50 protein-coding genes (1 of these 50 cut by a window edge) are annotated in these 56809 nt (G+C 72.5%); 7 read left to right on the top strand and 43 right to left on the bottom strand.

The window, feature by feature from the left end:
• Positions 1–348: 348 nt before the first annotated feature.
• From ACIQWA_RS10830 to ACIQWA_RS10870, 9 genes are all read right to left on the bottom strand, one after another.
• Positions 349–1872: a CoA-acylating methylmalonate-semialdehyde dehydrogenase gene (locus tag ACIQWA_RS10830; protein ID WP_360233268.1), complete on the bottom strand. Its 1524-nt coding sequence runs from the start codon at positions 1870–1872 to the stop codon at positions 349–351.
• A gap of 249 nt (positions 1873–2121) precedes the next feature.
• The gene (locus tag ACIQWA_RS10835; protein ID WP_402480895.1) at positions 2122–2886 is read right to left on the bottom strand and encodes a hypothetical protein; all 765 of its coding nucleotides are present in this window, start codon (positions 2884–2886) and stop codon (positions 2122–2124) included.
• A 133-nt stretch (positions 2887–3019) separates the two neighbouring features.
• Positions 3020–3451, bottom strand: a complete 432-nt coding sequence (locus ACIQWA_RS10840) for a hypothetical protein (RefSeq protein ID WP_402480898.1) — start codon at positions 3449–3451, stop codon at positions 3020–3022.
• A gap of 132 nt (positions 3452–3583) precedes the next feature.
• The gene (locus ACIQWA_RS10845) at positions 3584–4978 is read right to left on the bottom strand and encodes an FAD-dependent oxidoreductase (RefSeq protein ID WP_360233260.1); all 1395 of its coding nucleotides are present in this window, start codon (positions 4976–4978) and stop codon (positions 3584–3586) included.
• A gap of 61 nt (positions 4979–5039) precedes the next feature.
• Positions 5040–5843, bottom strand: a complete 804-nt coding sequence (locus tag ACIQWA_RS10850) for an ABC transporter permease (RefSeq protein WP_360233257.1) — start codon at positions 5841–5843, stop codon at positions 5040–5042.
• Positions 5843–6772 carry an ABC transporter permease gene (locus tag ACIQWA_RS10855; protein ID WP_402480902.1) on the bottom strand — a complete coding sequence of 310 codons (930 nt, stop codon included), beginning with the start codon at positions 6770–6772 and terminating at the stop codon, positions 5843–5845. The genes ACIQWA_RS10850 and ACIQWA_RS10855 overlap by 1 nt, the downstream gene beginning before the upstream one ends.
• Complete coding sequence (locus tag ACIQWA_RS10860; RefSeq protein ID WP_360233251.1) at positions 6769–7908, bottom strand: ABC transporter ATP-binding protein; 1140 nt, start codon at positions 7906–7908, stop codon at positions 6769–6771. The genes ACIQWA_RS10855 and ACIQWA_RS10860 overlap by 4 nt, the downstream gene beginning before the upstream one ends.
• A gap of 37 nt (positions 7909–7945) precedes the next feature.
• Positions 7946–9205 carry a spermidine/putrescine ABC transporter substrate-binding protein gene (locus ACIQWA_RS10865; protein WP_402480905.1) on the bottom strand — a complete coding sequence of 420 codons (1260 nt, stop codon included), beginning with the start codon at positions 9203–9205 and terminating at the stop codon, positions 7946–7948.
• A gap of 59 nt (positions 9206–9264) precedes the next feature.
• Entirely contained in the window at positions 9265–10776 is a 1512-nt protein-coding gene (locus tag ACIQWA_RS10870) for a gamma-aminobutyraldehyde dehydrogenase (RefSeq protein ID WP_402480908.1), read from the bottom strand.
• Between the two features lie 256 nt (positions 10777–11032).
• Here ACIQWA_RS10870 and ACIQWA_RS10875 point away from each other — a divergent pair, with 256 nt between their 5' ends.
• Positions 11033–12688, top strand: a complete 1656-nt coding sequence (locus ACIQWA_RS10875) for a PucR family transcriptional regulator (protein WP_402480910.1) — start codon at positions 11033–11035, stop codon at positions 12686–12688.
• Between the two features lie 64 nt (positions 12689–12752).
• Here the strand turns inward: ACIQWA_RS10875 and ACIQWA_RS10880 are convergent, their stop codons facing one another.
• From ACIQWA_RS10880 to ACIQWA_RS10890, 3 genes are all read right to left on the bottom strand, one after another.
• On the bottom strand, positions 12753–13970 hold the full coding sequence (locus ACIQWA_RS10880; protein ID WP_360233240.1) for a spermidine/putrescine ABC transporter substrate-binding protein: 1218 nt from the start codon (positions 13968–13970) through the stop codon (positions 12753–12755).
• 72 nt (positions 13971–14042) lie between these two features.
• Positions 14043–15401 (bottom strand): aspartate aminotransferase family protein, encoded by a 1359-nt coding sequence (locus tag ACIQWA_RS10885; protein WP_402480914.1) that lies wholly within the window; start codon positions 15399–15401, stop codon positions 14043–14045.
• Between the two features lie 136 nt (positions 15402–15537).
• Positions 15538–17031, bottom strand: a complete 1494-nt coding sequence (locus ACIQWA_RS10890; RefSeq protein WP_360233234.1) for a gamma-aminobutyraldehyde dehydrogenase — start codon at positions 17029–17031, stop codon at positions 15538–15540.
• A 250-nt stretch (positions 17032–17281) separates the two neighbouring features.
• Here ACIQWA_RS10890 and ACIQWA_RS10895 point away from each other — a divergent pair, with 250 nt between their 5' ends.
• The 4 genes from ACIQWA_RS10895 to ACIQWA_RS10910 all read left to right on the top strand — a co-directional run bounded on the left by ACIQWA_RS10895 (position 17282) and on the right by ACIQWA_RS10910 (position 21323).
• A complete protein-coding gene (locus ACIQWA_RS10895; protein WP_030306695.1) occupies positions 17282–17755 on the top strand; it encodes an Lrp/AsnC family transcriptional regulator in 474 nt (157 codons plus the stop codon).
• Positions 17752–19146, top strand: a complete 1395-nt coding sequence (locus ACIQWA_RS10900) for an aspartate aminotransferase family protein (RefSeq protein ID WP_360233231.1) — start codon at positions 17752–17754, stop codon at positions 19144–19146. Before ACIQWA_RS10895 ends, ACIQWA_RS10900 begins: the two co-directional genes overlap by 4 nt.
• 225 nt (positions 19147–19371) lie before the next feature.
• Complete coding sequence (locus ACIQWA_RS10905; RefSeq protein ID WP_360233228.1) at positions 19372–20127, top strand: ATP-binding cassette domain-containing protein; 756 nt, start codon at positions 19372–19374, stop codon at positions 20125–20127.
• A 44-nt stretch (positions 20128–20171) separates the two neighbouring features.
• Positions 20172–21323 (top strand): hypothetical protein, encoded by a 1152-nt coding sequence (locus ACIQWA_RS10910; RefSeq protein WP_402480918.1) that lies wholly within the window; start codon positions 20172–20174, stop codon positions 21321–21323.
• Positions 21324–21376: 53 nt separating this feature from the next.
• On the opposite strand, the gene rlmN is transcribed toward ACIQWA_RS10910, so the two are convergent.
• The 6 genes from rlmN to rpsB form a co-directional block, all read right to left on the bottom strand.
• A complete protein-coding gene (gene rlmN, locus ACIQWA_RS10915) occupies positions 21377–22477 on the bottom strand; it encodes a 23S rRNA (adenine(2503)-C(2))-methyltransferase RlmN (RefSeq protein ID WP_402480921.1) in 1101 nt (366 codons plus the stop codon).
• A gap of 81 nt (positions 22478–22558) precedes the next feature.
• Positions 22559–23797, bottom strand: a complete 1239-nt coding sequence (locus ACIQWA_RS10920; protein ID WP_402481581.1) for a phosphatidate cytidylyltransferase — start codon at positions 23795–23797, stop codon at positions 22559–22561.
• A gap of 251 nt (positions 23798–24048) precedes the next feature.
• A complete protein-coding gene (gene frr / locus ACIQWA_RS10925; protein WP_360233219.1) occupies positions 24049–24606 on the bottom strand; it encodes a ribosome recycling factor in 558 nt (185 codons plus the stop codon).
• Between the two features lie 96 nt (positions 24607–24702).
• Positions 24703–25467 (bottom strand): UMP kinase, encoded by a 765-nt coding sequence (gene pyrH / locus ACIQWA_RS10930; protein ID WP_030056790.1) that lies wholly within the window; start codon positions 25465–25467, stop codon positions 24703–24705.
• Positions 25468–25729: 262 nt separating this feature from the next.
• A complete protein-coding gene (gene tsf / locus ACIQWA_RS10935) occupies positions 25730–26569 on the bottom strand; it encodes a translation elongation factor Ts (RefSeq protein WP_360233216.1) in 840 nt (279 codons plus the stop codon).
• Positions 26570–26698: 129 nt separating this feature from the next.
• On the bottom strand, positions 26699–27571 hold the full coding sequence (gene rpsB / locus ACIQWA_RS10940) for a 30S ribosomal protein S2 (RefSeq protein WP_360233213.1): 873 nt from the start codon (positions 27569–27571) through the stop codon (positions 26699–26701).
• A 594-nt stretch (positions 27572–28165) separates the two neighbouring features.
• On the opposite strand from rpsB, the gene ACIQWA_RS10945 reads away from it, so the two are divergent.
• Entirely contained in the window at positions 28166–28876 is a 711-nt protein-coding gene (locus ACIQWA_RS10945) for a peptidoglycan DD-metalloendopeptidase family protein (protein WP_402480924.1), read from the top strand.
• A 57-nt stretch (positions 28877–28933) separates the two neighbouring features.
• On the opposite strand, the gene ACIQWA_RS10950 is transcribed toward ACIQWA_RS10945, so the two are convergent.
• The 18 genes from ACIQWA_RS10950 to proS form a co-directional block, all read right to left on the bottom strand.
• A complete protein-coding gene (locus ACIQWA_RS10950; protein ID WP_360233286.1) occupies positions 28934–29518 on the bottom strand; it encodes a helix-turn-helix domain-containing protein in 585 nt (194 codons plus the stop codon).
• A 112-nt stretch (positions 29519–29630) separates the two neighbouring features.
• Positions 29631–30530, bottom strand: a complete 900-nt coding sequence (whiG, locus tag ACIQWA_RS10955) for an RNA polymerase sigma factor WhiG (RefSeq protein WP_402481582.1) — start codon at positions 30528–30530, stop codon at positions 29631–29633.
• A 522-nt stretch (positions 30531–31052) separates the two neighbouring features.
• A complete protein-coding gene (gene dprA, locus ACIQWA_RS10960) occupies positions 31053–32237 on the bottom strand; it encodes a DNA-processing protein DprA (protein ID WP_402480926.1) in 1185 nt (394 codons plus the stop codon).
• Positions 32234–33949 (bottom strand): YifB family Mg chelatase-like AAA ATPase, encoded by a 1716-nt coding sequence (locus ACIQWA_RS10965; protein ID WP_402480928.1) that lies wholly within the window; start codon positions 33947–33949, stop codon positions 32234–32236. Before ACIQWA_RS10965 ends, dprA begins: the two co-directional genes overlap by 4 nt.
• 1 nt (position 33950) lies before the next feature.
• A complete protein-coding gene (locus ACIQWA_RS10970; RefSeq protein WP_402480929.1) occupies positions 33951–34469 on the bottom strand; it encodes a YraN family protein in 519 nt (172 codons plus the stop codon).
• 168 nt (positions 34470–34637) lie between these two features.
• Positions 34638–34964: a DUF2469 domain-containing protein gene (locus ACIQWA_RS10975; protein WP_030056781.1), complete on the bottom strand. Its 327-nt coding sequence runs from the start codon at positions 34962–34964 to the stop codon at positions 34638–34640.
• A 55-nt stretch (positions 34965–35019) separates the two neighbouring features.
• Complete coding sequence (locus ACIQWA_RS10980) at positions 35020–35493, bottom strand: NUDIX domain-containing protein (RefSeq protein ID WP_360233171.1); 474 nt, start codon at positions 35491–35493, stop codon at positions 35020–35022.
• Between the two features lie 112 nt (positions 35494–35605).
• On the bottom strand, positions 35606–36361 hold the full coding sequence (gene lepB, locus ACIQWA_RS10985; RefSeq protein ID WP_360233168.1) for a signal peptidase I: 756 nt from the start codon (positions 36359–36361) through the stop codon (positions 35606–35608).
• 145 nt (positions 36362–36506) lie between these two features.
• Positions 36507–37511 (bottom strand): signal peptidase I, encoded by a 1005-nt coding sequence (gene lepB / locus ACIQWA_RS10990; protein WP_402480933.1) that lies wholly within the window; start codon positions 37509–37511, stop codon positions 36507–36509.
• A 242-nt stretch (positions 37512–37753) separates the two neighbouring features.
• On the bottom strand, positions 37754–38716 hold the full coding sequence (gene lepB / locus ACIQWA_RS10995; RefSeq protein ID WP_402480936.1) for a signal peptidase I: 963 nt from the start codon (positions 38714–38716) through the stop codon (positions 37754–37756).
• The gene (gene lepB, locus ACIQWA_RS11000) at positions 38700–39560 is read right to left on the bottom strand and encodes a signal peptidase I (RefSeq protein ID WP_402480939.1); all 861 of its coding nucleotides are present in this window, start codon (positions 39558–39560) and stop codon (positions 38700–38702) included. The genes lepB (ACIQWA_RS10995) and lepB (ACIQWA_RS11000) overlap by 17 nt, the downstream gene beginning before the upstream one ends.
• Before the next feature lie 77 nt (positions 39561–39637).
• The gene (gene rplS / locus ACIQWA_RS11005; RefSeq protein WP_030056776.1) at positions 39638–39988 is read right to left on the bottom strand and encodes a 50S ribosomal protein L19; all 351 of its coding nucleotides are present in this window, start codon (positions 39986–39988) and stop codon (positions 39638–39640) included.
• 154 nt (positions 39989–40142) lie between these two features.
• Positions 40143–40961 (bottom strand): tRNA (guanosine(37)-N1)-methyltransferase TrmD, encoded by an 819-nt coding sequence (gene trmD / locus ACIQWA_RS11010; protein WP_402481585.1) that lies wholly within the window; start codon positions 40959–40961, stop codon positions 40143–40145.
• A gap of 134 nt (positions 40962–41095) precedes the next feature.
• On the bottom strand, positions 41096–41656 hold the full coding sequence (gene rimM, locus ACIQWA_RS11015; protein WP_360233157.1) for a ribosome maturation factor RimM: 561 nt from the start codon (positions 41654–41656) through the stop codon (positions 41096–41098).
• A 176-nt stretch (positions 41657–41832) separates the two neighbouring features.
• Positions 41833–42072, bottom strand: a complete 240-nt coding sequence (locus tag ACIQWA_RS11020; RefSeq protein WP_030056773.1) for an RNA-binding protein — start codon at positions 42070–42072, stop codon at positions 41833–41835.
• 2 nt (positions 42073–42074) lie between these two features.
• Positions 42075–42503 (bottom strand): 30S ribosomal protein S16, encoded by a 429-nt coding sequence (gene rpsP / locus ACIQWA_RS11025; protein ID WP_360233154.1) that lies wholly within the window; start codon positions 42501–42503, stop codon positions 42075–42077.
• 436 nt (positions 42504–42939) lie between these two features.
• Positions 42940–43518: a hypothetical protein gene (locus tag ACIQWA_RS11030; RefSeq protein ID WP_188307074.1), complete on the bottom strand. Its 579-nt coding sequence runs from the start codon at positions 43516–43518 to the stop codon at positions 42940–42942.
• A gap of 444 nt (positions 43519–43962) precedes the next feature.
• The gene (gene proS / locus ACIQWA_RS11035) at positions 43963–45375 is read right to left on the bottom strand and encodes a proline--tRNA ligase (protein ID WP_402480942.1); all 1413 of its coding nucleotides are present in this window, start codon (positions 45373–45375) and stop codon (positions 43963–43965) included.
• Positions 45376–45782: 407 nt separating this feature from the next.
• Here proS and ACIQWA_RS11040 point away from each other — a divergent pair, with 407 nt between their 5' ends.
• Positions 45783–46487, top strand: a complete 705-nt coding sequence (locus tag ACIQWA_RS11040; RefSeq protein WP_402480944.1) for a class I SAM-dependent methyltransferase — start codon at positions 45783–45785, stop codon at positions 46485–46487.
• A 147-nt stretch (positions 46488–46634) separates the two neighbouring features.
• On the opposite strand, the gene ftsH is transcribed toward ACIQWA_RS11040, so the two are convergent.
• From ftsH to ACIQWA_RS11075, 7 genes are all read right to left on the bottom strand, one after another.
• A complete protein-coding gene (gene ftsH, locus ACIQWA_RS11045; RefSeq protein ID WP_402480947.1) occupies positions 46635–48557 on the bottom strand; it encodes an ATP-dependent zinc metalloprotease FtsH in 1923 nt (640 codons plus the stop codon).
• 114 nt (positions 48558–48671) lie between these two features.
• Positions 48672–49214 carry a GNAT family protein gene (locus ACIQWA_RS11050; RefSeq protein WP_360233143.1) on the bottom strand — a complete coding sequence of 181 codons (543 nt, stop codon included), beginning with the start codon at positions 49212–49214 and terminating at the stop codon, positions 48672–48674.
• Positions 49215–49310: 96 nt separating this feature from the next.
• Positions 49311–50879, bottom strand: a complete 1569-nt coding sequence (gene ffh, locus ACIQWA_RS11055; protein WP_402481587.1) for a signal recognition particle protein — start codon at positions 50877–50879, stop codon at positions 49311–49313.
• 169 nt (positions 50880–51048) lie between these two features.
• Positions 51049–53484 carry a [protein-PII] uridylyltransferase gene (locus ACIQWA_RS11060; RefSeq protein WP_402480948.1) on the bottom strand — a complete coding sequence of 812 codons (2436 nt, stop codon included), beginning with the start codon at positions 53482–53484 and terminating at the stop codon, positions 51049–51051.
• A gap of 209 nt (positions 53485–53693) precedes the next feature.
• Positions 53694–54032 carry a P-II family nitrogen regulator gene (locus tag ACIQWA_RS11065; protein ID WP_350524594.1) on the bottom strand — a complete coding sequence of 113 codons (339 nt, stop codon included), beginning with the start codon at positions 54030–54032 and terminating at the stop codon, positions 53694–53696.
• A complete protein-coding gene (locus tag ACIQWA_RS11070; RefSeq protein WP_402480951.1) occupies positions 54032–55429 on the bottom strand; it encodes an ammonium transporter in 1398 nt (465 codons plus the stop codon). The genes ACIQWA_RS11065 and ACIQWA_RS11070 overlap by 1 nt, the downstream gene beginning before the upstream one ends.
• A gap of 342 nt (positions 55430–55771) precedes the next feature.
• Positions 55772–56809, bottom strand: the 3' portion of a protein-coding gene (locus ACIQWA_RS11075) for a hypothetical protein (protein ID WP_402481589.1). 459 nt of this gene lie beyond the right edge of the window; 1038 of the gene's 1497 nt are visible here — the last part of the coding sequence; its start codon lies off the right edge, out of view — the gene reads right to left on this strand; the stop codon is at positions 55772–55774.

The raw sequence follows: 56809 nt of genomic DNA on the forward strand, positions 1-56809 counted from the left end.
CGGTGTCTTCTGCGGCTTGACGCCCCGTCCGACGTTTCAAACTCTAGCCGATCCCCGCTCCGAAAAGCGAATCCAGCCGCAATCCGATAAAACGCACACGCCGAATAAGCACCGAGCCGAGACGCGAAAAAGCGAAACGACCGGCACGAACCGGAAGTGGTGTTTCAAGGGATTGGCTGCCTCAGGGACCGTCCGCGCAGACGCGTGTCCGGTGCTCCCTTCCGGGCAGCTCGAAGAACTGTACGCGCATCTGGGTCCGGATGCAAACGACCTGCAAAAGGGGGCAGGCCGGCCCCCGGGAGAGGGGTCCGGCCTGCCTGGTGCCAGAGCTCGACGAGCCCGGCGACCTCAGCTGTTGGTGGGGAAGCCGAGGTTGATGCCGCCGTGCGAGGGGTCCAGCCAGCGCTGGGTCACGGCCTTGCCACGGGTGAAGAACTGGACGCCGTCCGGACCGTACGCGTGGGCGTCGCCGAACAGCGAGGCCTTCCAGCCGCCGAAGGAGTAGTAGGCCACCGGCACCGGGATCGGCACGTTGATGCCGACCATGCCGACCTCCACCTCGAACTGGAAGCGCCGGGCCGCGCCGCCGTCGTTGGTGAAGAGGGCGGTCCCGTTGCCGTACGGGTTGGCGTTGATGAGCGCCAGGCCTTCGTCGTAGGAGGCGACGCGCACGACGGAGAGGACCGGGCCGAAGATCTCGTCGTTGTAGACGGACATGCCGGGCTTCACGTGGTCGAACAGGGTGGGGCCGAGCCAGAAGCCGTCAGCGGTCGGGCTGCCGTTCTTGTCCTCGGCGGTGACCGGGTGCTTGCGGCCGTCCACGGCGAGCTCGGCGCCGTCGGCGAGACCGGACTCCACGTAGGAGGTGACCTTGTCGCGGTGCTGGCCGGTGACCAGCGGGCCCATCTCGGAGTCGCCGTTGCAGCCGGGGCCGACCTTCAAGGTGGCGATCCGCTGCTTGATCTTGTCGACCAGCTCGTCGCCGATCGGGTCGACGGCGACCAGGACGGACACCGCCATGCAGCGCTCACCGGCCGCGCCGAAGCCGGCGTTGACCGCAGCGTCGGCGGCGAGGTCGAGGTCGGCGTCCGGCAGCACCAGCATGTGGTTCTTGGCGCCGCCGAGGGCCTGGACGCGCTTGCCGTAGCGCGTGCCGGTCTCGTACACGTAGCGGGCGATCGGGGTGGAGCCGACGAAGCTGACGGACTTGACGTCCGGGTGCTCCAGCAGGCGGTCGACGGCCACCTTGTCGCCGTGCACGACGTTGAAGACGCCGTCCGGCAGGCCGGCCTCCTTCCACAGCCCGGCCAAGAAGTTGGCCGCGGACGGGTCCTTCTCGGAGGGCTTCACCACCACGGTGTTGCCGGCCGCGATGGCGATCGGGAAGAACCACATCGGCACCATGGCCGGGAAGTTGAACGGCGAGATGATCGCGACCGGGCCGAGCGGCTGGCGGATCGAGTAGACGTCGATGCCGGTGGAGGCCTGCTCGGTGAAGCCGCCCTTGATCAGCTGCGGGATGCCGCAGGCGTACTCGACGACCTCCAGGCCGCGGGCGATCTCGCCCAGCGCGTCCGAGTGCACCTTGCCGTGCTCGGACACGATGATCTCGGCCAGCTCGTTCCGGCGGGCGTTCAGCAGCTCGCGGAAGGCGAAGAGCACCGTGCTGCGCCGGGCCACCGAGGCGGTGCGCCACTCGGCGAAGGCCGAGGCGGCGGCGGCCACGGCCTGGTCGACCTCGGCGATCCCGGCGAAGTCGACCTGGCCGGCGACCTGGCCGGTGGCCGGGTCGAAGATGTCACCGCGGCGGGGCGCCGCACCGGCGGTGGCGACCGACTGGCCGCCGATCCAGTGAGTGATGTGCTTGCTCAAGTCCGTCTGCCTCCGAAGTCCCGGGCGGCGTCCTGCCACCGGTCCGGTCTGGCGCCGCCCGCGAGAGGGCCGGGCGACGGGAATTCACGGGGCTACCGCGCTCGTCCTCCAGTCTGGTGGCCTCCGGAGCGCGGCTCAACGAACAGGCTGACGGGGATCGCGGATTCAGCCTTACAGGTCGTCCGGTCGCTCCGCCGAACGGGTGGGGCCACGGCCCCGAAGCCGGAGCCGGAGCCGGAGCCGGAACACTCAGGACTCCTCGTCCTCCAGGTACGGGTCGTGCAGCCCGTCCGCCGCCTCCTGGGTCTCCAGCAGGTCCAGTCGCAGATCCTGCGCCCAGGCCAGTGCCCACCGCTTGAGCCCGTCCACCGCGCCGGCCTCGACCCCGCGGGCACGGAACCGGCCGTCCGCCGCCTCGGCCAGCGTCTCCAGCCGGTCGGCGAGCCCGCCCGGCTGGAAGTCCGGGTCCAACTCCCGGGCCAGGGCCAGCAGTTCGCCCTCACGGTAGTTGCGGGTGAGGGCGTGCACGTCGATCAGGTCGCGCGGCATGCCCCGGTCGACCAGCAGCGCGGTGGTGAGCGCCGCCGCATCCTCCAGCGCCACCACCGGCAGCACCAGCGGGGGCCCGGCCGCCTCCGGGGCGCCGAAGTCCAGCCGGACCGGCCGGTGGCCGAGCGGCTCCTTCCGCAGCTCCACCGAGTGGGACCGCCCGCCCAGCGCCAGCCGTACGGTCAGCTGTTCCAGCCGTGGCGTGCCGGGCCGCTCGGCGACCCCGCCGCCCGCCGCGCGGTACGCCTCGGTCAGTGCGGCGGCCACCTCGGGCAGGTCGGCGCCGCCGGTGGCCAGGGTGAGTCCGTCCTGCCGGCAGGCCGGGACCCCGTGGGCGCGCAGCGCGTGCCCGCCGGCCAGCGCCAGCCCGTACCGGGTGCAGACGGGCTCGGCGAGGGCGGCCAGGCGCAGCTGGGCGGGGCCCGGCCGGAGGGAGGCGTCGACGGCGTGCGGAGCGGTGGTCACGCCTCCAGTCTGACCCGGGCGCCCGCCCCGCGCCCTGCCACCGCGAACCGTCCGCGCACCTCCCGCGACCCGTCCGCGCGCCGAACGCGACCCGCCCCCGAACCGAACGCGAACGGACCGCGCCCCGCCCGCGCTACGAGCCGCCGAGGCCGGCCGCCGCCTCGTGCAGGGCCAGCTCCAGCAGCACCGGGTCGTTGAGCCGCCCGGAACCGTCGGGCGGTACCAGCCAGCGCACACCCCGGCTACGGCGTCCGGGGTGCGGGACGACGATCCAGGTGCCCTCCCCCGCGCAGCGCACCCCGGTGCCGACCCAGCGGGCGGCGGTGCCGACGGGCACCAGGAAGCTGACGTGCTCCCCGCCGAAGTCGGTGAGGACCGGGCCGCAGCAGCCGGTGTCCAGCACCTCCAGCGCCGGTCGCCCGAGCCGCCCGGGGACGGCGAGGACGTCCCAGCGGCGCCCGGCCGGTAGCAGGACCAGGCCCAGCCCGGTGCGTTCCCACTGCTCCCGGAAGTCCTCCGGGTCCGCTGCCACCTGGGCGAGCCAGTGCAGTCCGGTGCTCTCCATGTCGTGTCCCCGCTCCTCGCCGTTTCCTACGGTCGGACGCGGCGGGAGAACGAGACCCGCCGTCACCGAGGAGAGGCGGACGGCGGGTCCCTCTTACACGGGTCGCGGGAGATACCCCACGATCGGTGGCGGTCAGCTGTCGAAGCCGAGCCCCAGCCGGTCGAGGGTGCGCAGCCAGAGGTTGCGGTGGCCGCCGTTGCGGTCGGCGCGCTCCAGCGAGCGGGTGGTGATCTCGATCCCGGCCCAGCGCACCGGTTCGGGCGGGAACGGCAGCGGCTTGGAGCGCACCATGTCCAGCGAGGTGCGCTCGGTGCGCTCGCCGGCCAGCAGGTCGAGCATCACCTCGGCCCCGAAGCGGGTGGCGCCGACACCGAGCCCGGTGTAGCCGACGGCGTAGGCGACCTTGCCCCGGTAGGCGGTGTCGAAGAAGGCCGAGAACCGGCTGCAGGTGTCGATGGCGCCGCCCCAGGCGTTGGTGAAGCGCAGCCCCTCCAGCTGCGGGAAGCAGCGGAAGAAGTGGTTGGCCAGGGTGCGGAAGGTCTCCGGGCGCTGGTCGTACTCGTGCCGGACGTGGCCGCCGTAGTGGTAGACGGCGTCGTAGCCGCCCCAGAGGATCCGGTTGTCGGCGGACAGCCGGAAGTAGTGGAACTTGTTGGCGCTGTCGCCGAGCCCCTGCCGGCCGCGCCAGCCGATCGAGGCGAGCTGCTCGTCGCTGAGCGGCTCGGTCATCAGCGCGTAGTCGTACACCGGGACGACGTACGGACGGACGCGCTTGAGCAGGGACGGGAAGACGTTGGTGCCGAGCGCGACCCGGCGGGCGTGGACCCGGCCGTACGGGGTGCGGGCGGCCATGCCGCTGCCGTGCTCGCGCAGCTCGGTGGCCCGGGTGTGCTCGAAGATCCGGACGCCCAGGCCCAGGCAGGCCTCCTTGAGGCCCCAGGCGAGCTTGGCGGGGTGGACCATCGCCACCCCGTCCTTGTCCCAGAGACCGCCGAGGAAGGTCGGCGAGTTCACCTCGGCGCGCAGCTGGTCGGCGTCCAGGACGGTGAGGTCGAAGCCGTAGCGGGCGACGGCCTCGGCGACCTCGTGCAGCTCCTCGACCTGGTGCGGCTGGGTGGCGACGTCGATCTCGCCGGTGCGCTCCCACTCGGCGTCGATGCCGTAGCGCTTGAGGGTGGCCTCGATGCCGTCCAGGTTGGCGGCGCCGAGGCGTTCCAGCTGGGCGAGTTCGGAGGGCCAGCGCTCCAGGCCGTTGCCGAAGCCGTGGGTGAGGCTGGCCGCGCAGAATCCGCCGTTGCGCCCGGACGCGGCCCACCCGACCTCGTGGCCCTCGACCAGGACGACGTCCAGCGAGGGGTCGCGCTCCTTCGCGATGAGCGCGGTCCACAGTCCGGAGTAGCCGCCGCCGACGACCAGCAGGTCGCAGGTGGTGTCGCCGACCAGGGCGGGCAGCGCCGCGGGCCGGCCGGGGTCCTCCAGCCAGAAGGGGGTGGGCCTGGCGTCACTGAGCGCGCGGGCGGAGTCCATGCATTATCAGCCACTTTCCACGAATAGGTGATGGTACGTACCACCGCTGACCGACCGTACGTCAGGCGGTGGCCTTGCGGCGGTTGCCGAGCCACTGGCCGGCCACGGTCAGCGCGACCGCGGCCACGAACATCGCGGTGCCGATGACGTTCACCTGCACCGGGATGCCGCGCTGCGAGGCGCCCCAGACGAACATCGGGAAGGTGACCGTGGTCGGGCCCGAGTTGAACTGGGTGATGATGAAGTCGTCGAAGGAGAGCGCGAAGCTGAGCAGCGCGCCGGCGGCGATGCCGGGGGCGGCCAGCGGAAGGGTGACCCGCAGGAAGGTCTGGGTGGGGGTCGCGTAGAGGTCCTGGGCGGCCTGTTCGAGCCTCGGGTCCATGCTCATCACGCGCGCCTTGACCGCCGTCACCACGAAGCTCAGGCAGAACATGATGTGGGCGATGAGGATGGTGGTGAAGCCGAAGGGGATGCGCATGTTGAGGAACAGCGTCCCCAGCGAGGCGGCCATGACGACCTCGGGCATGGCCATCGGCAGGAAGATCATCGCGGTGGTGGCCGAGCGGCCGCGGAAGCGGTAGCGGGCCAGCGCGAAGGCGACCATGGTGCCGAGCACGGTGGCGCCGATGGTGGCGAGCACCGCGATCTGCAGGCTGAGCGAGAGCGACTGGCACATGTCGGCCACGCCGCAGGGGTTGGTCCAGGCGTCGGTGGAGAACTCGTTCCACTCGTAGTTGAACTTGCCGACCGGCTTGTTGAACGAGAAGGCCAGCACTACCAGGTTGGGCAGCACCAGGTAGGCCAGGGCCAACAGGCCGGCCAGGACCACCAGGTGGGCGCGGACCCACTTGAGGATGCGGGACATCAGACCAGTTCCTCCGTCCCGGCCTTGCGCATGTAGACCGTCACCATGCCCAGGATCAGGGCCATCAGGATGAAGCTCAGCGCTGCCGCCGTGGGGTAGTCGAGCACGTTCAGGAACTGCTTCTGGATGCCGTTGCCGACCATCTGCTCGCTCGGCGAGCCGAGCAGCTGGGCGTTGATGTAGTCGCCGGAGGCGGGGATGAAGGTGAGCAGGGTGCCCGCGACCACGCCCGGCAGCGAGATCGGGAAGGTGACCTTGCGGAAGGTGGTGAAGGGCCGGGCGTAGAGGTCGCCGGCCGCCTCGTGCAGCCGGGGGTCGATCCGCTCCAGCGAGGTGTACAGCGGGAGGATCATGAACGGCAGGAAGTTGTAGGTGAGGCCGCAGACCACGGCCAGCGGGGTGGCGAGCACCCGGTCGCCGGAGGTGAGCCCGACGGCGTTGGTGAGGTCCAGGACGTGCAGGGTGTTGAGCGCGCCGACCACCGGTCCGCCGTCGGACAGGATGGTCTTCCAGGCCAGCGTGCGGATCAGGAAGCTGGTGAAGAACGGCGCGATGACCAGGATCAGGATGACGTTGCGCCAGCGCCGGCTCGCCTTGAAGGCGATGGTGTACGCCAGCGGGTAGCCGATGACCAGGCAGAGCACGGTGGCGATGGCCGCGTAGGAGAACGAGCGGACGAAGTGCCACTTGTACTCGACCAGGGCGTCCCAGTAGGTGGCGAAGTGCCAGGTGACCTTGAAGCCCGACTCCAGCGAGCCGGTCTGCAGCGAGGTGGACGCCTGGTAGACCATCGGCACGGCGAAGAAGACGACCAGCCAGGCGATGCCGGGCAGCAGCAGCCAGTACGGGGTGAGCTTGCGCTTCGGCTTCGGCGCGGGCTCGCCGAGCGGGATGACCTGGGGGGCGGCCGCCGGGGTGGTGGTGGTCATGCGGCCTCCTCCGCGGTGCCCGCGTCGATCGCCTGCGCGGCGTCCAGGGCGAAGGAGTGCGCCGGGTTCCAGTGCAGCTGCACGGGGGCGCCGGGGACGATCCGGGCGTCGCGCTCCATGTTCTGCTCGAAGACGGTGACCTCCTGGCCGCTGTCGGTGCGCACCACGTACTGGGTGGAGACGCCGATGAAGCTGGAGTCGAGCACCGTCCCGGCGAGCCGGTTGCGGCCCTCGGCGACCGTCTCCGAGGCGTGGCTGATGGTGATCTTCTCCGGGCGCACGCCCAGGTGGACCAGCTTGGCCTCGGTGGCGCAGCGCGCCTTCGGCACCGCGAGCCGGCTGCCGGCCACGGTGAGCAGCAGGTCCTCGCCCGCGCCGCCGGTGACCTCGGCGGGCAGCAGGTTGGACTGGCCGAGGAAGTTGGCCACGAAGGTGGTGCCGGGGTTCTCGTACAGGTCGGCGGGCGCGCCGAGCTGCTCGACCCGGCCGCCGTTCATCACCGCGATGGTGTCGGCCATCGTCATGGCCTCCTCCTGGTCGTGGGTGACGTGCACGAAGGTGATGCCGACCTCGGTCTGGATCCGCTTGAGCTCCAGCTGCATCTGGCGGCGCAGCTTGAGGTCGAGGGCGCCGAGCGGCTCGTCCAGCAGCAGCACCTGGGGGTGGTTGATCAGGGCGCGGGCGACCGCGACGCGCTGCTGCTGGCCGCCGGAGAGCTGGTGCGGCTTGCGCCGGGCGTACTGGCCGAGCTCGACCAGTTCCAGCATCGACTCGACCTGCTTCTTCACGTCCTTCTTGCCCCGCCGGCGCAGGCCGAAGGCGACGTTCTCGAAGATGTCCAGGTGCGGGAAGAGCGCGTAGCTCTGGAAGACGGTGTTGACCGGGCGCTTGTACGGGGGCAGCGCGGTGACGTCCTGGCCGCCGATCAGGACGGTGCCGCTGGTGGGCTCCTCCAGGCCGGCGATCATGCGCAGGGTGGTGGTCTTGCCGCAGCCGGAGGCGCCGAGCAGGGCGAAGAAGGAGCCCTGGGGGACGGTCAGGTCGAGCGGGTGGACGGCGGTGAAGGAGCCGTAGGTCTTGCCGATGCCGGTGAGGCGGACGTCGCCGCCGGCCGCGGCGCGCAGCTGGTCTGTCATGGGGTGTCTTCCTGGGTCTTTCTGCCGGGGGTGGGGGTCAGGCGCCGATGAGCTTGGAGAACTTCTGCTCGAAGTCGCTCTCCTCGCCCTCGGTGAGGGTGCGGAACACGTGCGCCTTGGCCGCCATCTCGGGGGTGGGTACGACCAGCGGGTTGGCCGCGCTGTCCGGGGCGAGGGCGGCGAGCTCCTCCTTCATCCCGGTGACGGCGGAGACGAAGCCGATGCCCGCGACCAGCTGCGCCGCGATCTTCGGCTGATAGTAGAAGTCGATCAGCTTCTCCGCGTTCGTCTTGTGCCGCGCCTTGGCCGGGACCAGCATGTTGTCGGTCGACGCGAGGTAGCCCTTCTCCGGGATGACGAACTCGATGTCCGGGTTGTCGGCGCGCAGTTGGATCAGGTCGCCGCCCCAGGCGACGCAGGCGGCGATGTCCCCGGAGGACAGCTCCTGGCCGTAGTCGTTGCCGGTGAAGCGGCGGATCTGCTTGTTGTCGACGGCCTTCTGCATCCGGGCGATCGCACCGGCGTAGTCGTCGGCGGTGAACTTCGCCGGGTCCTTGTCCATGTCGAGCAGGACCATCCCGATGCTGTCGCGCATCTCGGAGAGGAAGGTGACCCGGCCCTTGAGCTCGGGGTCCTCCAGCAGTTGGGAGACGCTGGTGACCTCCTTGCCCTTGGTCGCCTTCCGGTTGTAGGCGATGACGGTCTGGATCCCGGCCCAGGGGTAGGTGTAGAGCCGCCCCGGGTCCCAGTCGGGGGCGCGGAAGCGGGCCTCGACGTTGGTGATCGCGGTGGTGACGTTCGCCGGGTCGAGCTTCTGCGCCCAGCCGAGCCGGATCAGCCGGGCGGCCATCCAGTCGGTGAGCACCACCAGGTCGCGGCCGGTGTCCTGGCCGGCCGCCAGCTGCGGCTTGACCTTGCCGAAGAACTCGACGTTGTCGTTGACGTCCTCGTTGTACCTGACCTTGATGCCGGTGGCCGCGGTGAAGGTGTCCAGGGTGCCGTGCTTCTGCTTGTCCTTCTCGTCGGTGTCGATGTACAGCGGCCAGTTGGAGAAGTCGACCTCCTTCTCGCCCCCCGAGTGGTCCTCGGCGGCGTTGGCGGTCGAGTCACCGGTCGCCCTGGGGGCGGCCGGGATGCCGCAGGCGGCCAGGGTGCCCGCCCCGGCGGTGAGGGCGGCGGCGCGCAGCAGGGTACGGCGGCCGACCGCGGCCCGCCCGCTGGTCAGACTGCGTTCCCAGGCCCTGCGGACCGGTTCGGGCAGACCGTCGGTGAGCTCGTTGAACGCCTTGAACGCCATGGAACGGGCCTCCTGGGGGGACGGCGGGTGCGTGGGGGGAGCACCTGGCCTGGGGGGGGTTATCGGTCTCCGAAGACGGTGCGGTGCCAGTCCTTGCGGGCCACCGCGGTGGTGTCGAACATGACGTGCTTGACCTGGGTGTACTCGTCCAGCGAGTACTGGGACATGTCCTTGCCGTAGCCGGACGCCTTGTAGCCGCCGTGCGGCATCTCGCTGATGATCGGGATGTGGTCGTTGACCCAGACGCACCCGGCGGCGATCTCCCGGGTGGCGCGCAGCGAGCGGTGGACATTGGCCGTCCAGGCGGAGGCGGCCAGGCCGTACGGGGTGTCGTTGGCGAGCCGCAGGCCCTCGTCGTCGCCGTCGAAGGGCAGCACCACCAGCACCGGGCCGAAGACCTCGCCCTGGACCACCTCGCTGTCCTGGGCCGCGCCGGTGATCAGGGTCGGCGCGTAGTAGGCGCCCCGGGTGAGGTCGTGGCCGTCGTGGCCCCGGTCCGGCGCGGGGCCGCCGGTGACGACGGTGGCGTAGGAGCGGGCGCGCTCGACGAACCCGGCCACCCGGTCCCGGTGGGCGAAGGAGACCAGCGGGCCGAGGTCGGTGTGCGGGTTGCGGGGGTCGCCGATCCGAACGGCCGCGAAGAGCTCGGCGACACCGGCCACGAAGGCGTCGTAGAGCGGGCGTTGGACGTACGCACGGGTGGCGGCGGTGCAGTCCTGGCCGCCGTTGATCAGCGAGGCGGCGACGGCGCCGTGCACCGCGGCGTCCAGGTCGGCGTCGTCGAAGACCACGAACGGGGCCTTGCCGCCGAGCTCCAGGTGGGTGCGCTTGACGCTCGCGGTGGCGAGTTCGGCGACCCGCTTGCCGACGGCGGTGGAGCCGGTGAAGGAGACCATCGCGACCCCGGGGTGGGCGACCAGGTGCTCGCCGGCGGTGCGCCCGGCGCCGGTGACCACGTTGACCACGCCGTCCGGGATGCCCGCCTCGGTGCAGGCCCGGGCGAACATCACCGAGGTCAGCGGGGTCAGCTCGGCCGGCTTGAGGACGATGGTGTTGCCCGCCGCGATCGCCGGGAGGATCTTCCAGGCGGCCATCTGCAGCGGGTAGTTCCACGGCGAGATCGAGCCGACCACGCCGATCGCCTCGCGCCGGACGTAGGAGGTGTGGTCGCCGGAGTACTCCCCGGCCGCCTTGCCCTCCAGGTTGCGGGCGGCGCCGGCGAAGAACGCGGCGTTGTCGACGGTGCCGGGGACGTCGAACTCGGTGGCCAGCTTGACCGGCTTGCCGGTCTGCGCGGTCTCCACCCGGGCGAGGTCGTCGGCGGTCGCGCCCAGGACGGCGGCCAGCCGGGTCAGCGCCTCGGACCGGGCCCCCGGAGTGGCGGAGGACCAGCCGGGCAGGGCGGCCCGCGCGGCGGCGACGGCGGCGTCCACGTCCCCGGCGGTGGCCAGCGCGACCTCTTCGACCACCGTGCCGTCGGCGGGGTTGACGACCTGGAAGGGCTCGCCGCTCCCCCGGGCCGGCCGGCCCGCGATGTACTGGGCGCCCGCGCCGAAGTCGGTCAGGTCCATCTGGGTTCCTCCAAGTGCCGGCGGTTCGACCGCGCTGCGGCGAAACGCTTCCGCGGTGGGGGTCTGCGGTCCCGCTGACCTTGCCAACTGCGGGGTTGACGTGACAAGGGTCACTTCGACAGGCTCGCCATGAAGGGCCTTACAGAGTGCAAGGCTCTTCGTAGGGCAACAGGTCGTCGCGACGATGCATGATTCACCTGACACTCTGTCCCCTCCACCCCCTCCCCTCCCACCTCCCCCGCCCTGGAGGCCCGCGATGCTCCCCACCGTCGCCCGCGTGCTCGACCTGGAGGTGATGCGGCGCGGCCTGCCCCAGGTGGTGGCCGGCGCCGACCGCCTGGAGCGACCGGTCCGCTGGGTGCACGTCAGCGAGCTGCCCGACGTCGCCGGCGTGCTGCAGGGCGGCGAACTGGTGCTGACCACCGGCATCGCGCTGCCCGAGGACCGCGAGGGCCTGGCCCGCTACGTCCGCGACCTGGACGAGGTCGGCGTGGCCGGCCTGGTGGTCGAGTTCGGCCGGCGCTACTTCGACTCGCTCCCGCGCGCCCTGGTGCACGCCGCCGAGCAGCGCGGACTGCCGCTGATCGCGCTCCGCCGCGAGGTGCGCTTCGTCGCCGTCACCGAGGCCGTGCACGCCCTGGTGGTGAACGCCCAGCTGGAGCAGCTGCGGCTCTCCGAGTCGGTCCACCAGGTGTTCAACGAGCTGGTGGTCGAGGGCGCCGAGCCGCCCGAGGTGATCCGCCAGGTGGCCCGGATGGCGGGCGCGCCGGTCGTCCTGGAGAACCTGGCCCACCAGGTGCTCGCCCACGACAGCGCCGGACGCCCCGAGGCCGAGCTGCTGGAGGACTGGGAGCGCCGCTCGCGCGGGGTCCGCCCGCCCGGCCGCACCGGCCACGACCCGCGCAGCGGCTGGCTGGTGACCACCGTCGGCGCCCGCGGCCAGGACTGGGGCCGGCTGGTCCTGGTGCTGGAGCCGGGCCCGCGGCCGGAGGGCGAGGCCCACCCGCACACCATGCTGCTGGAGCGCGGCGCCTCCGCGCTGGCGCTCAACCGGCTGGTGGTGCGCGACCGGGAGAGCCTGGAGCGGCAGACCCACCGCACCCTGCTCTCCGGCATCCTCACCCACGCGCTCACCGTCTCCGAGGTGGCCCTGCGCGCCCAGGCGCTCGGCGTCCCGCTGGACGGCCGACGGCTGGTCGGCGTGGTGCTGCGCCAACGCCGCGGGCCGATTCCGGCCGCGCTGGAGGCCCAGGCCCGGCTGCGCGACTTCACCGAGCTGGCGGCCGGCGCGGTGCGGGCCAGCCGGCTCTCCGCCCTGGTCGGCGCGCTGGACGACGAGGGCGTCGGCCTGCTGATCGCGCTCGGCGCCCAGCAGGACGAGCACTCCGCACTGGAGGCCTTCTCGGCCACCCTGCGCCGGATGTCCGCCGAGTCGGGCCGGGAGCCGGCCGACACCCCGGGGCCGGTCGTCGCGGTCGGCTCCTCGGTCGGCTCGGTCCGCGACGCCCGGCGCACCCTGCTGGAGGCCGCCCAGGTCGCCGACGCGGCCCTGCACGACGCGCCCGGCGGGGGCCGGACCGCCTCCTACTACCGGCTGCCGGACGTCCGGCTGCGCGGCCTGCTCCACCTGCTGCGCGACGACTCCCGCCTGCAGACGTACGTGGAACGGGAGTTGGGCCCGCTGCTGGCCCACGACGCCGAGCACAACGGCCAGTTGGTGCAGATGCTGCGGATCTACCTGGAGCAGGGCCGGAACAAGTCGGCGGCGGCCGACGCCGCGCACCTGTCCCGGCCGTCCTTCTACGACCGGCTGCACAAGGTCGAGCGGATCCTGGGCGTCGACCTGGACCAGGTGGAGTCCTGCCTCTCCCTGCACGTGGCGCTGCTCGCGCTGGACGCCGTGCGCCGGTAGGGCCGGGGCGGGGCGGGTAGGACCGGGCGGGGGCGCCGGGCGGACGGACCGGGGCGGGGCGGGGTCACACCCCGGTGATGCGCCCCCAGACCTTGTGCAGCTCCGGCCGCTCGGCCGAGGTGACGTCCCGCATGCTGTGCAACCGGGCGCGCATCTCCTCGGTCGGGAACACCAGCGGGTTCTCGGCGAGTTCGGCCTTGTCCTTGTCCCCGCTGTCCGCCAGCACCTCGCGGGCGGCCGGCACCGGGCAGATGTACTGGACGGCCGCGGCGAGTTCGGCGGCCACCTCGGGCTGGTAGTAGTAGTCGACCAGCAGCTCGGCGTTGCGCTTGTGGACGGCCCGGTTGGGGATCATCAGGCTCTCCGCCCACAGCTCGCCGCCCTCCTCCGGCACCACGAAGGCGATGTCGGGGTTCTCGGCGGTGAGCTGGACGGCGTCGCCGGAGTAGGCCTGGCAGGCGATCGCGGCGCCGGAGGCGAGGTCGCTGGTGTAGTCGTTGCCGGTGAAGCGGCGCACGTGCCCGCTGTCGACCATCTTCTGCACCAGGTCCATCGCCTTGTGCGCGTCGTCGTCCCCGAACCGCGCGATGTCGGCGCCCTGGGAGAGCATCAGCAGCCCGAGCGCCTCGTCCAGCCCGGCGAACAGCGTGATCCGGCCCTTGAGGTCGGGCGCCCAGAGGTCGGCGGTGGACCTGAGCTCCCGGCCCAGCGCCTTGCGGTTGTACGCGATGCCGGTGATCCCGGACTGCCAGGGCACGCTGCGCCGGCGCCCCGGGTCGAAGACCGGGTTCGCCAGCTGAGGGTCCAGGTTGGCGGTGACGTTGGGCAGGTTGGCCCGGTCCATCGCCTGCACCCAGCCCAGCGAGACGTACCGCCCGGCCATCCAGTCGCTGATCACCATCAGGTCCCGGCCCGGGTCGGCGCCCTGGGTGAGCACCGGGCTGATCTTGCCGAAGAACTCGTCGTTGTCGTTGATGTCCTCGGTGTAGGTGACCGCGATCCCGGTCTTCTCGCTGAACGCGTCCAGGGTCGGGCGCTTCCCCTGGTCGTCGGTGTCGATGTACTGCGTCCAGTTGGAGAAGTTCAGCCGCTTGTCGTGCTCCGAGCGGTCCGGCGCCGAGCGGCGGTCCTCGGCGACGTACGCCGACGGGATGCCGCAGCCGGTCAGCGTGCCGGCGCCGAGCAGCGCGGCCCCGCCGAGGACGGAACGCCGGCGCAGGCGCGTCGGGCCCTGCGGGCGGTCGGCGGGGGATCGGCGGGTCGGGGTGGAGCTGCGGGACATGTGGAGGCCTTCCGGAGCGTGGCACGGCCCCGGGAACACGCGGGTGCGCCCGGGGCCGTCCTGGTAGGTACGTCAGACGGTGTGCGCGTCGGCCACCGACAGCGCCTCGTCCAGGACCGCGAGGCCGGCCTTGGCCTCCTCCTCGGTGACGGTGCACGGCGGGACGACGTGGAAGCGGTTCATGTTGACGAACGGCCAGAGCCCGCGCTGCTTGCAGGCGGCGGCCAGCTCGGCCATCGGCGCGTTGGCGGCGCCCGCGGCGTTGTAGGGGACGAGCGGCTCCCGGGTCTCCCGGTCCTTCACCAGGTCGAGCGCCCAGAACACGCCGAGGCCGCGCACCTCGCCGATCGAGGGGTGCCGCTCGGCCAGCTCGCGCAGGCCGGGGCCGAGCACCGTCTCGCCGATGTGCCTGGCGTTCTCGACGATGCCCTCCTCCGCCATGGCGTTGATGGTGGCCACCGCCGAGGCGCAGGCCAGCGGGTGCCCCGAGTAGGTGAGCCCGCCGGGGAACGGCCGCTCGGCGAAGGTGGCGGCGATCTCGGCGTTGATCGCCACGCCGCCCAGCGGGACGTAGCCGGAGTTGACGCCCTTGGCGAAGGTCATCAGGTCGGGCACCACGCCCCAGTGGTCGGCGGCGAACCACTCGCCGGTGCGGCCGAAGCCGGCCATCACCTCGTCCAGGACGAACACGATCCCGTGGCGGTCGCAGATCTCCCGCACCCCGGCCAGGTAGCCCGGCGGCGGGATCAGGATGCCGGCGGTGCCGACCACCGTCTCCAGGATGACCGCGGCCACCGTGCCCGGTCCCTCGAAGGCGATCACCTGCTCCAGGTGCGCCAGCGCACGCTCGCACTCCTGCGCCTCGTCCTGGGCGTGAAAGTTGGAGCGGTAGGCGTACGGGCCCCAGAAGTGCACCACGCCGGAGACGCCGGTCTCGTTGGCCCAGCGCCGCGGGTCGCCGGTGAGGGCGATCGCGTTGGCGGTGGCGCCGTGGTACGAGCGGTAGGTGGAGAGCACCTTCTGCCGGCCGGTGTGCAGCCGGGCCATCCGGATGGCGTTCTCCACCGCCTCGGCGCCGCCGTTGGTGAAGAAGATCTTGTCCAGGTCGCCCGGGGTGCGCTCGGCGATCAGCCGGGCCGCCTCGCTGCGCGCCTCGACCGCGAAGCCGGGGGCGAGCGTGCAGAGCTTCGCCGCCTGCTCCTGGATCGCGGCGACCACCTTCGGGTGCTGGTGCCCGATGTTGGTGTTCACCAGCTGCGAGGAGAAGTCGAGGTAGCGGTTGCCGTCGTAGTCCCAGAAATACGAGCCCTCGGCGCCGGCCACCGCGAGGGGGTCGATCAGCGCCTGGGCGGACCACGAGTGGAAGACGTGCGCGCGGTCGGCGGCCTTGACCGCCTTTCCGGCGGCTGAGTCAGCGGTGGGGATGCTCATGCCGGTAAGGCTAGGGCCGAGCGCCTCCGAAGTGCAGTTTCATCCTGTCAGCCGGACGCACGACCCGCCGACAGGGTGCAAAGCGACAGGGCCCGGGTCGAAAAGACCCGGGCCCCTTGTCAGTTCAACTGATTGATCAGATCGCAGTCATGACGTGCTTGACTCGCGTGTAGTCCTCGAAGCCGTACGCCGACAGGTCCTTGCCGTAGCCGGACTTCTTGAAGCCGCCGTGCGGCATCTCGGCGACCAGCGGGATGTGGGTGTTGATCCAGACGCAGCCGAAGTCCAGGCGGCGGGACATCCGCATGGCGCGGGCGTGGTCCTTGGTCCAGACCGAGGAGGCCAGCGCGAACTCGACGCCGTTGGCGTACTCGACGGCCTGCTCCTCGTCGGTGAACTTCTGCACGGTGATGACCGGGCCGAAGACCTCGTTCTGGATGATCTCGTCGTCCTGCTGCAGGCCGGAGACGACGGTCGGGGCGTAGAAGTAGCCCTTGTCGCCGACCCGGTGGCCACCGGCCTCGACCTTGGCGTGGGCGGGCAGCCGCTCGATGAAGCCGGCCACCTGCTTGAGCTGGTTGGCGTTGTTCAGCGGGCCGTAGAGCACGTCCTCGTCGTCCACGCCGCCGGTCTTGGTCTCGGCCGCGGCCTTGGCCAGCGCCTCGACGAAGGCGTCGTGGATCGACTCGTGCACCAGCACGCGGGTGGCGGCGGTGCAGTCCTGGCCGGCGTTGAAGTAGCCCGCCACCGAGATGCCCTCGACGGCCTCGGCGATGTCGGCGTCCTCGAACACCACGACCGGGGCCTTGCCGCCCAGCTCCAGGTGAACTCGCTTGACGTCCTTGGAGGCCGACTCGGCGACCTGGATGCCGGCCCGCACCGAACCGGTGATGGAGGCCATCGCCGGGGTCCGGTGCTCGACCATCAGCTTGCCGGTCTCGCGGTCGCCGCAGATGACGTTGAAGACGCCGGCCGGCAGCTCAAGGTCCTTGAGGATGCCGCCGATGATGTCGGCCAGCAGCACGGTGGAGGCCGGGGTGGTGTCCGAGGGCTTGAGGACCACGGTGTTGCCCGCGGCGATGGCCGGGGCGAACTTCCAGACCGCCATCATCATCGGGTAGTTCCACGGCGCGACCTGGGCACAGACGCCGACCGGCTCGCGGCGGATGATCGAGGTCATGCCGTCCATGTACTCGCCGGCGGCCTTGCCCTCCAGCAGCCGGGCGGCACCGGCGAAGAAGCGGATCTGGTCCACCATCGGGCCGATCTCCTCGGAGAGGGTCAGCGCGCGGGGCTTGCCGGTGTTGCGCACCTCGGCGTCGACGATCTCGTCGGCCCGGGCCTCGACCGCGTCGGCGATCTTGAGCAGCAGCTTCTGCCGGGTGCTCGGGGTGGCGTCGCGCCAGACCGGGAAGGCGGCGGCGGCCGAGGCCATGGCCGCGTCCACGTCAGCGGCACCGGACAGCGGCGAGGTCGCGTAGACCTCGCCCGTGGTCGGGTCGACGATGTCGAGCGTGCGGCCGTCAGCCGCGTCGACGAACTCACCGTTGATGTAGTTGCGCAGCGTGCGAAGGTCGCTCACGGGTCTCTCCTCGGTCTGGGCCTGCGGCGTTGCAGATTCCGGCGCCATGGTACGTCGACGGATCCGGCCTACGAAGGGTGCCGAGTGGCCCGGCCGGGAGCGGCGCGGTCCACTGGTGGCGGAATGCGCGCCGTCCTGCGGGGGCGCGCGCGTACCGTGCCAGAGTAGCCGCAGGACTGCCGGGATCGACAGGCGTGGTGCGCGTACACGATGAAATCCGCATGGGTTTTCCAGAAGCACGACGAAATCAGCAGCTTCCACGCTTGCGAACAGGGGAACGATCAGGCACAGTGGCGGCGTGGCCAACCGCGACCGGAACGCGAGTGTTCCCCTCGACGCCGCCTCCAAGGCGATCATCGAGCAGCTCCAGGAGGACGGGCGCCGCCCGTACGCCGCCATCGGCAAGGCCGTCGGCCTGTCCGAGGCAGCCGTACGGCAGCGCGTCCAGAAGCTGCTCGACCAAGGCGTGATGCAGATCGTCGCCGTCACGGACCCGCTCACCGTCGGCTTCACCCGCCAGGCGATGGTCGGCATCCGGGTCGAGGGCGACATCGAGCCCGTCGCCGACGCGCTGGCCGCCCTCGACGAGGTCGACTACGTCGTCTGCACCGCAGGCTCGTTCGACCTCCTGGCCGAACTGGTCTGCGAGGACGACGAGCACCTGCTCGAAATGATCAACAAGCGCATCCGCGCGCTTCCCGGCGTGCGGAGCACCGAGAGCTTCGTTTACCTGAAACTCCGGAAACAGACCTACACCTGGGGCACCCGATGACAGCCGACCCGGCGCAGAAGGACCTTTCCAAGACCGCCTACGACCACCTGTGGATGCACTTCACCCGCATGTCGTCGTACGAGAACTCCCCCGTGCCGACCATCGTCAAGGGCGAGGGCACGTACATCTGGGACGACAAGGGCCGGAAGTACATCGACGGCCTGGCCGGCCTGTTCGTCGTGCAGGCCGGTCACGGCCGCACCGAGCTCGCCGAGGTCGCCGCCAAGCAGGCCAAGGAACTCGCGTTCTTCCCGATCTGGAGCTACGCGCACCCCAAGGCCGTCGAGCTGGCCGAGCGCCTGGCCAACTACGCCCCGGGCGACCTCAACAAGGTCTTCTTCTCCACCGGTGGCGGCGAGGCCGTCGAGACCGCCTGGAAGCTCGCCAAGCAGTACTTCAAGCTGATCGGCAAGCCGACCAAGTACAAGGTCATCTCCCGCGCCATCGCCTACCACGGCACCCCCCAGGGCGCGCTGTCCATCACCGGCCTGCCGGGCCTCAAGGCCCCGTTCGAGCCGCTGGTGCCGGGCACCCACAAGGCCCCGAACACCAACATCTACCGCGCCCCGCACTACCTCGAGGGCCCCGACGGCACCGTCGACCCCGAGGCGTACGGCCGCTGGTGCGCCGACCAGGTCGAGGAGGCCATCCTCTTCGAGGGCCCCGAGACCGTCGCCGCCGTCTTCGTCGAGCCGGTGCAGAACGCCGGTGGCTGCTTCCCGCCGCCGCCCGGGTACTTCCAGCGCCTGCGCGAGATCTGCGACCGCCACGACGTGCTGCTGGTCTCGGACGAGGTCATCTGCGCCTTCGGCCGCCTCGGCACCATGTTCGGCGCCGACAAGTTCGGCTACGTGCCGGACATGATCACCTGCGCCAAGGGCATGACCTCGGGCTACTCCCCGATCGGCGCCACGATCATCTCGGACCGCATCGCCGAGCCGTTCTACAAGGGTGACAACACCTTCCTGCACGGCTACACCTTCGCCGGCCACCCGGTCTCCTCCGCCGTGGCGCTCGCCAACCTCGACATCTTCGAGCGCGAGGGCCTCAACCAGCACGTGCTCGACAACGAGTCGCGCTTCCTGGGCACCCTGAGCAAGCTGCGCGACCTGCCGATCGTCGGCGACGTCCGCGGCAACGGGTACTTCTACGGCATCGAGCTCGTCAAGGACAAGGTCACCAAGGAGAGCTTCAACGACGAGGAGACCGAGCGCGTGCTCTACGGCTTCCTGTCGAAGGCCCTCTTCGACAACGGCCTGTACTGCCGCGCCGACGACCGTGGCGACCCGGTCGTCCAGCTGGCCCCGCCGCTGATCTCCGACCAGTCGACCTTCGACGAGATCGAGCAGATCCTGCGGACCAGCCTCACCGACGCGTGGGCGAAGCTCTGATCCCCTGAGCCCTCCTCCCCACCCTCCGCCGAAGGGCGGCCCCGCACCCGCGGGGCCGCCCTTCGGCGTTCACGCAACGCCACGGAACATCACAGTCGTACGACCAAACATGCCTGAATGCGGGTGATTTGCCCGTGATGGACCAGAGCGCCGCAACCGCGACCGGCCCCGGTCGTTCTAATCTGACGACTGTCATATCCCTGCGGCCACCCAGGATGGAACCTCATGTCAGCGGCACCGCCTGACAACGACGTGCTGTGGGCCCGAGGGATCGTCAAGTCCCACGACGGCACCCCCGCCCTGCGCGGCATCTCCATCGGCGTCCGCGAGGGCGAGGTACTCGCCGTCACCGGCCCGCGCGGCTGCGGCAAGAGCACCCTGCTCGGCTGCCTCTCCGCCCAGCTCCCGGTCGACGAGGGCGAGGTCTGGTTCAACAGCTCCCCCGTCCACACCCTCGGCCGCGCCGGACGCGAACGGCTGCGCCGCGACCGCTTCGGCTTCGTCGGCTCCGAACCCCACCTGGTGCCCGAGCTCAGCGCCCGCGAGAACGTCGCCCTGCCGCTGCTGCTCGCCGGTGCCGGCAACAAGGCCGCCTACACCGCCGCCGACGAGTGGCTGGAGCGCCTGGACGTCGGCGAGATCGGCCGCCGGCGCCCCGACCGGCTGGTCCAGAGCCAGCGCCAGCGGATCGCCGTGGCCCGCGCCCTCGCCCCGCTGCCGCCCGTCGTCTTCGCCGACGACCCCACCGCCCCGCTGCACCGCGAGGCCGCCGACCAGGTCCTGCGGATACTGACCAGCGCGGCCCGCTCGCACCAGCTCACCCTCGTCCTGGCCACCCACGACCCCGAGCTCGTCCGGTTCGCGGACCGCTCCGTCGCCCTCGTCGACGGACGGCTCACCGCCCCCGCCGCCCCCGTCCCGCGCGGCGCCGCCGCCCCGGGCACGACCGGTGCCTCCGCCGTCACGGCCACCCGCCGCTGACCGCCACCAGTCGCTGACAGAGCCGAGCCGCTGAAAGAGTCGACGTGTTCTACCTCCGTCTGGCCCGGGGCTACCGGGTGCCCGACCTCGGCCGCTGGCTGCTCACCGCCCTGGCGGCCGCCGTCGTCGCCGCCTTCCTGCTGCGCTCCCTCGGCCGCGCGCTGAGCGACCCGCTCGGCGGCGCCGACGCGCTGGCGCGGCTGCTCTGGTGCCTGCCGCCGCTCGCCGCCGTCGCCTGGTTCGCGGCCGTCGCCGCCCGCTCGGTGCCCGCCCGACGGCCCGAGCGGATCGCCGGCCTCACCGCCGCCGGGGCCGGCTCCCGCCGGATCCGCACCCTGATCGCCGGTGAGGTCGCCCTCGCCTGCACCCTCGGCAGCGTGCTCACCCTGCTGCTCTTCCTGGTGCTGCGCAACGACATCGCCGGCCCCTCGCTCGCCCCCGACCTCGGCATGGGCGTGCCGCTGCCCGCCGCCGCGCCGGTCACCCTGCTCGCCCTGGTCCCGCTCACCGCCGGTCTCGCCGCCGCCTTCTCGGTGCCCGTCGCCGAGACCCTGCCCGGTGGCCGCAGCCGCGGCCGGACCGGCTTCGGCCCGCTGCGGATCGCCGTACCGGTCGGACTGGTGGTGATCGGCGCCGCGCTCGAACTCATCGCCCTGCGGCCCGGCGCCCCCGCCGACGGCCGTCCGATCCACCTGCCCGCCGGACTCGGCACCACCAGCACCGCCGCCCTCGGCGGCTGGGCCGGCGGCGCGCTCGGCCTCGCCCTGCTCACCGGCCCGCTGCTCGCCTGGACCGGACGGCTGCTCGCCCTCGGCCGGCCCACCCCGCTGCGGCTGCTCGCCGGACGCGGCCTCACGGCCCAGGCCCGTCGGCTCGGACCGCCGCTGGCCGTGCTCACCCTGGTCGTCGCCCTGGTGCTGACCACCGTGCGCTACTGGATCGGCACCCCCGACAGCGCCGACGCGCTCCCCGCCGTCGAGGCCTGCCTGGTGCTCGGCTGCACGGTCGCCGCGGTGGTCGCCCGGCTCGCCGAGGTCCGTACCGACCGCCGGGAGATCACCGAGGCGCTGCTGCGCCTCGGTGCCTCGCCCCGACTGCTGTTCGGCGCGGTCGCCCTGCGCACCCTCGCGGTGGGCACCACGCTGCTGCTGACCGGCGGGGCGACCGCCGCGCTGGCGGCCGCCGGACTGCGCTGAGGACCCCGGCAGGAGAGCCTGCCGGGGTCCTCAGTACGCCGCTACCGCGGTTCTCAGCCCGCCGCGGCGAGCTGGCCGCAGGCGCCGTCGATCTCCTGGCCGCGGGTGTCGCGGACGGTGGTCGGCACACCGTGCGACTGGAGCCGGCGGACGAACTCGCGCTCGTCCTCGGGCCGGGAGGCCGTCCACTTGGACCCCGGGGTCGGGTTCAGCGGGATCAGGTTGACGTGCACTCGGTGGTTCTTGATCAGCCGGCCGAGCAGGTCGGCGCGCCAGGCCTGGTCGTTGATGTCCTTGATCAGCGCGTACTCAATGGAGATCCGGCGGCCGGACTTCTCCGCGTAGTTCCACGCCGCGTCCAGCACCTCGGCGACCTTCCACCGGGTGTTCACCGGGACCAGCTCGTCGCGCAGCTCGTCGTCCGGCGCGTGCAGCGACAGCGCCAGGCGGCAGCTGAGACCCTCGTCCGCCAGCCGGTTCATGGCCGGCACGAGCCCGACCGTGGAGACCGTGATGCCGCGCTGGGACAGGCCGAAGCCGTCCGGAGCCGGGTCGGTCAGTCGGCGGATCGCGGCCAGCACCCGGTTGTAGTTGGCCAGCGGCTCGCCCATGCCCATGAAGACCACGTTCGACAGCCGCGCCTCACCACCGGGGATCTCGCCGGCCTTGAGCGCGCGCATCCCGGCGGCGATCTGCTCGACGATCTCGCCGGTCGACAGGTTGCGGGTCAGCCCCGCCTGGCCGGTGGCACAGAACGGGCAGTTCATGCCGCAGCCGGCCTGCGAGCTGATGCACATGGTGACCCGGTCGGGGTAGCGCATCAGCACCGACTCGACGAGCGTGCCGTCGAACAGCTTCCAGAGCGTCTTGCGGGTGGTGTCGTCGTCGCAGGAGACGTGCCGCACCACCGACATCAGCTCGGGCAGCAGGCTCCCGGTCAGCTTCTCCCGGCTGGCGGCGGGGATGTCCGTCCAGCTCGCCGGGTCGTTCGACATCCGGCCGAAGTAGTGGTTGGAGAGCTGCTTGGCGCGGAACGGCTGCTCGCCCAGCTCGGCGACGGCCTCCTTGCGCTCGGCGGGGCTCAGGTCGGCGAGGTGTCGCGGGGGCTTGGCGCCGCGCGGCGCGACAAAGGTGAGTTCTCCGGGCTTAGGCATGGTTGTTCCAGTGTCGCAGACGCGCGGAGGCCCCGGTCGCCTGGCGTCCGGGGCCCCGTCGCGGAACGGTCGGTGGGCGGGTCAGCTCCCGACGAAGGCCGCCAGCAGCAGCCAGACCACCGGGGCGGTCGGCAGCAGCGAGTCCAGGCGGTCCATGATGCCGCCGTGGCCGGGCAGCAGGGTGCCCATGTCCTTGATCCCGAGGTCGCGCTTGATCATCGACTCGCCCAGGTCGCCCAGGGTCGCGGTGACCGCGGCGCAGCCGCCCAGGATCAGGCCCTGCCACCAGCTGCCGTCGTCGATGATCAGCTGCATCAGCACGGCGCCGGCCAGCATCGACAGGCCGATGCCACCGGCCAGGCCCTCGCGGGTCTTGCCGGGGCTGATGGTCGGGGCCAGCTTGGTCCGGCCGAACTTGTAGCCCACCGCGTAGGCGCCGGTGTCGCTGCAGATCGTGACGATCAGGAAGAGCACGATCCGCTGGGGACCGTCGTCGGCCGCCAGCATCATCGCCACGAAGGTCGCCAGGAACGGCACGTAGAAGGCGGTGAACACCCCTGCCGTTATGTCCCGCAGGTAGTTCTCCGGCGGTTCGGCCATCCGCCAGACCATCACCGCCAGCCCGGTCAGCGCGAGCGAGGCCGCGGCCCATTCGACGCCGGCCCAGTAGCCGGTGGCGATCATGGCGACGCCGCCCACGAGCAGCGGGATCAGCGGCGCCTTGATCTGCTTGCGCTCGGACAGCCGACTGGTCAGCTCCCAGACGCCGACCGACGCCGCGGCCATCACGACGAACAGGAACAGCGCCTTGACGACGAACAGCGTGGCGACGATCACCACGCCGAGGCCGACCCCCACGCCTATGGCGGCCTGGAGGTTACGGCCGCCGCGCTGCTTGCGCGGCTCCGGCTGCGGGGCGGGCTGGGCGGCCACGGGTGTCTCCTGCCCTGGATGGGACGACGGCACGAAGGGGGGCTGCCCGGCCGCCCAGTGGCTCTGCGGCGGCGCGGGATGCACCGGAGCCCCCGGGTACGGCGGGGCGCCGTGGCCGGGGGCGGGGGTGGCGTCGTCGGTTATCGCGCGCAGCACGACCGTCTCCGTCACGCCCGGCGGCGTCCCGGGCTGCTCGTCCCGGAACAGCGGACCGCCCATCCGACCGGCCTCCCGGGCCTGGTCGGCGGCGGGGCCGGCCGGAGCGCCGGCCGGGCCGTTCGCGGGGCCGTTCGCCGGACCGTTCACCGGACCGTTCACCGGACCGTTCGCCGGCCCGCGGTCGGGCGCACCGGGGTGCGGGCCGGGATCGGCCGGTACGGGAGGCATGACCTGAGTCTCCTCCGCGTCGCCGCCCCAGTACACCGGAGGCTGCTGCGAGTGATCCGAACGGAGGTCCTGGTCCTCCGGGCCGGCACCCGGCCCGCCCTGGTGGGCGGCCCGGGGCTCCGGGTGGCCGGGGTGCCCCGGCGCCGGACCGCCCGGCGGCCGGGGTGCCTGCGGCTGCGGCGCCGGGCGGTAGGGCTGGAACTGCTGGTCGGACGGGCCCCAGTAGCCAGGGGCGTCAGGGGCGTCGTTCATCAGACCTCGAGCAGCTCGGCTTCCTTGTGCTTGAGCAGCTCGTCGACCTGGGCCACGTACTTGGCCGTGGTGTCGTCGAGCTCCTTCTCGGCGCGGCGGCCGTCGTCCTCGCCGACCTCGCCGTCCTTGACCAGCTTGTCGATGGCGTCCTTGGCCTTGCGGCGGACGGCGCGGATCGAGACCTTGGCGTCCTCGCCCTTGGTCCGGGCGATCTTGATGAACTCCCGGCGGCGCTCCTCGGTGAGCTCCGGCAGCACCACACGGATGATGGAACCGTCGTTCGAGGGGTTGACGCCCAGGTCGGAGTCGCGGATCGCCTGCTCGATGGCCTTCAGCGCGGTCTTGTCGAACGGCGAGACGACCGCCATGCGCGGCTCCGGCACCGAGAACGAGGCCAGCTGGTTGATCGGCGTGATGGCGCCGTAGTACTCGGCGACGATCTTGGCGAACATCGCCGGGTGCGCACGGCCGGTACGGATGGCCGCGAGGTCGTCCTTGGAAACGGCGACGGCCTTCTCCATCTTCTCCTCGGCCTCGAGGAGGGTCTCTTCGATCACTGTGAACTCCCTGTCCGGTTCATCTGCTGTTGTCCCGACCGGTGTCGGCATCGGGGCCGGTCGCGGCGGACGCCGTCCCGTACGGCGGGTTGCTGCTCAGGCCCGGACAGAATCCTGGCTGATGAGTGTGCCGATCTTCTCACTCTTCACCGCACGCGCGATATTGCCCTCCGCCAGCAGTTCGAACACCAGCATCGGGAGGTTGTTGTCCTTGCACAGGGTGATCGCGGTGAGGTCGGCGACCTTGAGGTCGCGCGCGATGACCTCGGAGTACTCCAGCGCGTCGAACTTGACCGCGTCCGGGTTGGTCCGGGGGTCGGAGTCGTAGACGCCGTCCACGCCGTTCTTGCCCATCAGCAGGACGTCGGCGTGGATCTCCAGCGCGCGCTGGACGGCCGTGGTGTCGGTGGAGAAGTACGGCATGCCCATACCGGCACCGAAGATCACCACACGGCCCTTCTCCAGGTGCCGGACGGCTCGCAGCGGCAGGTACGGCTCGGCGACCTGGCCCATGGTGATGGCGGTCTGGACCCGGGTCTCGATGCCCTCCTTGACCAGGAAGTCCTGCAGCGCCAGGCAGTTCATCACGGTGCCCAGCATGCCCATGTAGTCGGAGCGGGCCCGGTCCATGCCGCGGACCTGCAGCTCGGCGCCCCGGAAGAAGTTGCCACCGCCGATGACCACCGCGACCTCGGTACCGGCGCGCACGACCGTGGCGATCTCACGGGCGATCGCGTGCACGACGTCCGGGTCGACGCCGAGGCCGCCACCACCGGCGAAGGCTTCACCGGACAGCTTGAGCAGCACCCGGCGACGCGAGCCCGCCTTGGGGTCCTGCGCGGTCTCCTGCGTCTCCTGCATGGACTTCTCCTTTAGTGCACCTGCTGGCTCACAGGCCTGGGTGTGCGGATGCCCGGCCTGCGCGTACACGAGAGGAGGCCACTGCCGCGGGAACCGGTTCGGTGTCCTGCACGGCAATGGCCTCCTCGTCGTTCATGGTGCCGACACGGCCCGCCCATGGACGGTTGGCGCTGGGTGAGCCCGTTCGGCGATCCGCCCGCCCCGGTCAGTGGGCGGGGGCGGTTCCCAGCCTAGAGGGGCCGGGGACCAGGTGGAACGTGGCTCAGGCGCCGACGCGGAAGCGGGCGAAGCGCTTGAGGGAGACGCCGGCCTCCTCGAGGACCTTGGCGACGGTCTTCTTGTTGTCCTTGGCGAAGGCCTGCTCCAGGACGGAGTTCTCCTTCACGAAGCCGGTGACGCGACCCTCGACGATCTTCGGCAGGGCGGCCTCGGGCTTGCCCTCCTCGCGGGCGGTGGCCTCGGCGACGCGGCGCTCGTTCTCGAGGGCCTCGGCCGGGATCTCCTCGCGGGACAGGTACTTCGGCGCGAAGGCGGCGATGTGCTGCGCGACGTCCTTGGCGACCTCGGCGTTCTCCTTGTCCAGCTCGACCAGGACGCCGACGGCCGGCGGCAGGTCGGGGCTGGTCTTGTGCAGGTAGACCGCGACGAAGCCGTCACCGTCGAACTGGGCGAAGCGACGGAAGACGATCTTCTCGCCCAGGGTCGCGTTGGCCTCGTCCACGAACTGCTGGACGGTCTTGCCGGGCTCGATCTCGGACGCCAGGGCGGCGTCCAGGTCGGCCGGGGCGCTCTTGGCGACGTGGGCGGCGATCGCGTCGGCGACCTGGACGAAGTTGTCACCCTTGGCGACGAAGTCGGTCTCGCAGTTCAGCTCGACCAGCACGCCGGACTTCTTGTCCTCGGCGATCAGCGCGGCGACGGCGCCGTTGGAGGCGTCACGGCCCTCGCGCTTCGCAACGCCCTTCTGGCCCTTGATGCGCAGGAGCTCGACGGCCTTCTCGACGTTGCCCTCGGCCTCGTCCAGGGCCTTCTTGCAGTCCATCATGCCGGCGCCGGTGAGCTCACGGAGCTTCTTGACGTCCGCGGCGGTGAAGTTCGCCATGGTGTGAATCTCTTCTCGCGTCTCGCGTGTCTGCGTGGAGTGGCGCCGGGACCGATGGTTCGGTCCCGGCGCGGGAGAGAGGGGCACCTGCCGGTGTCGTACCGGCGGGTGCCCCTCACCCGTGGTACGTCAGGCCTGCTCGGCCGGAGCGTCGGTGGCCGGAGCCTCGGCAGCCGGGGCCTCGGTGGCCGGAGCCTCGGCGGCGGCGGGGGCCTCCTCGGCCTTCTTCTCGCCCTCGATGAGGTCCTTCTCCCAGTCGGCCAGCGGCTGGTCGGCGCCCGGCTCGGCCTTGACGTCGCCCTTGGCGACACCGGCGCGGGACTTCAGACCCTCGGCGACGGCGTCGGCGATCACGCGGGTCAGCAGGGTGACGGAGCGGATCGCGTCGTCGTTGCCCGGGATCTTGTAGTCGACCTCGTCCGGGTCACAGTTGGTGTCGAGGATGGCGACGACCGGGATGTTGAGCTTCCGGGCCTCGCCGACCGCGATGTGCTCCTTCTTGGTGTCCACGATCCAGACGGCGCTGGGAACGCGCTGCATGTCGCGGATACCGCCGAGGGTCTTCTCCAGCTTGTCGTGCTCGCGCTGGAGGACCAGGAGCTCCTTCTTGGTGAGGCCGGAACCGGCCACGTCCGAGAAGTCCAGCTCGCCGAGCTCCTTGAGGCGCTGCAGGCGCTTGTAGACGGTCGAGAAGTTGGTCAGCATGCCGCCGAGCCAGCGCTGGTTCACGTAGGGCATGCCCACGCGGGTGGCCTGCTCGGCGATGGCCTCCTGGGCCTGCTTCTTCGTGCCGACGAAGAGGACGCTGCCGCCGTGGGCAACGGTCTCCTTGATGAACTCGAAGGCGCGGTCGATGTAGTTCAGCGACTGCAGCAGGTCGATGATGTAGATGCCGTTGCGCTCGGTGATGATGAAGCGCTTCATCTTCGGGTTCCAGCGGCGGGTCTGGTGACCGAAGTGGACGCCGCTCTCCAGCAGCTCCCGCATCGTGACGACGGCCATTGCCGTGCTCCTCAGGTGTTACGGCCCGGCTGCGGCGGCCCTCGGGGGTTCCCTCGGGTGAAGTGCCTACGGCCGGGTCAGTCTCGGTTGTCCGTGGCGGCCAGGTGACAGCCACGCCTGACGCCCCGATCGTGCCGAGCCGCTTCCACCCGCTCGGTCCGGGGACCGGTCGGGCTCGGCGGACCGAGCGGCACTCGCACCTGGCGGGGCCGCGGAAGAACCGCGTCCGACCACCGGTGGCGGGGCGTGCGAAGTCGACCCGGTGGACCGGGTCGCGTGTGAAGTGTACGGGAAGCGCCGAGCGGCGAGCGACTTCTCGGGCGCCCGGGGGCCCGCGGGCGGACTGCGCCCGGGCGGCGGATGGCCTGGGGGAAGCCCGGGAAACGGCCGCGGCGGACGGGGCCGCGGCGACCGGCGAACGAGCGCCGGCTGGTCGGCTCCCTGCCCACCGACCGGTCCTCGTATGCCGGTTGTACACCGGGCGGCGGCACCCGTACACCCGCCCGGGGGATGGCGGCCGGCGCTGGGGGTGGTTTGTCCACAGGAATCCGAAAGGGGGTGGTCTGGGCGGCCGGGTCCGGACAGCCTCGGGGCATGACTGGGCGCAGCGGGGTTCGAGGGGTGGTCGCGGAGGCGATCGGGCGGATGAGTGGCCGGGCGGTCGGGCGGGTGCTCGGCCGGATGGTCGGGTGGGTGAGTGGCCGGACGGTGGGGGCGGGCGGGGTGGCGGACGCGGTGGTCACGCGGGTGGTGCGGGGGATCGCGCTGGGGGTGGCACTCGCGCTGGTGGCGGGTGCGGGGGTGGTGCGGGCCGCCGCGGTGGGCGGGGGCCGCCCGGGCGCAGCGGGCGCGGGCGGGGGCTCCACCGGCCGGGGGCCTGCGCGGGCCTGGCCGGTGGGCGGGCCCGGCGGGGTGCTGGGGCGCTTCGAGCCGCCGGCCACGCCGTGGGCGGCCGGGCACCGGGGCGTGGACCTCGCGGCCGCGCCCGGGGCGGAGGTGCGGTCGGCGGCGGCCGGGGTGGTCGCGTTCTCCGGGCTGGTGGCCGGGCGGCCGGTGGTGACCGTCGTCCATCCGGGCTCCGGGACTCCCCCGCTGCGGACCACCTACCTCCCCGTCACCGGCACCGTCCCGGTCGGCACCGAGGTGGCCGCCGGGCAGGTCGTCGGACGGCTCGCCCCGGACGGACGGCACTGCGGCGCGCGGGACTGCCTGCACTGGGGGCTGCTGCGCGCGGGCCGCTACCTCGATCCACTGGCCCTGCTGGGCACAGGACGGGCCCGCCTGCTGCCGCTGGGTGGAACGTGACCGTGCGGGGCGGTGGGGGTGGCGGAGTGCGGTGGCAGCGTGCGGGGCGTGGGTGGCTCAGGTCCGGTCGAGGCCGTGCAACGCCAGGGCCACCGCCGCGTCCGCGACCGCCTCCGGGGACTCCACCGGGCAGCCCGTACGGTCCCCGGTGGCGAACTGCTCGGTCCGGCGGACGGCCGCCTCCACGATCCCCTGCAGCAGCGCCGCGGCGAGCCGGGGCTGGTCATGGCCGAGTTCCTCCAACGCCCGGACGACCAGGCCGACGAGCCCGCCGTGCGCCGCCCGGATGCGCTCGCGGGCGGCCTCGTCCAGTTCCAGCGCGGAGATGGCCGTGACCGCCCGGTGCCTGGGGTCCCCGGCCAATGCCAGCTGGCCCCGGACGTACGCCTCGATCCGCTCGGCGGCGGTCTCGCAGCTCGCCATCCCGGCCTCGATCTCGGCCGCCCAGAGCGGGAAGTCCACCTCGCACAGTGCCTCGACCACGGCGGCACGGGAGCGGAAGTACTCGTAGACGGAGGAGCGCGCCAGCCCGGTGCGGGCGGCGAGCGAGGGGAAGGTCAGGGCCTCCATGCCGCCCTCGGTGAGCAGGGTGCGGGCAGCATCCAGGAGGGCTGCCCGCTGCAGCTGGCGATGCTCGGCCACCGTGGCCGCTCGGATCTTCGGCACGGACCCACTGTACGGAGCCGCACGCGCGGCCGGAACGGCGCCGCGCATTCGGAGCAGGAGCCGACCCGGCGGGCGGCCCCGGCGCCCGCTACCGGACGTCCGAGAGCTTGGCCCGCAACTGGAGGACGGACTTGGTGTGGATCTGGCTCACCCGACTCTCCGTCACCCCCAGTACCTGGCCGATCTCGGCGAGGGTGAGGCCCTCGTAGTAGTAGAGCGTGACCACGGTCTTCTCCCGCTCGGGGAGGGTGTTGATCGCCTGGGCCAGCAGTCTGCGCAGCTCGCGGTCCTCGGCCACCTCGACCGGGTCGTCCGCGCCGTGGTCCTCCAGGGTGTCCACCAGGCTGGGCCGGTCGCCGCCCTCCCCCACCGGGTGCAGCAGTTCGTCCAGGGCCACCACGTTGGCGAGCGACAGCTGGCTGAAGATCGCGTGCAGGTCCTCGAGCGCGATGCCCATCTCGGCCGCGACCTCGGGCTCGTGCGGTGTCCGGCGCAGCCGGGCCTCCAGCGTCGCGTACGTCCGCTCGACGGCCTTCGCCTTCTGCCGCACCGAGCGGGGGATCCAGTCCAGGGCGCGCAGCTCGTCGATGATCGCGCCGCGGATGCGGCTGATCGCGTAGGTCTCGAACTTGATGGCGCGGTCGATGTCGAACTTCTCGATCGCGTCGATCAGCCCGAAGACCCCGGAGGAGACGAAGTCGGCCTGCTCGACGTTGGAGGGCAGGCCGACCCCGACCCGCCCCGCCACGTACTTGACGAGTGGTGAGTAGTGGAGGATCAGCTGCTCGCGCAGCCGCTGGTCGCCGGTCTCCTTGTAGGAGCGCCAGAGCTCTTCGAGGGCGCTGCGCCCCTGGGCGCCGGGCTCCCGGTCGTCCCGGGCGCCCGGAGTGTCCCTGGCCTCCGCCCCTCGCCCCGCCCCGGGCTGGTCCTGGCTGGGCCGGGGCCCGGGTGGGGAGGTGGCGTCCGGCGCAGGGGCGCTCGAAGGCAACCGGGGGGCGCGGGGTACGGCCGCACCCCCCGGCGCGTCTGCCTCGCCGAGCGCCCCGGTGCCGTGGACCGTCTCGCCGCCGCGAGCGGCGTCGGCACGCTGGGCCGGGTCGGCGTCCCTGGTCGTGTCCGCGGGCTGGCCCGGCACCACCGTCGGCCGGCCGCCCTGACGCGACAGGCCTCCCTTCGTCCCCGCCGCCTTGGACGGGAACTCGGTCGCGGGTCGCCGCTCGGTCCGCGGCCCTCCCGCGGACCGAGCGCCACCGGTCACTCTGTGTCCGGGAATGTGTGTGGGCATACGTAGGTCTGCGCCGTTCTGCCGAGTCATGTGCTGATAGGGAAGGCATGTGGAGCGTAGCGTGACCGACTCACTGCAAAGCGCTACCGCCACTCGGTCGTCCCCCGATCCGGTGGCGTTCACGCATCGGATCCGGGCAGACGAGCGGAAGAACCGGATCAGCAGGTCAGCCGGACCGTCCCGCCGTCCTCCCCCGGGCGCACCCGTGTTCGTACCCCTGGGCGCTCACCTCCTCCGCACCACGCGCCAGTGCGCGCCGTGCCGCTCCACGAAGCCGAGCGAGGCCAACTCGTAGAGCCGTTGCAGGACTTCGTCCGGCGGGAGGCCGGACTGCCGGGCCAGTCGTTCGACCGGAGCGCCTTCGGCCGTGGCCGGCACGGCCTCCAGCACCCGGGCCACCAGCGGCTCCAGCAAGTCCCGCGGCAGCACCGGCCCGCTGGACTGCGGGGCCAGGTCGTCCCCGATCGCCCCGACCAGCTCGGTGACCTCGGCCGCGTCGGTGACCAGCGTGGCGCCGCCGCTGCGGATCAGCGCGTGCACCCCGGCGGAGAGCTCCGAGGTGACGGGCCCCGCGACGCCCATGGTGTGGCGGTTGAGGTCCCGCGCCCGTCTGGCCGTGCTCAGGGCTCCGCTGCGCAGGGCCGCCTCGACCACCACCGTGCCCCGGGTCAGCGCCGCGATGACTCGGTTGCGGAGCACGAAGCGGAACCGGGTCGGGTGCTCGCCGGGCGGGAGTTCACTGACCAGCAGGCCCTGTTCGCCGATCCGCCGGATCAGTTCGGCGTTCCCCTTCGGGTAGGCCACGTCGACCCCGCAGGCGAGCACCGCGACCGTCATCCCGCCGACGGCCAGCGCCCCGCGGTGGGCCGCCGCGTCGATCCCGTACGCGGCCCCGGATACCACCACCCAACCGCGCTCGGCCAGTTGGGCCGCGAGCTCACCGGCGACGTGGGCGCCGTAGGCCGTGCAGGCCCGGGAGCCCACCACCGCCACCGAGCGCAGGGCGAGCAACCGCAGCGAACCGGTACCGGTGGTCCACAGCCCGATCGGACGTCCGTCGCCCAGGTCGTCCAGTTGACTGGGCCATTCCGTGTCCCCCGGAATGATGAAGCGTCCACCGACGTCCCGTACCCGTTTCAGGTCGGCCACCGGGTCGAGGCCCGGGAGTCGGGCCTGGTAGGCGGCCAGCCGGGCCGCGTCCAGCCCGGGGTGGTCGGGGACGGCGCCCTCCCTGATCGCCCGCACCACGTCCACGGCGGGGAGTTCGTCGAGCCAGCGGCCGACCACGGCGTCACCCGGTTCGCTGAGCCGGTTGAGCAGCACCCGGGCCAGGCGCTCCGGTTCGGGCACGGCCGACGGGCCGGCTTCGTCCGCGTGGGCTGCCCGGGAGTACCGCAACAGCTGGTTCATGCCGCCTCCTCGTCCTTTCCTTGGGTCCCCTCGGGCTGCGACCGCGTCGCGGGCCGGTCGTCGGGGCCGCTCCGGCGCTGGGCCGGGATGCCGCCCAGGCGGCCGTGACCGCGCTCGGGCAGCGGCAGCCCCTGCTCGACACCGGTGCGCAGGACCAGGGCGGTGCGTACGTCCCGCTGGTCCGGCCGGTCGCGGCCGGCCAGGTCCGCGACCGTCCAGGCGACCCGGAGCACCCGGTCCAGACCGCGGGCCGTCAGCAGCCCGCGCTCCAGCTGGCGGGCGACGTCGTTGAGCGCGCCGGCCGCGAGCTGCCAACGGGTGCGCAGTTCGTGGCCCGGCACCTCCGCGTTGGTCCGCCACGGCGTGTCCGCCAAGCGCGCGGCCGCCCGCTCCCGCGCCGCCAGCACCCGGGCCGCGACGGTCTCGGTGGTCTCCGCCGTGGTGTCCCGCTCCATCAGCTCGATCCTGGTCACCGGGGCGACCTGGACCTGGAGGTCGACCCGGTCCAGCAGCGGCCCGGAGAGCCTGCCCTGGTACCGGCTGACCATGACCGGAGTGCACTCGCAGCCCTCACCCCGCCGTGAGTACCGGCCGCACGGACAGGGGTTGGCGGCCAGACAGAGCAGGAACCGCGCCGGCAGCCGCAGCGAACCGGCCGAGCGGGCGATCACCACCTCGCCCGACTCCAGCGGCTGGCGCAGCGCGTCGAGCACCCGCACGGGGAACTCGGGCGCCTCGTCCAGGAAGAGCACGCCCCGGTGGGCGAGGGAGACCGCGCCCGGTCTCGGCAGGCCGCTGCCCCCGCCGACGATCGCGGGCATCGTGGTGGAGTGGTGCGGGGCGCAGTAGGGCGCGGAGTCGATCAGCGGGCGCCCGGCCGGGAGCAGGCCCGCCACCGAGTGGACGGCCGTGACCTCCAGCGACTCCTTCTGGGTCAGCGGCGGGAGCAGCGCGGGCAGCCGCTCCGCCAGCATCGTCTTGCCCGCGCCCGGCGGCCCCTTGAGGTAGAGGTGGTGGCCTCCGGCGGCGGCGATCTCCAGGGCCCGCCGGGCCTCGTACTGGCCGGCCACGTCCGCCATGTCGAGGCGCAGCGCCCGGTCGTCGGGCAGGCCCCGGACACCCGCGCTGGGCAGCATCAGGCCGGCCATCAGCGGATCCGGCCGGCCGCCGAGCGGGCCCGGCGGCTCCTCCGGTGCGTCGGCCCCGGTCAGGACGGCGACCAGCTGGCGCAGGCTGCGCACCCCGATCACCGTCACGCCCGGCACGAGCGAGGCCTCGGGCGCCGTCTGCTCGGCGACCACGACCCGTTCGTACCCGGCGTCGGCGGCGGCCAGCACCGAGGGCAGCACCCCGCGGACCGGCCGCACCCGGCCGTCCAGCCCCAGCTCGCCGATCAACAGCAGGTCGGCGATGGCGGACGGGTCCAGCCGTTCGGCGGCGGCCAGTACGGCGCAGGCCACCGCGAGGTCGAAGCCGCTGCCGCTCTTGGGCACCGAGGCGGGGCTGAGCCCGACGGTCAGCTTGCGCTGCGGCCAGGCCTCCCCGCTGTTGCAGACCGCGGCGCGGACCCGGTCGCGGGCCTCGGTGAGCGCCTTGTCGGGCAGGCCGACCAGGGTGAACGCGGCCACCCCGGGCTCCAGATCGGCCTGGACCTCGACGATCACTCCGTCGACGCCGACCAGCGCGACGGAACAGGTACGGGCGAAGGCCATCTCAGACCACCCCCCGCAGGTGGTCGACCAGGGCCGCACCCCGGGCCCGGTTGACCACGGCCACCAGGTCGATCCGCACCCCGCCCGGTGGGGCGGGCGGCCACTGCGGATCGGACGGCCCGGGGTCGTACCCGGGCCCGGCCAGCCTGGCGAAGTGCTCGGGCCAGCGTTCGGCCAGCCAGCGCTCGGCGAGCCGCCGCAGCCGGGCGGCCTTGGCCCGGTCGATGGCCTCGCTGGGCTGTTGGAAGCCCCGCTCGGAGCGGGTCTTCACCTCACAGACCGCGACGGTGTCGCCGTCGAGGGCGACGATGTCCAGCTCGCCCTCGGCGCAGCGCCAGTTGCGGTCGAGGATGCGGAGCCCGGTGTCCGTGAGGTGCCGGGCGGCGACCCGCTCGCCGTAGCGGCCGAGGCCGTTCCTGGTGCCGCGGTCCTCCCCGGCCCCGCCGTCCGCCCCGGTCGCGGCCGCGTTCGGTACGGCCCGCTCCTGCACGGTCTGGTCCTGCACGATGGTGTTCTGCACGGTGACCACCTCCGCCGAGGAGGCTGCACCACCGTGCACACCGACGCCGGGAAATTCCGTTCCCCTGTGGATAACCCGGGCCTGTGGACAACTCTTGTCACCCGCAGGAGTGAGAAGCCCCCGTCACGCGAAATTCGGCTGGACAACGCGGGACGGAGTCGTTCAACGTCAGTTCCCGAAGCCGGACTCGTCCGAGGGCAGCTCCAGATCGCTCTTCGCGAGTTCCTCGATGTTCACGTCCTTGAAGGTCAGCACCCGGACCTTACGGACGAACCGGGCCGGCCGGTACATGTCCCAGACCCACGCATCCGCCATCGACACCTCGAAGAACACCTCGCCCTGGACCGAGTGCACCTGCAGCTCGTAGTCGTTGGTGAGGTAGAACCGTCGCTCGGTCTCGATCACGTACTTGAACAGGCCGACGACGTCCCGGTACTCCCGGTAGAGCTTGAGCTCCATCTCGGTCTCGTACTTCTCGAGATCTTCGGCACTCATCCAGGCGTCCCCTCAACTTGTCACGTCCACCCATTGTGGACCACCGCACCCACGCTCAGAGCCGTACCGGATCGACCGGCGGGCCCTCTGCGAGCAGTCGCTCCAGGAAGCCCGCCAGTCCGGCCGGATAGACCGTCTCGGCGGTCCCCCGAAGTTCCTCGACCGTCCACCAGCGCGCCGCGAGCAGCTGGGCGTGCTCGTCCTCGCCCATGCCCGAGTGGTCCAGGCCCGTCTCCGTGGTCCGGGCCAGGTGGAACCACTGCTCCTGCTCGTAACGCTGTCCCCGAAAGGAGAACGACACCGTGCCGTACGCCACCAAGGGCCCCAGGGCCACACCCCGCAAGCCGGTCTCCTCCGCGAGCTCCCGCTCGGCGGCCGCCCGCACGTCCTCCCCCGGCTCCAAGCCGCCCCCGGGCGTGAACCACCACGTCTCGTCGGGCACCGCGGGATCGACGCCCAGGAACAGGAGGATGCGGTCCAGCCCGTCCAGCAGCAGGATCCGCGCCGCCCGGCGACGCTGTGCAGTCATGGCAGCGCTCCACGCTCCTTCCGTTCGCATCGGTGGCGCTACCGATCCTGCCACCCGGCGCGTCCGTCCGGGGCGATGTTCGGCAGAGCGGCCCGACCTGCGACGGCCGCGGTCAGGAGCTGCGCCCCCGGCGGAGCCGGCGCGCCAGGCCGGCCACCCCGCCCACCGCCGAGGTCAGCACGATCAGCGCCGCGCCCGCGACGGTCGCGTAGGCGGCGGGCTCCAGCGGGCCGGGCTCCGCGGCCCGGGGGCCCGCGAAGCCGTCGAAGGCCGAGGTCCGCTCCAGCAGGGCGGTCCGGCCGAGGGGCAGCAGGGTGGCCTCGACCCTCGCCTCGACGGCGGTGGCCGGGACGGTCCCCCCGTCGACCTCCAGGTGGGTGCGGGAGTCCAGCGAGCCGACCCGGTTGTCACCGAGCACGAACAGCCGGCCCTGCGGCACCGTCACGCTGAACGACTCGCCCTGGCGGCCCTGGGTCGCGAGGTACGGCTCGTCCACCGGCTGCCCGTTGACCGTCAGCCGGTGGTCCGCGGCGGTGGTGGCGACGGTGTCGCCGCCGACCGCGACGACCCGCTTGACCATGAGTTCCCCACCCCAGGCCTGGTCGCGGAAGACCACCACGTCGCCCCGGCCGACGGCGCCGCCGTCGACCTTGCGGGCCAGCACGGTGTCGCCGATCCGGAGCGTCGGGTGCATCGAGGCGGTGGGGATCTTGTACGGCCGGTAGTCGACCGCGATGAGGGCGAACCCGCCGATCATCAACACCAGCCCGAGCGCGATCGCGACCCCCTGCAGCACCGCGGCGGGCCGGCGGCCGGACGGGGCGGGCGCGGCCGAGTGGTCGGCCGACTGTTCCACGACACTGCTCATCGACACCGTCCACCTTTGGCCGACCGGAGAACACCACTGGCACGCCGGTGGCTCGGGCGCGAACGCCGACGGGCCGTGGCACGTCCGAGCAGATTACTCGTCGGTACCACGGCCCGCGCAAGGGTCGGGGAGGAGCAGGTGGAGCTCAGGACTCCTTCCGGCGCTCCGTCCGGGCCCGCGCCCGACGCACCAGCGGAAGCAGCGCGACGGCCCCCACCGCACCGGCCACGGGGGGCGCGGCCGGCAAGGCCGCCGCCAGGCCCTTCTGGTCGAAGGTGTCGGGCACCGGGAGCGTGGACCAGTGGCCGATCGGCCAGGCCACCACGAAGGCGCGCCCGATCACGTTGTCCACCGGCACGGACCCGCCGCCCGGCTGGTCCATGTGGAAGCGGGAGTCCAGCGAGTCGGCGCGGTGGTCGCCCATCACCCAGATCCGCCCGTTCGGCACCTTGATCGGGCCGAAGGGCTGAGTCCCGCAGGGGGTGTTGCCCGGGTAGATGTACGGCTCGTTGAGCGCGACGCCGTTGACCTTGACCGGGCCGTCGTTCTTGCACTCGACGGTGTCGCCGCCGACCGCGATGACCCGCTTGATCAGGTCCTTCTCGTTGGCGGAGGGCATCAGCCCGACGAAGCTGAGCACGTCCTGGACCCCGCGGACGAAGGAGTTGCTGCTCTGCTGGGTCGGCTCGTCGCCCAACCAGCCGCCCGGGTCGTGGAACACCACGACGTCCCCGCGCTCGGGTTCGGCGCCGAACCACGGGGTCAGCTTGTCCACCAGCACGCGGTCGCCGACCTGCAGCGTGTTCTGCATCGACTCGGACGGAATGGAGAACGCCTGGACGAAGAAGGTCTTGATCACCAGCGCCAGGATCAGTGCGATGCCGACCAGGATCGGCAACTCCTTCAGGAAGGAGCGCTGCTTGCGCGGCTTGGCCGGAGCTTCCGACTCCGGCTCGTCGGTCGGCCCGCTCTCCGGCTGCCGGGGCTCCGCCGGGCCGTCGGCCCCGCTCCCGTGCTCGTCGGCGGTCTGGGCGGCCGTGTCCTCGACCGCGGCGGAAGGCGCCGAGGACTCGGCGGAGCGGGTCACCCGACCGCCCGGGCCCTCGGGTTCCCCGGCGCCTGAGCGGGCGCCGATCACCAAATCCCCCACAACGTCTCCTCCCTGCTGTGCGGACGCCTGCGCGCCCGCGCTCAGAGTGCCGCACAGCGGGCACCACGCTCACCACGACCATGAACGCATCAGGGTTGCCCACAGCAGGCTCTCCTGACACCAACCCGGCCCCGGCGCACGACCGGGACCACTCCCGGCCGTACCTGCACTTCTCTATCACTCCAGGGCATCCGGCTCGCGGTTCCACACGCACCGTCCGGCCGTGCGACGACCGGAGCGGCTCACCGCGGAGGCCGCCCCGACCGGCGAACGACGAACGGAAGGATGCCCAACACACCCATAACGAGCGGCGGTTCCAATGGAACCGGCCCAATGCCCATCGATTCCGGCGCAGTTCCGCCGGGCCGCGAGCTCGCGGCGAGAGAGGAGAGTGAACCTGGTTCGGCGAGTTGATGGAGCCGGCCCAGCGGCCACCCGATCATGAAGGCGCGACCGACCACGTCGCTCAGCGGGACGGTGCCCTGTCCGGGGTTGCCCATGTGGAAGCGGGAGTCGGCGGAGACGTCGCGGTGGTCCCCCATCACCCACAGCCGCCCCTTCGGCACCGTCACCTTGAACGGCTGGCGGGACGGCGGGTTGCCCGCCGCGAGGTACGGCTCGTCCACCGCCCGGCCGTTGACGCTGAGCCGCCCCTGCGGGTCGCAGCACTCGACGGTGTCCCCGCCGACGCCGATCACGCGCTTGATCAGGTCCTGCTCGTCGTCGGACGGCAGCAGCCCGACGTAGGTCAGCACGTGCTTCGCCGGGCCCAGGACCGGACCGTCGTCGGAGGCCTTGCGATCGGCTTCCAGCCAGCCGCCCGGGTCCTTGAACACCACCACGTCGCCGCGCTGCGGCTCACTGCCGAACCAGGGGGTCAACTTGTCCACCAGCACCCGGTCACCGACCTGGATGGTCTGCTCCATCGAGCCCGAGGGGATCACGAACACCTGGATCATGAAGGTCTTCATCACCAGTGCCACCAGCAGGGCCACCAGGATGATCAGCGGGAACTCGCGCAGCAGCGAGCGCTTGCGCCGTCTGGCCGCGCGGCGGGCGCTGCGACGACGATCGGCGCGGCCGCGGACCGGCGCGACCGTCGCGGCCGGTCCGACCGCGGACTCCCCCGCTCCGCTCCCGCCCCCGCTCCCGCCCGGTTCCGGAGCCGGTCGGTCGGCGACCCGGCCCCTACCCCTGGTCCCCACGGCCACCAGTCCCCGGGACCGCGGCGAAGGCCGCGGGCCGGTCCAGGCCGGTCAGGCGCGAGAACGGGTAGACCACCCAGTCCGCCCGGCCGATCACCTTGTCCTCGGGCACGAACCCGCCACCGGGCTCCCCGAGGTGGTCGCGGGAGTCCCGGGAGGCGCTCCGGTGGTCGCCCAGCACGAACAGCTTGCCGTTCGGCACCAGGACGTCGAAGGCCACCGCGGACGGCTGGTCGCCCGGGGCCAGGTAGGCGCTCTCGTCGAGCGGCACACCGTTGACGGTGAGCGGCGCCCCCGGGCCGGTGCTCCGCACCCGGTCCCCGGCGACGCCGATCACGCGCTTGACGTAGACCGTGTCGCCGGCCGGGACCAGCCCCAGGTCCCGGCCGACCGAGCGGAGGCCGTCCCAGAACCCCGGCGGCTCGGCCGAATCCCGGAGGAAGGAGCCCGTCCCGTCGAAGACCACCACGTCGCCGCGCTGGGGATGCCCGCCGAAGGCATAGGCGAGCTGGTTGGCGACCAACCGGTCGCCGGGCTGCAGAGTGTCCTCCATCGAGCCCGAGGGCACCGTGAACGGACGGGCCACGAAGGCGTTCACCAGCAGCAGGGCCGCCAGGCAGATCCCGGCCAGCAGCAGCAGGTCCCGCGAGCGCGACCGCCCGGGCTCTTCGGCCTCGGCCTCGGCCTCACCCTCGGCCGCGGCCCCGGGCTCGGGCTCGGGCTCGGCCCCTACCCCCGCCGACCGCTGCTCCGGCTCGGAAACGACCGCGGACCGCGACAGCGAGTCCGCACCGGTGGGTGCGGGACTGCCGTCGCGGTCCGCGGGTGGTTCGTGCGTGCTCATCGGGCGCAGAGCTTACCTTGCGGTGGCCCGGTCCCTCGGAGCGCTCCGGTCCCCCGGCGCGGCCGGGGGGCGGTGGATCAGCGGTCGCGCTTCTCCTTGATCTTCGCGGCCTTGCCGCGGAGGTCACGCAGGTAGTACAGCTTGGCGCGGCGAACCGCACCGCGGGTCACGACCTCGATCTTCTCGACGACCGGGGTGTGCACCGGGAAGGTGCGCTCCACGCCGACGTTGAAGCTGACCTTGCGGACGGTGAAGGTCTCACCGATGCCGGCGCCGTGGCGGCGGATGACGACGCCCTGGAAGACCTGGACACGGGAGCGGTTGCCCTCGATGACCCGGACGTGAACCTTCAGGGTGTCACCGGCACGGAAGGCCGGGATGTCGGTGCGCAGCGAGGCCGCGTCGACAGCAGCGAGCTTGTTGCTCATGTTGCTCTCCATCGCAGGCGCCACGGGCCGCCCACGGAAGTTCGTCACAATGGGGTGAGCTGCGGGCCGCATCGGCTGACGGCGATCCCCCCGTGGCGGGGGCGCCGGTCCACGCGCCCCCTACGGAAGGGGGCCAGCGACAGACAGCAGCGGCCTATTCTTCCACATCGACGGCCGTGGACCGAAATCGGCCGAGCTCCTCGTCCCAGACCAGGCCCAGGGCGTCGAGCGCCGCCCGGTCCTTCTTGTCGAAGGCGCCGTGCTGCCAGCGCCCGACCAGGTCCGGCCGGTTGGCCAGGGTGCGGGCGAAGGCCTGCTCCCGCCGCCAGCGGGCGATCTTGCCGTGGTTGCCGCTGAGCAGGACGTCCGGGACGGTCCGGCCGCGCCACTCGGCGGGCTTGGTGTAGACCGGGCCCTCCAGCAGGTCGGCCATCGCGCCGGGCGCGAAGGAGTCGTCCCGGTGCGACTCGGCGTTGCCGAGCACGCCGGGCAGCAGCCGGGCGATCGCCTCGACCATCACCAGCACCGCGACCTCGCCGCCGGCCAGCACGTAGTCGCCGATCGAGGCCTCGACCACCGGCATCCGGGTGGCCGCCTCCTCGATGACCCGGCGGTCGATGCCCTCGTACCGCGCGGGGGTGAACGCCAGCCAGGGGCGCCCGGCGAGTTCCTGGGCGAGCTCCTGGGTGAACGGCCGCCCGCTGGGCGTGGGAACGACCAGGGTGGGCACCTGGCCCTCGGGGCCGCCGGCCACCACCGCGTCCAGCGCCTCACCCCACGGCTCGGGCTTCATCACCATGCCGGGGCCGCCGCCGTACGGGCTGTCGTCCACCGTGCGGTGCACGTCGTGGGTCCATCCGCGCAGGTCGTGGACGTGCACGTCCAGCTGGCCGCGGGCCCGGGCCTTGCCGACCAGCGAGATGTTCAGCGGCTCCAGGTACTCCGGGAAGATCGAGACGACGTCGATCCGCATCCCCGACTGGACGCCCGGGGTGACCGCCGCAGCGCTCTCCGGGGCGTCCGCCGGTACGGCCGCCGGGTTGTCCCCCGCTACGGCCGCCGGGGCGGCCTCCGGAACGTCCGTCCGGGCGAGGTCCTGCTCCGTGCTCACTCCGACTCCTCCGGCTCCTCCGAAGCGCCGCCGGCGACCTCGGCGTCGTCGAGGTCGATCAGCCCGGGCGGCGGGGTGATCACGGCCCGCTGGTTCTCCAGGTCGATGGTCGGCACGATCTGGGTGACGAAGGGCACCAGCACCTCCGTACCGTCGGCCTTCTCCACCGTGAGCAGGTCCTGGTACGGCAGGTGGACGACCCCGGTCAGCTCGCCGACCCGGGTGCCGTCGAGCAGCACCACGTCGAGGCCGACCAGCTGGTGGTCGTAGTACTCCTCCGGGTCGTCCGGACGCTCCTCCGGGTCGACCTCGGAGATCAGCAGGGTGCCCCGCAGCGCCTCCGCCGCGTTGCGGTCCTTGACGCCGGCGAAGCGCAGCAGCAGCCGACCGCTGTGCACCCGGCCGGACTCGACGGTCAGGGGCCCGGCCGAGGCCGGGTCGGTGAGCAGGACGGCACCGGGGCCGAGCCGGAGTTCCGGCTCGTCGGTGCGGACCTCGACACTGACGTCCCCCCGGATGCCGTGGGCACGGCCGATCCTGCCGACGACGAGCTGCACGGTGATCGTTCTCCTGGAGTTGCTGAGCGAGAAGACAGAGACAAAGGCTGGTGACGAAACCGGTGGCCAAGACCGGTGACGAAGGCTGGGTCCGGCGGCCGGAGACAGAGAAAGGCCGACCGGGACGACATGCGTCCCGGTCGGCCTCAAGCCCGACGGCTGAACGAGCAGCTGCGTCAGCGAATGTTGTCCACGTCGACCAGGTCGACCCGGACGTTGCGACCGCCGAGGGCGCCGACCACGGTGCGCAGTGCGCGCGCCGTGCGGCCACCCCGGCCGATCACCTTGCCGAGGTCATCGGGGTGCACCCGCACCTCGATGGTGTTGCCCCGACGCAGGTTGCGCGAGCGCACCTGCACCTCGTCGGGGTGCTCGACGATGCCCTTCACCAAATGGTCGAGGGCGTCCTCGATCACGATCAGGCCTCGGCGCCGGCGTCGGCCTCAGCCTCGGCCTTGTCCGACTTCTTGGCCTTCGGGGTGATGGCGACACCGGTGGTGGCGTCCTCGAAGCCGGCGACGGCCTTCGCGAACAGGTGCGAGAAGTCCTCGACCTTGGGCTCGGCGACCTTCAGCGGCTCCGGAGCCGGCAGGCCCTTGAACTTCTGCCAGTCGCCGGTCAGCTTGAGGATGGCGAGCACCGGCTCGGTCGGCTGGGCGCCGACGGACAGCCAGTACTGGGCGCGCTCGCCGTCGACCTCGATCTTCGAGGGGTTGTAGGTCGGCTGGTAGATGCCGATCTCCTCGATCGCGCGACCGTCACGCTTGGTGCGGGCGTCGGCGACGACGATGCGGTAGTGCGGGGAGCGAATCTTGCCGAGACGCTTGAGCTTGATCTTGACTGCCACGGGAGTGGATTCTCCTGGTGTTGACGTGGGTGAGGGGTCTCGCGTCCGCGTGGGGTTGCGGGGCGGTCCGCTCAAGGGACACGCCAGCCGTAGGAGAGAGGGGTCCTGCTCGGCTGCCGAGTACTCAGCTGTCCATTCTGCCATATCGGCGGCAGAGCTCTTCACCCGGCCGTCGCAGACGGAGCCGGGGAGCACCTGGGCCGAAGCCGGGGAGCACCTGGACCGGAGCCGGGGGCGCCTCGGACGGTGCCGAGGGGGCGCCTCGGACGGAGCCGAGAAACAACTGGGCCGGAGCAGGGGGAACCGCTCAGGGCTCGACCGGGAGCCCCCGCTCCCGGTCAGCCCACGGACTCACCAATGCCACCGATGCCGCCGGTGCCGATCATCCCGGCCGAGCCGACTGCCCGCACAGTCGTCGACCGGTCCCGACTCCGGATTACGCGATCTTGAACGGTTGCTGGCACGCGCCGCAGACGATGGACGCCTGGGCGAGCACCGACGGCACGACCCGGACGTTGCGCCCGCAGCCGCAGACGGCCTTGACCCGGACGCCGCCCCCGGAGGAACCGTGCCGGGCGGCCGGGCCGCGGAACGCGCGGTTGGTGCCGTCGCCGGCCACCGCTTCCTGGTGCGCGCCGAGGGCGCGGTCCAGCCGCTCGATGGTCTCGGCGTAGCGCTCCTGCGTCTCCTTGAGCATGGTCACCTGGGAGAAGCCGCTGCTGGCGTGCGGCTCGACCGGGTGCGCCAGGCCGAGCTCGGAGGCGAGCATCAGGAAGCGCCGGTTGTGGTAGCGGCCGGCCCGCGAGGTGTCCCGGATGTCCCGGGCCGCGGCCAGACCGTGGGCAGCCTCGTGGAGGAGCCGCTCGAAACCGAGCCGCGTGCCACAGGCCGAGGAGGACTCGCCGATCAGTGCCTCGGGCGAGGCCAGGTCGGGGAGGTCCTGGTGGTAGGCCTGGATGTCGCTCCAGGCGGCGGCCAGTTCGGCCGCGAGGACGAGGGGCTGTGTCGTGCTCACGCTAGACCAACGATGCAGAGTGCGCCGATGTTCCGCATGTTCCCGTTCTCCGGGAATTCCCAGGGAACTCCCAGGAATGCACGACTGCGCGCGAATTGCGCGTTCCGGATCTGAGGCAAGACCAACCCCCTGCGGGTTTCGGCCCGTCGCAACGTCGGCGGGCCTCGTGAATTCCGTCCGGAGAGCGGGCTGTCGCCCCCTGGACGTACGGCCCGTGGGCCCGTCGAAGTTGACAGGGCCACGGGCCGTACACCGTACCGCTATTCCGTTAATACCGGCAGTTGACCGGCCAGTAGGGATGTACCCTGCTGGGCCCCCTCCGGCAGAGTTACCGGATTCTTACCCACCCGCATTCCGGGCAAATGTCGCCGCCGCCGGTCATTACCCGACGACGGCCGACATCGGTGGGCGGCACGCGATCAGTACGCGCACGCCACGATCACATCAGTACGCGCGTGCGACGATCGCGATATTGCCGTCCTGGTCGTCCGCCTGCGGCACCGAACCGTCGGCCGCGACGATGCAGCGCACCGTGACGCCCTGCTCGGCCAGCTTGGCCTCGCCCTCCGGGCCGAGGTCGGCCCAGGAGATCCGGGCCCAGCCGGTCGCGGCGGCCTCCACGGCCTCGTCGAGGGTCTTGACGTCGACGGTGCGGGACTCGCGGCGCTCGCGGGACTGGCGCAGCAGCAGCGCCTGGTCCTCCTCCAGGATGCCCGGCAGCAGGGCGGCCAGCGCGTCGATGGAGACCGGCTCCTTGCCGCCCGGGATGCGGCGGGCCAGCATCGCGGTGCCGTTCTCGAGGTCGCGCGGGCCGACCTCGATGCGCAGCGGAACGCCCTTGAGCTCCCAGTCGACGGCGCGGCGGCCGAACGGGGTGTCGGTACGGTCGTCGACCACGGCCCGGATGCCGACGGCCTCCAGCTGGGCGCCGATCTCGCGGACCTTGGCGATGACGGCGTCGTCGCCCTTGATGGCCAGCACCACGGCCTGGACCGCGGCCAGGCGCGGGGGCACCCGCAGGCCGTTGTCGTCGCCGTGGGACATGATCAGGCCGCCGACCATGCGGGTCGAGACGCCCCAGGAGGTCTGCCAGACGTGCTCCCGCTCGGCGCCCTGCAGCTGGTAGGTGGTGTTGAACGCCTTGGCGAAGTTCTGGCCCAGCTCGTGGCTGGTGCCCATCTGCAGCGCCTTGCCGTCACCCATCATGCCCTCGAGGGTGAGGGTGTTGATGGCGCCGGCGAAGCGCTCCTTGGCGGTCTTGCGGCCGAGCACGACGTCGATGCCGAGCACGTTGGTCATGAAGTCGCCGTAGACCTGGGTGTGGATCATCGACGCGTACGCGCGGGCGTCCTCGTAGGTGGCGTGGGCGGTGTGGCCCTCCTGCCAGAGGAACTCGGTGGTGCGCAGGAAGACGCGCGGGCGGAGCTCCCAACGGACCACGTTGGCCCACTGGTTGATCAGCAGGGGCAGGTCGCGGTGGCTCTGCACCCACTTCGAGAAGTACTCGTTGATGATGGTCTCGGAGGTCGGCCGGACGACGACCGGCTCCTCCAGCTGCTTGCCGCCGCCGTGGGTGACCACCGCGAGCTCGGGCGCGAAGCCCTCGACGTGCTCGGCTTCCTTCGTCAGGTAGGACTGCGGGATGAACATCGGGAAGTAGGCGTTCTGGGCGCCCGCCTTCTTGATGCGCGCGTCCATCTCCTGCTGCATCCGCTCCCACAGGCCGTAGCCGTACGGTCGGATGACCATGGTGCCGCGCACCGGACCGTTGTCGGCCAGCTCGGCCTTGTTGATGAGGTCCTGGTACCAGCGCGGGAAGTCTTCCGCCTGAGGGGTGAGAACGGGTGCCTTAGCCATGGGCGGAATGGTACGGGGATCGGCCCCCTCACTTCGAATCGGTATCACACCGATGAGGGGGTGAGGACACCCTCAGTCGTGGCACACCGACCGCAGGCCGCCCGCAGGGGGCGCACGACCGCGACACGCGCGCACCACCCCGCACCCCTCTGGACGCCGGGCCCGACCCGCTGTTCGCTGGAGTGGGGCGGGACTTTGGGGGAGCCGTAGCTGCACACCGAAGGACCGGATGGGAGGCCGCGATGGCTTCAGCTCGGACGACCGGCACGACCGCACGACCAGGGACCGCACGACCAGGGACCGCACGACCGGCGGGCGCACAACCGACCGGCGCACGACCGCACCACCCCCCGCAGGAGGCCGCGGGGCCCGCGCGGGCGCGCGACTGGGCGGAGATCCAGGAGCGCATGCTGGTGCCGCTCTACGAGGCGGTCTACGACCGCCTGGAGGTCGGTCCGGCGAGCAGCGTGCTGGGCCTGGGCTGCCGGTCCGGGCTGGCCCTGCTGCTGGCCGCCGGACGGGGCGCCCAGGTCGCCGGGCAGGAGCCGCGGGACGAGCTGCGCGAGCTGGCCCGGGGCCGTCGGCTGCGGGTGTGCGCGGGGGCCCGGCCGGCCGCCGCCGTCCCCCGCTCGGCCCATTCGCTGGTGACGGTCTTCGACCAGTTGCCCGGCTCCGCCGAGCCCGGGCCGGTGGTCGCCGAGGCGGCCCGGCTCACCCTCCCGGGCGGGCACGTGGTGCTCGCCGCCTGGGGACCGCCGGAGCGCTGCGAGAGCGCCCCGGTGCTGGACGCGGCCCGCCGGACGGCCGGGCGGGCCACCGCGCGCGACCCCTTCGAACTGAGCGCGCCGGGGGCGCTGGAGGACCTGCTGCCCCCGGCCGGCCTGCGTCCGGCCGGCAGCGGCCGGGTGAGCTGCCCGTTCGCCTACCCGGACCTCGACAGCGCGGTGCGCGGCCTGCTCTCCACCGGACTGTTCGAGGCGGCCGAGGAGTTCTCCGGCGCCCCGCTGGTGGCCAAGGAGCTGGAGGAGGCGCTGCAGCCGTACCTGCGCCCGGACGGCTCGGTCCGGATGGAGAACGTCTTCCGCTACCTGGTCGCCGAGCGGCCCCGCTGATCGCGGGCGGCCCCGCCGATGTGTCCCGCGGATCTGGCCCGCCGATCTGGCCCGCCGATCTGGCCCGCCGGAGGCCCCTGTGCCCCGCTGATGCCCCGCGAAAACCGGGGCGCCCGCCACCACGGCGGGCGCCCCCGGTTCCCCGGCTCACGCCTCCTCTTCGGAGGCCTTCCGCGGCACCCCGGCGGCCCGGTAGGCCGCCTCCTCGTCCAGGGTCTCCGCCTCCAGCAGCGCCGCCGCCAGCGCGTCCAGCCGGTGCCGCTCCTCGTTCAGGATCCGCACCGCGTCCTCGTAGCACTCGGCGACGATCCGCCGGGCCTCCTCGTCCACCGCGTCCAGCGTGGTCGGCGCCGCCGAGAGCCCGTACGCGCCCTGGGCGTCCGCAGGCACGGCGGTGAGCCGCCCGACCCGCTCGCTCATCCCCCAGCGCCCGGCCATCCCACGGGCGATGTTGGTGACCTGCTCCAGGTCGCTCTCCGCGCCGGTGGTGATCACCCCGTAGACCACCTGCTCGGCGGCCATCCCGCCGAGCGCGCCGATGATCCGGCCGCGCAGGTAGGGCTCGGTGTACGAGTAGCGGTCGTTCTCCGGGGTGGAGAGGGTGACGCCGAGGGCGCGGCCGCGCGGCACGATGGTGATCTTGCGGACCGGGTCTGCGCCCGGCTGGAGCATGCCCAGCAGCGCGTGGCCGCTCTCGTGGTACGCCGTCCGCTCGCGCTCCTCCTGCGGCATCACCAGCGGTCGCACGGCGCCGAGTTGGACCTTCTCCAGGGCGTCCGAGAGGTCCCGCTCGTTGACCGCGTCCTGCTGCCGCTTGACGGCCAGCAGGGCGGCCTCGTTGACCAGGTTGGCGAGTTCGGCGCCGGTCATCCCGGGGGTGACCTTGGCCAGCTGGGTGAGATCGGTGTCGCCGGCCAGCGGGACGGCCCGGGTGTGGATGCGCAGGATCGCCGCGCGCCCCTCCCGGTCGGGCGGGCTGACGGTGATCCGGCGGTCGAAGCGGCCGGGGCGCAGCAGCGCCGGGTCGAGCACGTCGGCCCGGTTGGTCGCGGCGATCACGATGACGCCCTCGGAGCCGGTGAAGCCGTCCATCTCGGTGAGGATCTGGTTGAGCGTCTGCTCGCGCTCGTCGTGCCCGCCCATGCCGCCGCCGGCGCCGCGCTGGCGGCCGATGGTGTCGATCTCGTCGATGAAGATGATCGCCGGGGCGACCTTGCGGGCCTCGGCGAACAGTTCGCGGACCCGGCTGGCGCCGACGCCGACGATCATCTCGATGAACTCGGAGGCGGAGGCGGAGAAGAACGGCACGTCCGCCTCGCCGGCCACGGCCCGGGCCAGCAGGGTCTTGCCGGTGCCGGGCGGGCCGCTGAGCAGCACCCCGCGCGGCATCTTGGCGCCGAGCCTGCGGTAGCGCTCGGGGTTCTTCAAGTAGTCGACCACTTCGGTGAGTTCGGCCTCGACCTCGTCGATGCCGGCCACGTCGGCGAAGGTGGTGCGCTTGCCCTGGTCGGCGGTGACCGGCTTGGGCGGGGCCTTGCGGCCGAGCGGTCCGCCGCCGAGTCCGCCGGCCATCCGGCGGGCCAGCAGCACCCAGACGAAGACCAGCAGCAGCATCGGGGCGAGCGAGAGCAGCAGGTTGGTCAGGAAGCTGCGCTGCTGGACCGGGGAGGTGGCGGTGACCTCGACGCCCTGCTGCTGCAGGGTGGTCCACAGGTTGTCGCCCGCGAAGGAGGGGCGCTGGGTGGCGAAGTCCGTGTAGTCGCCCTTGCCGCCGTCGGGCTTGGGCTGGGCGCTCTTGAGGGTGCCCTCGATCGCGTCGCCCTTGGCGTAGATCTTGGTGATGTTGCCCTTGTTCAGCTGGTTGTTGAACTCGGTGTAGGAGATCGTGGTGGCGCCCTGGTTGCCGAAGAACGACAGCAGCAGGTCGGAGATCAGGAACACCACGAGCGCGGTGAGGACGAGGCCCGCCCAGCCGCCGGGCATCCGGCGGCGGGGCGGCGGCGGGGGCGGGGCGCCCTCGGACCGCCAGGGCTGGTCGGGGGTCTGGCGCGGCGGCACGGGTTCGGTCACCCACCGGACGATACGGACAGCCGCTCGGGCGGGCCAACCGCAACGCCGCGCCCGACCGCCCGTACGGCCCGCACCGAGGCCTGCGACCAGCGGATATGACCTTCCGACGGCGGACTACGCCGTGCCGCCCGGCCACTCCTCCGCGGTCAGCGCGAACCGCTCGTGGTCGCGCCAGTCCCCCTGGAGGAACAGCATCCGCGGGGTGTAGCCCTCGTGCCGGAAGCCCAGCCGCTTGGCCAGCGCGATCGAGCGCTCGTTCTCCGGCTGCACGTTGATCTCCAGCCGGTGCAGGCCCAGCCCGCCGGCCGACTGCGGGGCGAAGCAGCGGTCCAGGACCAGTCGCAGGCCCTCGGTCATCCGCCCGGTGCCCGCGTACGGCAGGTACGAGTCGTAGCCCAGCGAGGCGTTGCAGAACCGGCCCATCACGATGTTGGCGACGTTCACCTTGCCGACCAGCCCGCCGGTCTCCCGGTCGATGACCAGGAAGGTGCGCAGGCCCGCCCCCTGGCGTCCGAGCAGTTCCGGCAGCCCGTCCGGCTCGACCGGGTTCCACCGTCCGATGTGCTCGGCGGAGCGTCGGACCGCCTCCGCGTACTCAACCTCGTCCTCGGCCCTCGGGGCCCTGATCATCACTCGCACGCCGACATCATCTGACATGCCGACATCATCCGGTACCGCGAAGACCCCGGACACGCGAACGGCCCGCCGCCCGGAGAGCTCCGGACGACGGGCCGCACAGCGGGTCGCCGAGGACTACAGCAGGTCCTTGAACTCCTTGGGCAGTTCGAAGTCGGCCGGGCCCTTGCCCGCGCCGAGACCGAACGCGCCGCCGCCGTCGGCCGGGCCCTGGCCGGCGCCCGGACCGAGCGCGCGGCGCTCGGCGGCCGCGGCCTCCTCCTGCGCCCGCTTCAACGGGTTGCCGCTCTTGCGCTTGCCCTTGGCCTGCGGGGCCTTCTTGCCGGACTTCTTCGCGCCGCCGCCCATGCCCGGGATCCCCGGCATGCCGGGCATGCCCTTGCCGGAGGCCATCGCGGACATCATCTTGCGGGCGTCGAAGAACCGCTCGACCAGGTTCTTCACCTCACCGACCTGGACGCCCGCGCCCTTGGCGATGCGGGCCCGGCGGGAGCCGTTGATCAGCTCCGGCTCGGCGCGCTCGGTCGGGGTCATCGACTTGATGATCGCGCCGACCCGGTTGACGTCCTTGTCGTCGATGTTGTTGATCTGCTCGCGGATCTGGCCCATGCCGGGCAGCATGCCGAGCAGCTTGGAGATCGAGCCCATCTTCTGGACCTGCTCCAGCTGGGACAGGAAGTCGTCCAGCGTGAAGGCCTTCGGGCCGCCGCGCAGCTTGGCGGCGATCTTCTCGGCCTCGGCCTGCGAGAAGGTCTGCTCGGCCTTCTCGATCAGCGAGAGGACGTCGCCCATGCCCAGGATGCGCGAGGCCATCCGGTCCGGGTGGAAGGCGTCGAAGTCGTCGACCTTCTCGCCGTTGGAGGCGAACATGATCTGGCGGCCGGTGACGTGCGCGACCGACAGGGCGGCACCGCCGCGGGCGTCGCCGTCGAGCTTGGAGAGCACGACACCGGTGAAGTCGACGCCGTCGAGGAAGGCCTGCGCGGTGGTGACCGCGTCCTGGCCGATCATCGCGTCGACGACGAACAGGACCTCGTCCGGGTTCACCGCGGCGCGGATGTCGGCGGCCTGCTGCATCAGCTCGGCGTCGATGCCCAGGCGACCGGCGGTGTCGACGACGACGACGTCGTACTGCTTCTGCTTGGCGTACTCGATCGAGTCCTTGGCGACCTGCACCGGGTCGCCGACGCCGTTGCCCGGCTGCGGGCCGTAGAAGGCCACGCCGGCGCGCTCGGCGACCACCTGGAGCTGGTTGACCGCGTTGGGGCGCTGGAGGTCGCAGGCGACCAGCAGCGGGGTGTGCTTCTGCTTCTTGAGCCAGGCGCCGAGCTTGCCCGCCAGGGTGGTCTTACCGGCACCCTGGAGACCGGCGAGCATGATGACCGTCGGGCCGCTCTTGGCGAACCGCACCCGGCGGGTCTCGCCACCGAGGATGGCGATGAGCTCCTCGTTGACGATCTTGATGATCTGCTGCGCCGGGTTCAGCGCGCCGGAGACCTCGACGCCGAGCGCCCGCTCCTTGACCTGCTTGATGAAGGCCCGGACGACCGGCAGCGCGACGTCCGCCTCCAGCAGCGCGATGCGGATCTCGCGGGCGGTGGCGTCGATGTCCGCCTCGCTCAGGCGGCCCTTGCCCCGGAGGTTCTTGAACGTCGCTGCGAGGCGATCGGAAAGGGTGTCGAACACGTCGTCGCGGGTCCTCTGCGGCATCGGTATCGGTACGGTCGTCGTCCCCAGGGTATCCGGCCGCCCCGGGTACGGTCTCCACCCCCGTACGGGCGGCCCTCCACCGCCCGTACGGGCAGGGCCTCCACCGCCCGTGCGGGCCGGCCTCCGCCGCCCGTACGGGAGGCCGTCAGTCCAGCGCCGACCGGACCGCCGCCGCCACCTCCCGGGCCCGCTCGGCGTCCAGCGGCAGGCCGGCCGGATCGGTCAGGTAGAAGGAGTCGACGGCCTCCGCCCCCAGCGTGGAGACGTGCGCGGTGCGCACCCGCACCCCCGCCCCGTCCAGCGCCCGACCGATCCGGTGCAGCAGCCCGGGGGCGTCGTGCGCCCGGACCTCCAGCACGGTCGCGGTCGCCGAGGCCACCGCGGGCGCCACCGTGACCAGCGGCGGCGGAGTCGGGATGCCCTTGCGGCGCGGAGCGGCGGCGTCCCGCTCGGCGAGCCGGCGGGAGACGTCCAGCGAGCCGTCCAGCGCCCGGCGCAGGTCCGCGCGCAGCCGGGCCGCCTCCGGCAGCTCGCCGAACTCGGCCGCCACCCGCCAGGACAGCAGCAGCACCGGGCCGGCGCCGATCGGGTCCAGCTCGCGCAGGCCCGCCGAGCGGACGGTCAGCCGGTGCAGCGCCAGCACCCCGGCGACCGTGCCGAGCAGCCCGGGCCGGTCCGGGACGGCCAGGTTCAGCTCGACGCCCATCGGCTCGGTGCCCGGGTCCGCCCCCTCGGCCTGGGCCAGCAGCGACAGCGCGGGGGCGCCGGTGCGGGCGGCCTCGACCGCCAGCCGCTCCTGCTCCGCGCCGGGCGGCGCCTGCGCCGGGGCGGCCACGCCGCCGGCCAGCTGCGCGGCGACCCGGGCCACCAGGCCGTCCACCAGGGAGGCCCGCCAGCTGCTCCACGCCGCCGGGCCGGTGGCCAGCGCGTCGGCCTCGGTGAGGGCGTGCAGCAGTTCCAGCTCCGGCAGGGTGCCGACCGCCTTGGTGATCGCCTCGACGGTGGCCGGGTCGTCCGGGTCGCGTCGGGTGGCGGTGTCCACCAGCGTCAGGTGGTGGCGGACCAGCACCGCCAGGGTCTCGGTGTCCTCGGCGGGGAAGCCCATCCGGGCGGCCAGGTCGCGGACGATCACCTCGCCGGCCTCGCTGTGGTCGCCGGGCCAGCCCTTGCCGAGGTCGTGCAGCAGCGCGGCGACCAGCAGCAGGTCCGGTCGGGCCACCCGGCGGGTCATCGCGGCGGCCCGGACCGCCGTCTCGACCAGGTGCCGGTCCACCGTCCAGCGGTGCACCGCGTTGCGCTGCGGACGGCAGCGGACCCGCTCCCAGTCCGGCAGCAGCCTGGTCACCAGCCCCTCCGCCTCCAGCGCCTCCCACACCGGGACGGCCGCCTCCCCCGCCCCCAGCAGGGTCACCAGCTGCTCGCGCGCCTCGTCCGGCCAGGGCACCGGCAGCGGGCGGCACTCGGCGGCCAGCCGGCGCACCGTCGCGTACGAGACGGTCAGCCCGTTCTGCGCGGCGGCGGCCGCGGCGCGCAGCGGCAGCACCGGGTCGGCGGCCGGACGGGCGGCCTGGGCGAGCACCGCCTCGCCGTCCTGCTCGACCACGCCCTCGGCGAGCGGACGGCGGGCGACGGCCCCCCGCCCCACCGCGCCGGCGCCCCGCCCGGCGCCGGTGAACGGGAAGCCGAGCCGGACCGCCCGGCGGCCCCGGCCGGACCGGGCGGCGAGCACCCGGTCCACCGCCCGCCAGGTGACGTCGCTCGCGTAGGCGATGGTCCGGGCGGCCTCGTAGACCTGGCGCAGCAGGGTGTCGGCGTCCAGCACGCCGAGCCGCTCGGCGACCTGGTCCTGGTCCTGGAGGCCGAGCCGCTCGGTGGCCCGGCCGGTGACCAGGTGCAGCGCGTCGCGGACGTCGGCGAGGCGCAGGGCGGCGGCGTCCAGTCCGTCCCGGGGCGCGTCGGCCAGCCAGGTGGCGGCGACGGCGTCCAGCGCGACCAGGTCGCGCAGACCGCCGCGGGCCTCCTTGAGGTCGGGCTCCAGCAGGAAGGACAGTTCGCCGTGCCGCTCGGCCCGCTCCCGGCCCAGCTCGCGCAGTTCGGGCAGCCGGGCGGGGGCGCTCGCCCGCCAGTCGGTGAACACCGCGGAGCGCAGCGTGGCGGTGAGCTCCCGGTCCCCGGCGAGGTGCCGGGCGTCCAGCAGGCCGAGCTGGGCCTTGAGGTCGGTGGCGGCCACCGACCGGGCCTCGGCGACGGTGCGCACCGAGTGGTCGAGCTTGGCGCCCGCGTCCCAGACCGGGTACCAGATCCGCTCGGGCAGCTCGCGGGGGATCGGGCCGGTGTGCAGCAGCAGGACGTCCAGGTCGCTGCGCGGGGACAGCTCGCCCCGGCCGTAGCCGCCGACGGCGACCAGCGCGACGCCGGACGCCGGGGCTCCGGCGTCGGCGAGCAGCGCGGCCAGCCAGTCGTCGGTGAGCCGGGCGAGCGCGGCCCGGCGCGGGCGGCCGGTCAGCCCGGGGCGCTCCAGCAGCGCGGTCCTGGCCGCCGCGTGGCCGAGGGGGTCGGAGGGGCTGGTCTCGGTGGTCATGCGCGTGGGTCCCGTCCGTGGTGCGGATGAGCCGTCGTAGGGAGGAGCCGTCGTAGGGAGGAACCGTCGTGGGGAGGAGCCGTCCTAGGGCTGGGCCGTCGTGCGGCTGGGCGTCGCAGGGCCGAGCCGTGGTGCGGCTGAGCGGGGATGCGCCGACGGGCGGACCCGCGCCCCGGGCAGGGGGCGGATCCGCCGGATCGGTCAGTGCCTCACAGGGCGTCCGGGCCGCGTTCGCCGGTGCGGACCCGGACGGCGGTGTCGACCGGGATGCTCCACACCTTCCCGTCGCCGATCTTCCCGGTGCGGGCGGCCTTCACCAGGACGTCGATCAGGTCGTCGGCGTCCTCGTCCTCCACCAGGACCTCGATCCTGACCTTCGGTACCAGGTCGACGGTGTACTCGGCGCCCCGGTAGACCTCGGTGTGGCCGCGCTGGCGGCCGTAGCCGCTGGCCTCGGTGACGGTGAGGCCGTGGACCCCGAAGGCCTGCAGGGCGGCTTTCACCTCGTCCAGGCGGTAGGGCTTGATCACAGCGGTGATGAGCTTCATCAGGCGTCGACCTCGGTCTTCTCGACGGACGTCCCGGTGGACGTGTCAGCGGGCTTTCCGGCGGGCGGGTCAGCGGGCTTCCCGGCGGGCTTCCCACCGTTCGCGGCACCGGCGCCCACGGTCGGGAGCGCCCGGGCCAGCCCCGCGCCGACGGCGCTGAAATCGTAGGCGGACTCGGCGTGTTCGGCCTGGTCGATGCCGGCCACCTCGACCTCCTCGGGGACCCGGAAGCCGACCAGCTTGTCGACCGCCTTGGCCAGCAGCCAGGAGAGCACGAAGGAGTACGCGGCGACCACCGCCACGCCCATCGCCTGCTTGCCGAGCTGGCCGAGACCGCCGCCGTAGAACAGGCCCTTGGCGGTCTGGCCGACCCCGCCGGTGGCGAACAGGCCGATCAGCAGCGAGCCGATCGCCCCGCCCACCGCGTGCACGCCGACCACGTCGAGCGAGTCGTCGAAGCCCCAGCGGTACTTGAGCGAGACGGCGGCGGCGCAGACGGCCCCCGCGACCAGGCCGATCGCCACCGCGCCGAGCGGGCTGACCGAGCCGCAGGCCGGGGTGATCGCGACCAGCCCGGCCACCGCGCCGGAGGCGGCGCCCAGCGTGGTGAACGCGCCGTGCTTGAGCTTCTCGAAGACCAGCCAGCCGACCAGCGCCGCACCGGTGGCGACCTGGGTGTTCACCATCGCCATCGCGGCCACGCCGTTGGCGGCCAGCGCCGAGCCCGCGTTGAAGCCGAACCAGCCGAACCAGAGCAGCCCGGAGCCGAGCATCACCAGCGGCAGGCTGTGCGGGCGCATCGGGTCCTTCTTGAAGCCGACCCGCTTGCCCAGCACCAGGCAGAGCGCGAGGCCCGCGACACCGGCGTTGATGTGCACGGCCGTGCCGCCGGCGAAGTCGATCACGCCGTTGCGGTCGCCCAGCCAGCCGCCGTTACCGCTGTCGAAGAAGAACACCCAGTGCGCGACCGGGAAGTAGACCACCGTCACCCAGAGCGCGATGAACAGGCCCCAGGCGGAGAACTTGGCCCGGTCCGCGATCGCACCGCTGATCAGCGCCGGGGTGATGATCGCGAACATCAGCTGGAAGACCGCGAACGCCGTGACCGGGATCGATCCGGTGAGCTCGTTCAGCCCGATGCCGCGCATCCCGAGGAAGTCCAGGTTGCCGATCAGCCCGGCGAAGGCGTCGGGCCCGAAGCTGAGCGAGTAGCCGTAGAGCACCCAGAGCACGCTGACGATGCCGAGCGAGAGAAAGCTCATCGCCAGCATGTTCAGTGTGCTCTTGGCCCTGACCATGCCCCCGTAGAAGAAGGCCAGGCCCGGGGTCATCACCATGACCAGGGCCGCACTGATGAGTACGAAGGCGGTGTCGCCCGCGCTGAAGCCGTCCGGCATCGGCGTCTCCTCTGCGTGAGTGCCGCTCCTCCCCCGGGCACCTGTCCCGTGCCACCCGGGGTGGCGGCGATGAAGAGGAGAGTGCCGAAGGCTGGTTTCGGCCAGTGCGGCCGGTTGTTTCACGGCCGTGACGCGTGCGTCGCGCGGGTTACGGGCACGTGAACCGCGGCCCGGACGGTGGGCCGGATGGGTTACCGTGCCGCCTCACCGCACCGCCCGTACCGCCTCACCTCGGCGCCGCACCGCCCGGGCCGGAGCGCCGGACCCCACCGGGCCGCCCCCGACGTGCCACCGACCGTGACGGCGGCGGCCGTCACGGTCGGTGGAGCCCTCCGGAGTCGCTCAGACCACCGAGACGAACTCCGGGATGTCCTGGACTACCCGCTCCTGGAGCCGGCTCACCGCGTCCACGCCCTGGAACCGGGCCGCCGCGGCCTCCGTGGTCTTGCGGACCCGGGAGTTCAGCCGCTCCGAGCGCACCTTGGTCGCGATGTCCACCGCCTGCTCGGCGTACCGCGCCGCCTCCTCGGCCTCCCGCTGCAGCAGGTGCACGCTGGCCATGCCGATCAGGTTGAAGGCGTACGACCGCACGTGGTCGTCGTCCTGCCGGAACAGGTCGACCGCGCGCTCCATCACCGGCGCCGACAGCGAGGCGTACAGCTGGGCGTTGTCCGAGTGGTACGCGAGGTCACGGTAGGAGTGGGCGTTCTCGGCGTTCAGCTCGGCCGGCGAGAAGAACTTCAGCCAGTCCGGGTCGCCGTCACCGTCGCGGATGTCGGTGAAGGTGTCCTCGGACAGCCGGATCGCCCGGGCGCAGCGGTTCACCTCGCCGATGGTGGCGTAGGCGCGCGCCTCCATCGCGTACAGCAGGGACTGCTGGCGCGGGGTGGCGGTGTCCCGGCTGCCGTACTGCGCCAGGTGGATCAGCTCCAGGGCGTCCTCGCCCCGGTTGAGGTGGATCATCTGGCGGCTCATGTCGGTGAGGATCAGCGCGCCGAACGGGCGGTCGCCGGCCTCCTTGGCCGCGTGCAGCGCCAGCACGTAGTACTTCTGCGCGCTCGGGTGCATCCCGACGTCGTACGACATCCACCCGGCCAGGTGGGCGAGTTCGGCGGTGAGCCGGAACAGCCGCTTGGTGGTGGCCTCGTTGTACGTCTCCTGCAGCAGGTCGGTGACCTCGTGGAGTTGGCCGACCACGGCCTTGCGGCGCAGCCCGCCGCCGTTCTGGGCGTCCCACTGGCGGAACATGACCGTGGTCTGCTCCAGCAGTTCCAGCTCCGGCTCGGAGAGCCGGCCGGTGAACGCCTCGCCGCCGTTGGCCGCGGTGAGGATCGGGGTGGGGACGCCGGTCGGGCCGGGCGCGAGCCAGCGCTGCATCGG

The organism is Kitasatospora sp. NPDC098652 (assembly GCF_044760155.1).
In the GTDB taxonomy this organism is placed as follows: Bacteria; Actinomycetota; Actinomycetes; order Streptomycetales; family Streptomycetaceae; genus Kitasatospora.

What these genes read in the sequence shown, in the direction of transcription:
- ACIQWA_RS10840 (WP_402480898.1), bottom strand. Translation starts at nt 3,451, where the DNA reads ATGGAGAGCACCGGACTGCACTGGCTCGCCCAGGTGGCAGCGGACCCG.
- ACIQWA_RS10845 (WP_360233260.1), bottom strand. Translation starts at nt 4,978, where the DNA reads ATGGACTCCGCCCGCGCGCTCAGTGACGCCAGGCCCACCCCCTTCTGG.
- ACIQWA_RS10850 (WP_360233257.1), bottom strand. Translation starts at nt 5,843, where the DNA reads ATGTCCCGCATCCTCAAGTGGGTCCGCGCCCACCTGGTGGTCCTGGCC.
- ACIQWA_RS10855 (WP_402480902.1), bottom strand. Translation starts at nt 6,772, where the DNA reads ATGACCACCACCACCCCGGCGGCCGCCCCCCAGGTCATCCCGCTCGGC.
- ACIQWA_RS10860 (WP_360233251.1), bottom strand. Translation starts at nt 7,908, where the DNA reads ATGACAGACCAGCTGCGCGCCGCGGCCGGCGGCGACGTCCGCCTCACC.
- ACIQWA_RS10865 (WP_402480905.1), bottom strand. Translation starts at nt 9,205, where the DNA reads ATGGCGTTCAAGGCGTTCAACGAGCTCACCGACGGTCTGCCCGAACCG.
- ACIQWA_RS10870 (WP_402480908.1), bottom strand. Translation starts at nt 10,776, where the DNA reads ATGGACCTGACCGACTTCGGCGCGGGCGCCCAGTACATCGCGGGCCGG.
- ACIQWA_RS10875 (WP_402480910.1), top strand. Translation starts at nt 11,033, where the DNA reads ATGCTCCCCACCGTCGCCCGCGTGCTCGACCTGGAGGTGATGCGGCGC.
- ACIQWA_RS10880 (WP_360233240.1), bottom strand. Translation starts at nt 13,970, where the DNA reads ATGTCCCGCAGCTCCACCCCGACCCGCCGATCCCCCGCCGACCGCCCG.
- ACIQWA_RS10885 (WP_402480914.1), bottom strand. Translation starts at nt 15,401, where the DNA reads ATGAGCATCCCCACCGCTGACTCAGCCGCCGGAAAGGCGGTCAAGGCC.
- ACIQWA_RS10890 (WP_360233234.1), bottom strand. Translation starts at nt 17,031, where the DNA reads ATGGCGCCGGAATCTGCAACGCCGCAGGCCCAGACCGAGGAGAGACCC.
- ACIQWA_RS10900 (WP_360233231.1), top strand. Translation starts at nt 17,752, where the DNA reads ATGACAGCCGACCCGGCGCAGAAGGACCTTTCCAAGACCGCCTACGAC.
- ACIQWA_RS10905 (WP_360233228.1), top strand. Translation starts at nt 19,372, where the DNA reads ATGTCAGCGGCACCGCCTGACAACGACGTGCTGTGGGCCCGAGGGATC.
- rlmN (WP_402480921.1), bottom strand. Translation starts at nt 22,477, where the DNA reads ATGCCTAAGCCCGGAGAACTCACCTTTGTCGCGCCGCGCGGCGCCAAG.
- ACIQWA_RS10920 (WP_402481581.1), bottom strand. Translation starts at nt 23,797, where the DNA reads ATGCCTCCCGTACCGGCCGATCCCGGCCCGCACCCCGGTGCGCCCGAC.
- pyrH (WP_030056790.1), bottom strand. Translation starts at nt 25,467, where the DNA reads ATGCAGGAGACGCAGGAGACCGCGCAGGACCCCAAGGCGGGCTCGCGT.
- tsf (WP_360233216.1), bottom strand. Translation starts at nt 26,569, where the DNA reads ATGGCGAACTTCACCGCCGCGGACGTCAAGAAGCTCCGTGAGCTCACC.
- rpsB (WP_360233213.1), bottom strand. Translation starts at nt 27,571, where the DNA reads ATGGCCGTCGTCACGATGCGGGAGCTGCTGGAGAGCGGCGTCCACTTC.
- ACIQWA_RS10945 (WP_402480924.1), top strand. Translation starts at nt 28,166, where the DNA reads ATGACTGGGCGCAGCGGGGTTCGAGGGGTGGTCGCGGAGGCGATCGGG.
- dprA (WP_402480926.1), bottom strand. Translation starts at nt 32,237, where the DNA reads ATGAACCAGCTGTTGCGGTACTCCCGGGCAGCCCACGCGGACGAAGCC.
- ACIQWA_RS10965 (WP_402480928.1), bottom strand. Translation starts at nt 33,949, where the DNA reads ATGGCCTTCGCCCGTACCTGTTCCGTCGCGCTGGTCGGCGTCGACGGA.
- ACIQWA_RS10975 (WP_030056781.1), bottom strand. Translation starts at nt 34,964, where the DNA reads ATGAGTGCCGAAGATCTCGAGAAGTACGAGACCGAGATGGAGCTCAAG.
- ACIQWA_RS10980 (WP_360233171.1), bottom strand. Translation starts at nt 35,493, where the DNA reads ATGACTGCACAGCGTCGCCGGGCGGCGCGGATCCTGCTGCTGGACGGG.
- lepB (WP_360233168.1), bottom strand. Translation starts at nt 36,361, where the DNA reads ATGAGCAGTGTCGTGGAACAGTCGGCCGACCACTCGGCCGCGCCCGCC.
- lepB (WP_402480939.1), bottom strand. Translation starts at nt 39,560, where the DNA reads ATGAGCACGCACGAACCACCCGCGGACCGCGACGGCAGTCCCGCACCC.
- rplS (WP_030056776.1), bottom strand. Translation starts at nt 39,988, where the DNA reads ATGAGCAACAAGCTCGCTGCTGTCGACGCGGCCTCGCTGCGCACCGAC.
- trmD (WP_402481585.1), bottom strand. Translation starts at nt 40,961, where the DNA reads ATGCGGATCGACGTCGTCTCGATCTTCCCGGAGTACCTGGAGCCGCTG.
- proS (WP_402480942.1), bottom strand. Translation starts at nt 45,375, where the DNA reads ATGGCTAAGGCACCCGTTCTCACCCCTCAGGCGGAAGACTTCCCGCGC.
- ACIQWA_RS11040 (WP_402480944.1), top strand. Translation starts at nt 45,783, where the DNA reads ATGCTGGTGCCGCTCTACGAGGCGGTCTACGACCGCCTGGAGGTCGGT.
- ACIQWA_RS11050 (WP_360233143.1), bottom strand. Translation starts at nt 49,214, where the DNA reads ATGTCAGATGATGTCGGCGTGCGAGTGATGATCAGGGCCCCGAGGGCC.
- ACIQWA_RS11060 (WP_402480948.1), bottom strand. Translation starts at nt 53,484, where the DNA reads ATGACCACCGAGACCAGCCCCTCCGACCCCCTCGGCCACGCGGCGGCC.
- ACIQWA_RS11065 (WP_350524594.1), bottom strand. Translation starts at nt 54,032, where the DNA reads ATGAAGCTCATCACCGCTGTGATCAAGCCCTACCGCCTGGACGAGGTG.
- ACIQWA_RS11070 (WP_402480951.1), bottom strand. Translation starts at nt 55,429, where the DNA reads ATGCCGGACGGCTTCAGCGCGGGCGACACCGCCTTCGTACTCATCAGT.